This is a genomic window from Enterobacter sp. CPE_E1241 (genome assembly GCF_045618265.1).
In the GTDB taxonomy this organism is placed as follows: domain Bacteria; phylum Pseudomonadota; class Gammaproteobacteria; order Enterobacterales; family Enterobacteriaceae; genus Enterobacter; species Enterobacter adelaidei.
In genome coordinates, this window is record NZ_JBIWYV010000001.1 from 401,592 (window position 1) to 457,911 (window position 56,320).

Consider the following 56,320-nt stretch of genomic DNA (forward strand, 5'->3'; position numbering starts at 1 on the left):
GGATAAAAGGTACTCCGGGGATAACAGGCTGATACCGCCCAAGAGTTCATATCGACGGCGGTGTTTGGCACCTCGATGTCGGCTCATCACATCCTGGGGCTGAAGTAGGTCCCAAGGGTATGGCTGTTCGCCATTTAAAGTGGTACGCGAGCTGGGTTTAGAACGTCGTGAGACAGTTCGGTCCCTATCTGCCGTGGGCGCTGGAGAATTGAGGGGGGCTGCTCCTAGTACGAGAGGACCGGAGTGGACGCATCACTGGTGTTCGGGTTGTCATGCCAATGGCATTGCCCGGTAGCTAAATGCGGAAGAGATAAGTGCTGAAAGCATCTAAGCACGAAACTTGCCCCGAGATGAGTTCTCCCTGACTCCTTGAGAGTCCTGAAGGAACGTTGAAGACTACGACGTTGATAGGTCGGGTGTGTAAGCGCAGCGATGCGTTGAGCTAACCGATACTAATGAACCGTGAGGCTTAACCTTACAACGCCGAAGCTGTTTCGGCGAAGAGACAGACAATCAAATTTCAGCCTGATACAGATTTAACAGAATTTGCCTGGCGGCTTTAGCGCGGTGGTCCCACCTGACCCCATGCCGAACTCAGAAGTGAAACGCCGTAGCGCCGATGGTAGTGTGGGGTCTCCCCATGTGAGAGTAGGGAACTGCCGGCATCAATCGAGAAAAACCCCGTACCGTAAGGTACGGGGTTTTTTGCTTTGTGCGTCAAAAATGTCAGGTAGTGACTTTGCCTTGCCTTCAGTAGCGCCCGTAGCGCCCATAGAACATGGTAAGGCCAGCCACTTGGTTTCTTTGAAAGATGATTTAAGCGGTGGAAACAACATTTGAGGTTTGATAAACGCAGAAAAGCAAAAACCCAGCCATAGGCTGGGTTCTTTAAATAGTGGTGCCCGGACTCGGAATCGAACCAAGGACACGGGGATTTTCAATCCCTGTGACAAAATGTTAAATTCCATAGAAGAATGATCGGTATTTGTTGAATCGCATCCTGATTAATTTTCAGGTGCTAAAATGCATTTACAATCAATCGATTATCCAACGTTGGGTGTTAAGCCTCGTATTATACCTGTTGTTTCCACTAAGGGTGGCGAGGGTAAGTCTACTCAGTCAGCTAATCTTGCAGGATTTCTGGCCGATGCAGGTATCAAAACACTTCTGATTGATGGCGACCATGCTCAGCCAACGGCCAGCAGTATATTCCCGCTTGAATATGAAGCCCCTGGTGGTTTGTACGAACTGTTGATGCAGACAGTTGATCTCTCAAATCCCGATAATCTGATCTCCCGTACGTCGATCAATAATCTGGACATTATCGTTTCCAACGATCCTCGTAATTTTCTCCCAACTGCAATGCTGAATGCGCCTGATGGGCGAGTTCGCCTCCGAAATGCTCTTTCACATCCCCTTTTTAATTCATATGGCGTGATTATTGTCGATTCACAAGGCTCACGGTCAGTGATGTCTGAGTTAATTATCCTGGCCTCCACCGGAACCATGGTGGGTATTGCCAAACCGATTCTTCCTGATGTCAGGGAGTTCATGCGCGGAACAGTCGCGCTGATGGAAGAATTGCTGCCTTATTGTGCGTTTGGCATTCAGCTTCCAGTCACAAAATTGCTCATCAACTGTATGGAATACGACAATCTGTCTGTTGAGACCCTCGCTGAAGTCAAAGCGATCGTTGAAGATAAACGCTACAGCGCCCATGCAGACAAAATTCATATCGACCTGCTGGAGACATGTATCTATGACCTGACTGTCTATGTCCTTGGGCATGTTAAGGGCGTACCGGTACATCGTCTTGAAAAAAATACCCGGCGTAAAAGCGACTCAGCGTTTACGTCAATGTATCAATTGGCTTGTGAACTTTTCCCAGAGTGGAAAACGAATTTTGATGCGTTAGCTAATGCGGGGGGCGAGGAATGACCTCTAATAACCGCAGAAATGTTTCGGGGCTGTTTTCTCAGGATGCTGAGCAGAGCGTCATTGGTGGCCTGATGCTGGATAACGACTGCTGGGATGAAGTGGCGCTCCGTCTCGATTCCGATGATTTTTATTTCAAGGTTCACCAGGTCATCTTTCATGAAATGACGCGTCTGGTTGCAGCAGGGCGTCCGATTGACCTGATCACACTTGCTGAGAGCATTGAAAACCGTGGTAAGGATGCGCTTGAGCAACTTGGCGGATTCGCCTATCTGGCCGAACTTTCAAAAAATACTCCGAGTGCGGCCAATATCGTCGCTTACTGTGACATTGTTGCCAGGTACAGCCAGGGGCGACAGTTGGTCGCCATTGGTGCTGAGATAACCGAAACTGTTAAGGCATCCGGTGCTGATATCGGGGCGGTGATGGAAACCGCAGAGCAAAAAATTACCCGGCTGGCAGAACGTTCAGAACCACAGCAGGCCGTGACGCTGCTTGACGGCATGGAAAAACTCCTTACAGAGCTGGAACGTCGTTGCAATGTGCCTGATGGTATTACTGGTACGCCTACGGGATTTGAAGATTTTGATGCCATGACCAGCGGGCTGCAGGCAGCTGACCTGATACTTATAGCAGCAAGGCCTTCAATGGGGAAAACTGCCTTTCTGATCAGCCTGATTTTGAATTCACTTCTGAAAAAAGCCGATACACATGCGCAGTTTTACAGCCTTGAGCAGCCCACCGAGCAGATCCTCATGCGTATGGTCGCTTCACTTGGCAGTGTAGATCTAACACATTTAAAAAATGGCCAGATGGATGATGAGGAATGGGCGCGCGTTTCAAACGCGTCTTCACTATTGATGGGTGACCTTAAAGACCGCCTCATCATAGATGACACAGGCTCATTGACCCCCGCCATGCTCAGAATTCGCGCCCGTCGTAACGCCCGCCGTTATGGTCACCCTTCAGTCATCGGTCTTGATTACCTGCAACTGATGCGTTGTCCGGATCAGGAGAACCGCACACAGGAAATTGCTGAAATCTCGCGGTCACTCAAAGCGCTGGCGAAAGAAATGGGTTGTCCGGTTGTTGCCCTTTCGCAGTTGAATCGTCAACTAGAGAGTCGTGCTGATAAACGGCCGAACAATGGCGATCTTCGTGATTCCGGTGCACTGGAACAGGATGCTGATGTTATTGTCTTTATCTATCGTGATGAGGTCTATCACGAAAACACTGAAGACAAGGGGGTTGCTGAAATTATTGTCAGCAAACAGCGTCAGGGACCGATTGGTACGATCCGACTGCAATACGAAGGCCGTTATACGCGTTTTTCTGCTAACCCTGGTCATACCGGGAGGTTTGCATGAGCAACGTCCGTAGTCTTAACCTTGGCGACGCCATGTTGCAGCGTGGAAAATCACCGGCTCAGGCTGCTGATAATAATACTCCCACCGTTACCCAGCCAGTAAATGAAATGGCAATGGTTCTTACCCTTGACCAGCTTCGCCCGAATCCGGATAACCCGCGCAAAGGACGCAATCCTCGTTTTGAGGAAATTAAAGCTTCCGTCCGTGCACGAGGATTGGATTCGATTCCAAAAGTGACCCGTGATCCGGATGGTGATGATGTTTATATCTTTAGTGACGGGGGAAATACCCGGTATCAGATACTCTGCGATCTCTGGCAAGAGACTGGTGATGAACGTTTTTATCGCGTTCACACGATCTTCAAACCCTGGCCTGGACGTCTAAAATGTCTGGTTGGTCACCTGGCTGAGAATGAGGTCAGGGGAGATCTTACCTATATAGAAAAGGCATTCGGTGTTCATAAAGCGCGGGTAATTTATGAAGAGCAACTGGGCCGGAGTGTTACCTTACGAGAACTTTCGGATCTGTTGGGTAAGGAAGGTTATCCTATTGATAACTCCAGCGTAAGCCGGATGGAAGATACGCTTAATTACCTTTATCCACATATGCCCCAGTTGCTTGAGAGTGGCATGAGCCGTGGTCAGGCAACACCACTCCTGAGCCTTCGTTCTTCAGCTATGAAGGTCTGGAAATCTTTCAGCGGTGACGTAAACCCAGAATGTTCTCTTGATGATGTGTTTGGTGCAGTTTGCCGGTGTTTTGATGAACCTGAAAGCTATGCCCTTGATATTTTCAGGGATGAGTTTATCGGTCAACTGGTTAAGGCTCTTCCCCATCCAAGCCTGAATTATGACCGCTGGTTAATTGAACTTGATCCTCGTGAACAAAAACGCAGGGAACAGTTTGGCGAGCCGCCTCCACTGCCAGCACCTACACCTGCGTCTGAACAGTCAGGTGGTCGGGAACGCACATCACCACCAATTACGACTCTGCCAGCAGATACTTCATCCCAGCCCCCTGTTACTGGTCTGCGTAGCGGTACGCTGACTACTCCAGGGCGTCCGGAAGCTGTACCAGAACTTCAGGACAATACTGCACTTCCCGGCGGTATGTCTGTTGGAAGTGAGCCGCGTCGTGAAGTTCAGAATGACCTGTTTGGCGGAAATCCTGTGATTACCGGTCAGACAGAGAATCCTGATAACGATGGAGAGTGGCAATTTAAGTCAGATGTTAATGCCAACTCGCTCGTTTCTGCTTTTGGCGAACAGGATGAAACTTCCACACCTTCAGTTAGCTCAGTGGCCTTCGCCGCAACCGGGTTGGAACCGGTCAATGATATCTGGCACATCTCCGCTTTACAGGACGACATCGAGCACCTGCAGGATATGGCTTATCGGCTTACTTTCGAAATTGCCGAAGCGATGGGCTGCGCGGACTGTGTTCGGGAGGATAAAGACCATCATTCAGCTGGTTTCTCCATTTCAGAGAACGCCAGTGAGTTTACTCTTTTCCTCGCCGGGCTATCAGGTTCACTGCCTAACAAACAGTTCAATATGTTCATGTTCTGCCTGAATTTTTTTGGCTCTCAGGAACCTGCAGATACTGCCGTTTTCGATGATGTCACTGTTGTAAAAACAATGCGCCTTATCCGCGTTATACGGCGTCTGCGTGAGCTGCAGCGTCTGGTTGTGAAGGGAGGGGAAAATGTCTGAGGACCTGAATGATGAAATGGCTCAGGCCAGTACCGCTATTTTCACCCAGCGCGGCATCGATGCTGTCAGGGCAAAAGTGCACTCGTTACGCCCGTCAAAAGAAATCTGTGAGTGCTGCGGCGCGGACATTCCCGCTGCCCGTCAGCTGGCAGTGCCGGGCGTAGAGTTGTGTGCCGCTTGTCAGGATGTGAAGGAGAAGCAGGATGTTCACCGTGCTGCCGGCTGCAGGGGGCTACACCATGTCTGAAAATACAAAAGTGATTGCACGTATCCGGCGACTGATGGCGCTGGGTACCCGGAACAGTAATCCACACGAGGCGGCCCGTGCAGTGGCTCTGGCTCAACGGCTGATGCAGCGTCATGGCCTGACCCCTGACATGCTTTCTCTTCATGATATCCAGGAATCCGTCTGTCAGAACCTGACCAGTAATGCTGAAAAAGTGCCAGCCTGGCTAAGTTCACTCGCAACAGTGGTATGCATGGCCACGGGCTGCCGTTGCTGGTTTGGCTGGCATATTCACACTAGTTGCAGTGGTGTAAAAAGCGTCCGCCGATCTCTGCACTTTTATGGTTTCAGCGGGAGAGCCGAAGTTGCGCTCTATATCTATACCGTTTTACAGCGGCAACTTCGTGCAGACACTGACGGTCAGATTGCCGGATACCGGAAGCGCCGTATTCTTAAGAACACGCTTCGTCGCAGAGCCGATCAGTTTCGTGAAGGGTGGGTATCTGGCGTCTGGCAGGTACTGCAGTCATTTGCGCCTTCAGAATGTGAGAATTCCATGCTTCAGCGCTGGCTTGCCCAGCGTCACACCGGCGACACCTTGGGGACTGTAAACGTCAGGGCGGCCGGTAAATGCCGTGGCGACAGAGCAGCACGCGTAGCGGGCTGGCTCGCGGGGCGGGATACTGAAGTTCATCAAGGCCTGACTGGTGCGAAGGCTCAACAGCAGATTACGGCGGGAGGCTGTACACATGAGTAACATTATTTTATGGAGTGCCTGCCTGTCGGGCTGGCTTTTTGATGTTCTGCTTGTTGCCGATCAGATGATATCAGGAGGGGCCCTATGAGCCAGCACAACCTTTCACAGGCCACCACGGCCATCCTTTCATCACTGCTGATGGATGTTAAAAACGGCAATATCCGCCGCTGTGAGTCGCTGGGAATGTCACTCGAGGAGATACGCGCACTGAGTCAGCTGAGCCTTGATGAGCTGCATTATTTGAGCCAGTCACACGTTTCTGTGCTTGATGTTAGCCTGAATCACGAAAATTTTTGGCTGATGCTCAACCAGGCACGTAATGAGCAGAAACGAATGCTGATGATAGACCGGGCGCTTGAGCTTGGCGGTTCAATGGAACTGATTGATAAATACTTCGGCCTGTCTCCATCAGAGGTTAGCGCACGGCGTCGTCTGATGGGGATAGAGTCTCGCCAGGGCCGCACACAGTCTCTGACGGAGCCACAGGATTCGGCACTATGGATCGAGTGGAAGGCTGCCGGGCTATCATCCCCGGACTCTCATCAGGCTCTGGAAGCGATGATGCTTGCCGCTGAGCAGCATGGCCTGTCACTGACCGCAGTCTGGAGCAGGGTCTGCCAGTGGTGCCGGGAGACAACTCCATCCCGCAAGAGTGAATCACAACAGCGCAAGGAAGCATGATGCAGATGACCGACTTTTCTTCACGTCAGTACGTTTCCCCCTCGGTTCGTCGCAGGGCGCAACGGCTGTTCAGCGCAGTGTGCTGCGGTGAGAAGGTGTTCCGTCGGTTGACGATGAACGGCTATCTCAAGATAGATGTTGGGCCGTTCTGGCGCATCCTCAGTAAGGATGGAGGTAAACACTGGTGGCTGATGGATCATGAGACCTATAACCGTGAAATACGGCGGTAACGGAATGCCGCTGCTGACCGTACAGTGCCGGGTTTATCCCGGCATTGTGCTGTCTCAGGTTGAAGAGGAGAGCAGAAAATGACCATTCCGGCAGACAGCATAGTTGCTCATACACTGTCCAGGATGCAGCGTAGTCTCGAACGGCGTACAGACACTGGTGATGTCGGTCAGGAGCGCAGCGGGCTTCTTTTTATGGGAAATGTACATGATGCGTTTCCCCGACAGCTGTTTCTGGATACCCGTCTTTCGCCACTGGATAAAACCGCCTGGGTGATGATCCGGTTGTATGCACAGCAGAATGAAGGTGCTGTTTTCCCGACTTATGATGAGCTCCAGGTTCAACTGGCGTCGGCACATTCAGAGAAGGCCTCCAGAGATACGGTCAGCCGCGTTCTGCTGATGCTGCGTCTTACAGGCTGGCTCAGCCTGTGTAAGCGTGTTCGCGACGACCATGGTCGTGTGCGAGGCAATATCTATGCACAGCATGATGAGCCGCTGGGCTACCGTGATGCTGAGACTTTTGATCCGGGCTGGCTGACCCTTGTTGAAGAGAGTTGCCTGAGCAGGAATAAAGCCGTCCGTATGACGGCGCTGGCTGTAGTCAATGACATCCTTCATGATCCGGGAATGCGCCACCGTCACAGCCGCCTGGCCATTATTGAGAGCCGACTAAGTGCACCTGCCACACCAGAACAAATGGCTCGTCAGCGACAGGCTGTGCAATCGAGTCCGAAATCAGGACTCAGTAAAAAACGCATAAAAAACAGCCCGAATTCACTGAGTCCGGAAAACGGACTCAGTTCCCTTAAACCTGATAATTCACAGAGTCCGGAAAATGGACTCAGTAAAAAATCAAGGAGTTACGCCGGAGTCCGAAATTCGGACTGTAACGTACGTTCTTTCACACACAGTGTGAATAAAAAAACGTACGTACCGTGTGGTGAGCAATTCCTGCCAGATGATTTTCTGAACGCTCTGAACAGTGAAGACAGGCAGATGCTGAGTACGCAGATGGCTTCGCTTCCGGAGACAATGGCAAAAGCCCTTGCTGACATGCTGCGTGAACAACAGGCCCTTGGAAGGCTCAACAATCCGGTGGGCTGGATGTTCTCTATGCTTCGCAGGGCGCGAAGTGGTGAGCTGAAAATTTCAGAGGATACGGCGACTGCCAGTTCTGGTGGAACAATTTCCCGCCCGGTTGAATCACGTACTGTACCCACAGCCGACGTCCCTGTTCAACCTGCGAAACGCCCGTCTCAGGGGCAGGTAAGGGCGATGATTGCGGCTATTCGGCAACAGGTCCAGAAATGATTATGGCATCAAAAATCTGTTTTTGATTAAAAAGTGAGCTTGCTGCGGGGCGCAGCAAGTACAAAAAATGAGCAGAACTACTGGGCGCAATAGTGGTTAAAAAATGACCTTGTTGCGGGGCGCAACAAGTACAAAAAAGAATCATGTTTCGATGTGTTGTGGTTGAGGTCTTGCGGGAAAGTATTGCAGCTGGTTAAAAAATGAGCTTGCTGCGGGGCGCAGCAAGTACAAATTTTAACCAACTTACAATTTCGTTCTTGGAATTATGAGTTTCGCGTTGTTGGAGATACCGGTGTTTCAGGACTATGCCTGCTCATCTTAACTGAGCACAGGTGACAACGATGGCAGAAAAAAATGAGAAAAGAACTGGTGCGCTGCAGTCTGAAATGACGATCGCACTGCATACGAATTACGCAATCGGGCTATGGCAAGGGCGTCAGCCTGAAAAACAGGACGGTGAAAAGCCTGCAAGGCATGGAATTATCGGTATGCCTCAGTTTTTCCACCGTGCGACTCTGATTAACCAGGATTCCCTGCGCAATAATCCATGGGCTGATGTTGCTATGTTTAACCTGGAAGAAAAGATCAAGGTTGCATCAGATTCTATGACTGCTTTGATTCAGCAACTTGATGCTGAGATGTCAATGTTGCCGCCTGGTATTACATTGACAGAAGTTGCATCTGTTGAGCCACTCGATATCCAGGTATTTACACGAACCCCTCTGGGTTACAGGTGTGTGTTTCTGTTAGTAGGATTCGATCAGTTTGCGAAAAAGGCACTACAGGCATCGCATTATGGATTAATTACACGTTCTCGCCGTGATCATCATCTTAGCGAAGGTGGCAGATTAATTCGTCAGGTCTATGGCTCTGTTTTATCTTATCGCCGTATTGATGCTACCCGGTTTGATGCTGTGGAAAACAACGAAACATGGAAACAAGCATGCGAGGTGGCGGGAGAGCCAGATTTGTCTGTTCTTCTTGGTGAAAAGCGCTCAGCTTTCTCACCGCCGGTTAATGAATCGAGCGTAAACCTGCTTCGTATGCGATATCGGGCTGCCTGACCGGGGAACCACCATGCGGTTGTTTATCTGCGAAAAGCCCTCACAGGGGCGAGATCTTGCGAATGTTTTGGGTGCCACCCGACGTGGCGACGGTTTTCTAACTGGCCCTGGCGTCACTGTTACCTGGGCAGTAGGGCATTTGCTGGAGACCGCACCGCCTGAAGCATACGGTCAACAGTATGGCAAACCATGGTCGCTCTCTGCTCTGCCGATCCTGCCTTCCCCATGGCAGGTGGTGGTAAAAAAGGAGACGCAGTCTCAGTTCAAGGTTATTGAGCGGCTGCTGCGCCAGGTCGATGATGTGGTTATCTCCACTGATGCGGACCGGGAAGGAGAAGTAATTGCCCGTGAATTGCTGGAATACTGCCGCTGGGACGGTCCTGTACAGCGGCTTTGGCTTTCTGCCCTTGATGAAATGAGCATCCGTGCAGCTCTCCAGGATCTGCGACCGGGTGCCGAAACTCTTGGAATGTATCATGCTGGACTTGGTCGCGCTCGTGCCGACTGGCTCATTGGAATGAATCTGTCCCGTCTGTATACACTGCTTGCAGTACAGTCAGGATTCGACGGTGTGATTTCTGTCGGGCGGGTGCAAACTCCCACTCTGGCACTGGTTGTCCGACGTGATCGGGAGATAGCGACATTCATCCCTAAACCTTTCTGGCAGGTTAAGGCGCTTCTGAGTGCGGGAGGGAGAACTTTTCCGGCGCAATGGGTACCTGCAAAGGTTTATACCGACGAAGAAAAACGCTGTGTACACCAAAATATAGCGCAGCAGGTAGCGCATCTTTGCCGGCAGGCTGGAGCAGCGACCGTAACAGAATGTGAGACGAAGCGTGAAAAAGCGGCAGCACCGCTGGCTTTTTCGCTCGGCACTTTACAACAGGCCTGTGGCCTGCTCTGGGATATGTCACCCCAGCAGGTGCTTGACACTGCACAGAGCCTCTATGAGAAACACAAGGCAACCACTTATCCACGAACTGATTGTGGATACCTTCCTGAGTCTATGCGTGAGGAAATCCCCTCGGTTCTTTCCGCTATTGGTCTGTCTGATCCAGAGTGTAGTTCTCTTCTTTCAGGTCTAAATACTTCGTTTGTTTCGCGTATATGGAACGACAAAAAAATCACAGCTCACCATGGCATTATCCCTACCCGAAACGCGTTTAAGTTTTCTGCGTTAAGTGAGGCAGAGCGAAGGGTATACACCCTTATCCGCCGAAATTATCTGGCACAATTTCTTCCCCTGCACGAATCTGATATTACTCGTCTGCAGTTTGACATTGGCGGGCAACTGTTCCGCACAACAGGAAGGACGGAGATTGTAATGGGCTGGAAGGTCCTTTTCAGTAAGGAGGAAGAGGATAGTCCAGGGGATGATGATCTCAGTATTGAACTTCCTCCTCTCAGGAAGGGTGACCGTTGCGGAGTAAACGGTGCAGAGGTCGTGCAGCAAATGACTCGTCCGCCGGCTCACTATACTTTCGCAACACTCATCGGCGCTATGATGAACGCGTCAGCGTTTGTTACCGATATTGCTCTTCGTAAGGTACTGAAGGACAACGCCGGATTAGGCACGGAAGCCACCCGTGCTGGTATCGTTGAGCAACTGCTGAACCGCAGATTTATTGTGCGCAAAGGTAAGCAGCTTCGCGCGACTGATCTTGGTGCTGATGTCATTGATGCTCTGCCCTCGCAGTTAACCGACCCGGGAATGACTGCACTTTGGGAACAGGCTCTGGATGAAGTAGCAGAAGGACGCCTTACCCTGAATGATTTTTTGCAGCGACAGGTCGGATGGACCCGTAACCTTGTCAGCATGGGAGGACAGCAGCGGGTGAGCATTAGAATACCACCCACACCATCGTGCCCTTTATGTGGGGGGAAAACTCGCCTAAAAAAAGGACAGAAAGGAGATTTTTGGGGGTGTACTCGTTATCCTGATTGCAAAGGAATCATCAACAACGACACCCAGAAACGTAAAAGCGCGCGTAGCTCTAAGGCTGTAAAACCAAAGAATAATTAATTCCTTGTCTCTCATTGCGGGGACAGGATGCCTTTGCTATTGTTGCGACGGCTCTGAAGCCGCACCCCGTGACTGCGGGTCCTGTGAGCATCAAATGCAGTGCTTGCAGGATACAGTCTTGTTGGCCGCGTCCACACCTGAACGTGAGTCAAAAAGGCACAAAACTCCGTGAAACCGTGCCGGGTCCTGAACACACCCCCGGAGCAACTGCGTAAGCAGGTCAACATCAGGTCTAATGGTGCAGACCTCACAGGCGGTGCCGAAAGGTGCCGCTTTTTTTATTTTTTGGCATTGATGATTTTTTACGCACACCGGCGTTGACATCTGCTGCGTCTGAATAAATGATAAAGAGGCTAATCGTTGTCATCGACAACTGCCAATGCCCTGGTGATTTGAGAAGGGCGCCTTCGGGTAATCACATGCCAATGCCACATAAAACCTGAGAGTGGCGCCTTCGGGTGGTAAACCTGTTTAACCTCTGAGAACAGGTACTCCTGGCGAGTTGAGGTCCATTTCACAAATACAGCCAGTCGGCAAAAATTTGCTGACTTCCCTGCGGGAAACGTTATCCCGCAAGGGATAGATGTTTCTCCGCAACCAGTTTAGTTTTCACTCCGGAGATAACATCATGACTGCTACTACAACTGCATCTTCTTCCACCACCTCTTCCTCTGCCAGCCAGAAAAAAGAGTATTTCAATCTTAACGTAAGCGGTATCGGCTACCTGAGCTCGATTCGTCGTGTACAGGGCCAAAACGGTGAATTTACCTGCGCTGTCATTAATGCCCTGACTGGTCCTACCGACAATGCGTCATACACTCGTTTCGATGTCACTGTTGCGGGCCCAGAGGCTACAAAACTCATCAACCGCTGCCAGAAGGCCGTGGATGAAGAGGAAAAAGTATTGCTGGGGTTTGTGCTGAGCGGCCTGAAAGCTGACGTGTTTACCCTTCAGTCGGGTGAACATTCCGGTGAATCCAGACCTTCTCTGAAGGCTCGCCTGATTAAGGTCGAGTTCATTAAGAAAGGCCAGGAAGTCGTTTACACAGCGCCAAATGCATCTCAAACCCCGGAACAAGGTTCTGCGGCTCCTAAAGACTACGATCCGAACTCGTTTTAATTCTTTTTTCTTACATCCGGTAAATCTCTTTCGGGAGATTTACCTCTCTCGATAACGTAACGGAGCTCTCGCATGGGAAATCCTTTCGGTTTACTGGCTTCAGAAGCTGGGTATCAATTACAGATCCAGGTTCTGTCCAGTCAGCGCGGTTTTTATATCGGAACCGCGAACGAAATGGGACCCGTGTCCCGTGAGTCAGTCGAATACTACAAAACCAGTCTGCAGGCCGATATTGCTCTTGAAAAAGGGGAATGGACGCAGCGTGAATATGATTAGGTACAGGAGATTACATCATGGCAAGTCGCGGAATTAACAAAGTTATTCTCGTTGGCCATCTCGGTCAGGACCCCGAAGTACGTTATATGCCCAATAGCACAGCTGTTACAGGGTTCAGTATTGCAACGTCGGAGTCATGGCGTGATAAACAAAGCGGTGAAATGAAGGAAAACACTGAGTGGCATCGCGTTGTGTTGTTTGGCAAACTCGCCGAAATAGCCGGTGAATATCTGAAAAAAGGTTCACAGGTATACATTGAAGGCCATCTGCGGACCCGCAAATGGACTGATAATGGCGGGGTTGAACGCTGGACAACAGAAGTTGTGGTTGGTGTGAACGGTACGATGCAGATGCTGGGTAGTCGTAATGCTCCAGCAGGTACCGGTAATGCTCAGCAGCCTGGGTCGGCGCAAGGAGGTTGGGGGCAGCCTCAGCAGCCTCAGCCTCAGCAGTCAGCTGCGCCACACAATCCTGCTAATGAACCTCCGATGGATTTTGATGATGACATACCGTTTCTGGGGCATGGTTATGGGATCTGCCGAAAAGCGATCTACGCCATTTCCTGATTGGATTTTACAGAGGCGCCAGTTTGACTGGCGCTTTTTTATTCAAGATAATCATGGCAGGAGCGGGGTACTTTTTTAATGCCAGTTATACTGAGAATTAACGGATTCAAATTTTTCTTTTACTCGAACGAGGGAAATCCTCTAGAACCCGCTCATATTCATGTCCGTAACGCTGATGGTGAAGCGAAATTCTGGCTTGAAGATGAAGTTAAACTGAGCAGGAACGATGGCTTCGATGCCCGGACTCTTAAAGAGTTGACTAAGATGGTTCAACATAACCAGACGATGTTTGTGGAGGCCTGGAATGACTATTTCAGCTAAAAATGTACGATTTGATGAGACCACCATGTGGGTCGAATTAAACGATGGCAGGGTGATGGGCGTACCAATCGCCTGGTTTCCTCGTCTGCTGAATGCCACAGACAAAGAACGTAATGACTATGAACTGAGTAAACGTGGTATTCACTGGGATAATCTCGATGAGGATATCTCAGTCGATGGCTTGCTCGCTGGCCGTGGTGACGTGACCCATGTTCCACATCGCGTAGCCTGATAATGACTAAGTTGCAGACTAAGGCGCCGGATTTCCCGGCGCTTTTCTTTTTAAATGTATTAGCTCAGGCTTGACCTGACAGTTTTCTCCGTACTCCGCCAGCACACAATCAAATCTGACAGTCTGCTTTGAGCGAAAAGCGGACATTTCATCTTTGCCCACGAACAGCTGAAATCAGCTTTAACAAGCTCTTGTAGAATCTAAGTTGAGATGTCCGTCCCGGGGATGCGGATAATAATCCTGAACGAAGAGCTGTACTGGCACGTCTCCGTTCAGGCGCCACACAGAGTGATCCCTGGCTTAAATCGTTACTTCATACTGTCAGCGATGGTATCAACATTATGTCTGAACGCTTTCGTATAAGTATCCGCCGGGCCACCTTTTGGTGAGAGCGCTTCAGGGTACAACTCACCACCAGGCTTCGCACCGGTTGCCCTGGCGATTTGTTTGACCAGACGCGGGTCGAGCTGATTTTCCATGAACCAGGTTGTAACATGATCCGCTTTAATCTGTTCAATTAACTCGGCAACATCTTTTGCACTGGCTTCGCTTTCAGAGGAAAGGCCTTGCGCCGAGAGGAAACGGACGTTATATGCGCGGCTAAAGTAACCAAACGTGTCGTGGCTGGTCAGGACAATGCGTTTTGCTTCAGGAATACCACTGAAACGGTTTTTCGCCCAGTCATCAAGTGCTTTCAACTGCGCAATATAGTCCTCACCGGATTTTCTCAACGCCTCCTTATCTTCAGGATCTGCACTGATAAGCCCATTCACGATGTTCTGTGCATACTGTGCGCCATTCGCCGCGCTGTTCCAGGCATGAGGATCAACCACGGTTTCACCATCCTCATCCATAGTATGCGTTTTAACACCCTCAGAGGCGACGATCAGTGTGCCTTTGAAGCCTGACGCCTTAATGAGTCTGTCCAGCCTGCCTTCCAGCCCCAGACCGTTGACTACTACAATATCCGCGCTGGCGATAGCGGCGCTATCCTGCGGTGATGGTTCAAAGGTATGCGGATCGCCGTCAGGCCCGACAAGCGCTTTCACGCTAACGTGCTCTCCTCCCACTTGTTGCACCATATCGCCAAGAATGGAAAAGCTGGTGACCACATTAATGGTTTTCGCGCTGGCGCTGTGCGCCATGAACCCCATACTGAGTGCCAGAAAAAGTGCTGTACGTTTCATTATCACTCCTTACCAAAAAAATGGCGCAACAGAGTGACAACCAGTCTGCTACGCCCGCCAAATAAAATAGAAAAAAAGAAAAAGATACTGGCACAGAGCACGACAGATGGCCCTGCGGGTAACGCGATAGCCCAGGAAATACTGAGCCCAAGCCACGAGCACAGGACACCCACCACACCTGCCAGCAGTAGAATTCCTGGTAAAGTTTGCATCCAGCATCGTGCAGCAACCGCTGGCAGCATCATCACACCGACAACCATCAGCGTGCCGAGCACCTGAAAACCCGCCACCAGATTGAGAACCAGAAGACCCAGAAACAGCGTGTGAAACAGAGTGGGCAGGCGCTTTTTATTGACCTCAAGCCACGTACTGTCAAATACCTCGCTCACCAGTCCCCGGTAGCATACCGCCAGACTAAGCAGGGTTAGTGTCGCTACCGCAGCGACGAAAATTAGGGACGCCCGGTCGACCGCCAGAATCGAGCCGAAGAGAAGATGCAGCAGGTCCACGCTGGATCCGTGTAACGACACCAGCGTGACACCGAGCGCCAGCGAGCCAAGATATAATCCGGCAAAGCTGGCATCTTCCTTAAGCGGCGTTTGCCTGCTGACCCATCCGGCTACCAGTGCAACAACAATACCGGCGATAAATCCCCCTGTCGCCATTGCAAACAGCGACATGCCACTGAGCAGATAACCAATGGCTACGCCGGGCAAAATAGCGTGTGACAACGCATCACCCACCAGGCTCATTCGCCGGAGAAATAAGAAAACGCCCAGTGTGGTAGTGCTAAGCGACAGCGCCAGACACGCCACAAGCGCCCGACGCATAAAGCCATATTCAATAAAAGGCTGAATAAGGAAATGTAACGTCATGACACACACTCCTTGTGCACTTGCGTTTGCCAGTAGCTGCGCTCACTTTCCAGACGCAATACAGAAGGAAAATAGCGCTGCACCCGCGTGGTATCGTGCAGAACGGCCAGAATCGTTTGTCCCCGTTGATGCATTTCTTCGATCAATGACATCAGGACATGACTGGTGTTTTCATCTACCCCGGTCAACGGTTCATCCAGCATGATCAATGGAGCCTGCTGTAACCAGACTCTGGCAAAAAGCATTCTCTGAAATTGCCCACCTGAAAGCGTCTCAATAGGGCTTTTTGCGAGATGCAGCAACCCCACACGCTCAAGTGCGGCCGCAATTCGCAAGCGCTCGCTGCGGCGGATACTGCGAAAAAGTGACACTCGCGGCCAGAGCCCCATGCTCACTACATCCTGGACGACTATCGGGAAATCGGACTCCAGGGTATTTCGCTGGGCAAGCCATCCCGTGTCCGGACGCCCGTGTGGCCAGATAATATGGCCATTCACAGGAGGGAGAAAACCGGCCAGAGTTTTGAGTAACGTCGATTTGCCGCACCCATTTTCACCGACGATTGCAGTCATGCTGCCAACTGCAATATGTCCACTGATGATGGATGTCACGGGAGAATGGTTATAACCGACGCTGAGTTCCTGAAGCTCAATCATGGCAGTGCGATCGCCCACTGAACGGCAGCCCATAAAACACTTAAAATGAGTATGCCCACGCCCAGTCGCAGGAGAAGAGAGAGTGAAAAAAGCGTTGGAGAAAGCATACGAGCCCCTGGAATGTATGTTATAACATAACATTAAATCAGCACAGCAATGATTGTAAAGAAGGGCCAGCGCGGAAATGTGTGACGGAATGTTACAATCTTCTTTCGTTTTCTCCGATTCGTCCCGCTTATTTATTCTACGACCTGCACAAGATAGTCAAGGTCCGAGTGTCAAAGCGTCAATGATTCAATGCCCGGAAAAACTCACGTTTGCCACGAGCGAATAACACATTGATGTCAGGTTACAGTGAAGGATTGTCGTATGTTGTTCATTCAGGATAACTCAAATGAAAATTCATAAAATTATCGTTGCATCCCTGGCAGTGACCTCATTCAGTGCGCTGGCATTTAAATCTGAACTCTCCCCGACGACCACGATCTCCACGAATAAACTCACTGCGATTGAAGCCAGTATTTTTAGCAGTTTTAACCTCAGCCACTCAGGCCCATCGCTCGCCGGAACCTGTAATGCCTCTCCGGTCACAGGTTACGGTTGCGCATTCTGCACTATGCTTCGAAGCCATCTGAATTAAGAGGGCAGAGAGCAAGCTACCTGCAATTACATTACAGATTGCGAAACTGAAAAAAGTGCAAAAACAACCATTCTAAATAAAGTTTGAGCGCGATTTGAGAAGTGGTCAGAACAATTTAACGTCCGCTCCTGGCACAGAGCTGCCTGTCAGATTAGGTTTGGCTCTGTGCCATAGCTGTATCAGGTCAAATCTAAGCGAATACATTTTAAAATATTGCCAACTGGCTGGATAAATCGGTCTCGTGTAGCTCCTTTCCCTGCGCCCGAAAACGGTGAAAGCCCTTGAAACTGGTTATCCTGGTCTTTCGCGGTTGCCCCACCGAGGAAATTTTCTTCAGTTCTCAGTAATAGTTTTGCATTGTCCGAAAAGGCATCCCCGCCAGAATATCCGACTTGTTTCGGACAACTCCTGGGGATTCCTGATGGTAAAAATAAACCTGCAGACACGTTATCGGCTTGGGGCCATCACGCTATGTCTGCTTGCCGCTGGCTGCACAGACTTTAGTTCTCGCTCTGGACCCATGAGCAGGCTTCAGGGCTCTCCCCGTGTTCAGGATCTTTATCAAAACCGTTCCCCTGAAGTTGTTCGTTACGATCGTTACACACTTGCCAGTACGCTACCTGTAGATGCTCAGCGTGACCCACTGAATCAGATTATCGATATCAGGATGCCTTTGCAGATGGTGAATACGATTGGGGAAGGTATGCGATACGTGATGCTTGAATCAGGTTATTCACTGTGTTCAGGCGAACCGGGTGTATTCTCTGAATTGTTCGTTAAACCATTACCGGCTGTGCAGCGTTCAATAGGACCTGTGAAGCTTGGAGATGCTTTACAAATCCTGGCCGGGCCTGCCTGGCGTATGCGCGTAGATGACCTGAATCGAGAAATTTGTTTCGTTCTGCGTGATGAATACCGACATCTTGCCCTCTCAACAACAGGTCCCTTGCAGGCGAGTGTAGCAAGTCAGGGAACAGGGAAATCGGCTTCTACAGGTACACTACTTAACAGTTCTAAGGGACTTTCTGGTACTGGAAATAACAGCTATCCGTTGCCCCCGGCTCGGCCGGAAAGTTCCATTTTGTCACCAGGGACACCAAAAGTTACCTCTCAAGCTGTTTCTCCTTTATCTGTTGCAACGACAGCAAAAACACCTCGTAACCCGTTCTCTGCCAGCGAGCCTGGGGAAAAATCTAAGGTTCCGGTGCAGAAAACACAGGCAAGTCCCGCAGCTAAGTTAACATCTGGCAAGGTAAAACCATCAACAGAGTTGGCTCCTGCGCCTGCGCCTGCGCCGTCAGCATTGTCAGTTGCGTCAACACCTCTGAATAAAGCTGCTCTTGGTGTGCCTTTAACTCCATCTGGTGCAGTGAAACCAGGTGGAACAGTTCAGAACAGTAATCCACCTTCCACTGTTATCTCTCCTACTGCTCCGGTCAGCGGAAAAACTGTTTTCACTCCGGGAGCATTGCTTTCCTCGTTACCAGACGGACAGGCCTGGACCGCGCAGGCAGGCACTACGTTAAAAGAGACTCTGATCCAATGGGCTACATCGGTTCGCTGTGAGAGTGGCAGTAGTCCTACCTGGGTAGTTATCTGGCCAACGCCTGTGAACTACCGCATCGATGTACCATTTACGCTGCGCGGTAATTTCGAGTCGGTTATCGTGCAGCTGTTTAGGTTATATCGCCCTGCAGAAAAACCCCTCTATGCAGCACCAAATCGTCTTCAGTGCCTGGTATTCGTGGACGATAAGCCGATTCAGGACGGGAAATGATATGGGATATGCGCTGCCAGTTTTCGCGCTTTGTCTTGTCATCATCTTGATAGCCGGTGATGCACAGCACCACTCATCAGAGCATGTACGGCTTGCGCTGCAGCAGACTCAGCCTGAACAGCTTGCAGCAGACATGCTTCGGACTGCTGATGTCGTAAATAACTGGCGTCACGGGCGGTCCATAACAGATGGCCCCGTATCAACCGCACTGACTGGAATGGTGCCGTTACCAGACAGTCGTATCAAAAGCATTATTCAGAACGGTCGCCTGTGGATCTGGGTACCTGAAACAGACGGTGTTTATGCCGCGTTGCGCGCCCGCTCAGTGACTTCTGCGCTTGCCCTGACCGTCAGAGGCGGTCGTCTGCGGATGGCGGATGGCACTGATATGAACCTGTCTCTGCCGTCCGGTGTGACGGAAGGCAGCATTGTTTATCTTAACTAACAGAATCAGGGAGCTGCGGATGCCGCGTATACCTTTCTGCCTGACAGTACTTACCGCTGCGTTTGTGCTGTCATCATGTTCGCTGAATGAAATCAGCAAAATAGACAAGGAAGCCGTTGGGCAGGCCGATACGGCTCAGCGAGTGTTGCAGAGTCGTCAGTCCATATCACAACCAACTGTTGTCTGGATGGATAAGCCCTGGGTAAACCTGCAGCCAGTCACGCCGGTGGTCTCCACTCCGGACGAAAAGAATCTGCCTCCCTGTCAGATAACGATTAATCGTCCTGACGGCATTTCACTGCCTGAGCTGGGACAGCGCATCACTGCGCTATGTGGTATACGAGTCTCCATCACACCAGATGCATTTGCTGCGCTGAGCAACGTGAGTACCGGCAGCGTGGTAACTTCTCAGATGAGTGGTCAACTGCCGGCGCCGGATGACAATGGTCGGGTTCCCCTGGCACAGATGGGGGCTACGTCAGCTCAGCCCGTCTCCGTTCAGCCATCACCGGCGCTCATGCGTGGCCTTAAATTCCAGGGAGATGTTCGTGATCTGCTCGATGTCGAAGCCAGCGGGTACGGGCTGTCATGGCGCAGTGACGGAAACGGAGTTTATTTTTATCGACAGGATACCCGCACTTTTCAGCTCGTTATCCTGAATACGAAAGTAAACAGTAGCGCATCAATTAACTCCGGCTCTGGCAATCAGCTGGGCAGCGGTGGCGGCACATCGGGGGGGACTAGCGGAGACATTAGCTCTAATCAGAAGACCGATTATGGCATGAACAGCGACCTGTACGACGACATTCGTAAAACCATCGAGCAGATGCTGACGCCAAAATCTGGTCGTTTCTGGCTTTCAGCAGCTACTGGCACGTTGAGTGTTACTGACACACCGGACGTTCTGGAGCGTATTGGTCGTTACATTGAGTATCAGAATAAGGTTCTAAGCAGGCAGGTCCAGCTCAACATACAGATTGTCAGCGTCAACCAGACGCGTAATGAGCAACTGGGTCTTGACTGGGGGCTCGTATACAAATCCCTGCACAATTTTGGCGCCACTCTGACCGGTTCAATGGCCAATGCTTCGACTTCAGCAGGCAGTGCCGGCATTTCGATTCTCGACACGGCAACAGGCAATGCCGCCAAATTTTCCGGCTCCAGCCTGCTGATTAAAGCGCTTTCCGAGCAGGGCAACGTCAGCATGGCGCTGAACCAGACCGACCCAACAGCAAATTTGACGCCGGTAGCTTATCAGCTCTCAAACCAACAGGGCGTTCTGACAAGTTCCAGTTCAACTGCAACAGCTAATGTCGGGGTTACTTCCTCACAGACCGTAACCACAATCACCACCGGTTTGTTCATGACCATGCTGCCGTTCATCCAGGAAAACGGTGACGTGCAACTGCAGTTCGCTTTTAGCTATACCAGTCCACCGCAGATAGAGAAATTTATCAGTAGGGACGGGAATACCCGTAACGATATACCGAATACCTCGACACAGGGGCTGGCACGTAAAGTTAACCTGCGCTCAGGCCAGACACTGGTATTAACCGGATCTGAGCAACAGAACCTTTCTGCAAACAAGCAGGGAACATTCACACCCGACAACTTTATCCTGGGCGGTGGCCAGAACGGTACGCGCGGTCGTAACACGCTCGTGATTATGATCACCCCTGTTCTGCTGAGGTAATCCATGTCATCAAAGAAAAAATCTTCACTCCGTAGCGGCATTCGCGTCACCCACAACCGTCGCGACTGGATGGCAGGACTTCATTGGGAGCAGCAGCGGAGCGCACTGTTAACGCGATTCCGGGGAAAAGCCTCACCTGACACGCATGTAGTAGTTGCCGGCAGGCGTAACGCATCAATGATGGGGGTCGTTTCCCCCGGGCGTGTGCGACGTAGTCCTTACTCTCTTGCAGTAGCATTCCTGCTGTCTGAAGGGGGAAATACATGGGGGATATACCGCCTCAGCCGCAACGAAGATCTCTGGGTTTTCTTTGCAGCCAGCGGTGGGCAGCTTTCTGTCATGGGTGATGTGACCGGTTCACGCGCGAAGATAGAATCAGCAGCAGAAAACTTCCTGCGTTTTAACGATGCTGATACACCGGGTCTGCGCTGTGCTGCAACCGCAGATGATAATTGTGATGCAACCTCGCTCACTGACAGGCTGAACCGTTCGCAACTGAAGCGTTGCCGCCTGGGTAAGCGCCTGACGACGATGTCGCTTATTATGCCTGCTGCGCTTATTACACTCGTGGCAGCAGCAGGAATTTACTGGTACGACGACGTTCAGCAAAAAGCGGAACAGGCTGCTGCAATGGCAGAGTTTCGCGCCCGAATGGCGATGTCTGCTGATAAGCCAGCTGCGCCAGCCCGAGCGCCACATCCATGGGCCTCTCAGCCACCAGTTTCGCTTTTACTTGGTAATTGCTGGCTGACACGCGAACCACTTTTCGCCTCGGTGGCTGGCTGGCGCTTTACGGACGGTGAATGTGTCCCTGAAGGCCTGCGCTTGCGTTACCTCGCCACACCTGGTGCTACGGTGGAGGATTTCTCCCACCGCGCGAGGGTGCTTCTTGGGCATTCTGCTGTTTTCAACCTTCAGGAGGGAGGTAAAAACGGCGACGTATTCATTCCCTTCCGGAAATACAGCGTAAGTGAGTATACCGACGAGGCCTTGCCTGGCGCGGATGCCCAACTGATGCGTTTCATTTCGCACCTGCAGCGCCGCAACCTGGAAGTCAAGTTCAGTGAAGTGAAACCGCCAGCGGTCGCGCCAGGACAAGAGAAAACCATGCCCGTACAGGACTGGCGCGAATTCACTTTTACTGTCAGCTCGCGTTTGCAGCCTGAACGTCTGCTGCAGGATTTTGATGCGACCGGGCTCCGCCTGAACAGCGTGTCAATCACCATGAGCCCGCAGGGGCAGTTCGACTACACCATGAAGGGGAGCATTTATGCGCAGAATTAATCCCGCGGGAACGGGCCTGCTGCTGTCCGCTCTGTTCTGCGGGCAGGCAGTGGCAACCGTAACCAGTGATGCGCTTCCGCCGAACGTTACGCTTGGCGAACTTGAAGCAGCTCAGGCGCGCAACCTCATTCTGGAGCAGAAAGTGCAGACGGCGCGTCTGGAGCAGCAGCTGCGTGAAAGCCAGTCCGGACAGAGTACTGACAGGAATTATCTGTCTACTGCCGCCCAGCCTGCCATGCCGCTTATGGCGCAGCCAGCTCCTTCACAACAGACTGCCAGTGCAGTCGGTGAAAAGCGGACCGGTGGTGTGCGCCTTCAGGAGATTTACGGCCGTGGCTCGCAGTTGCGTGCACGCATTGTTCTGCCTGATGGCGGAGTCACAGAAGTAGCAAAAGGCGATCAGCTTCCCGGAACCTCAAAGCGGGTCACGGAGGTTACGTCCACGATCGTACGCCTCAGCGACAATTCTGAACTTTCATTCTGAGGTGATGATGTCTCCTGATAAAGAAATCATGGATTTTGTCTTTGCCGAGCAGCATCCGTCTGGAGGGGTTACGCTACTCATCGACGGCAACCGGCGAAAAGACCCTGACATACAGCGCTGGGTTATGGATGTCACCCGGACATGGGCTGATGCAAAAACTGAGTTTGTTACACTCAGCGAACTGAACCGGCGGCGTGAAGTGGCAGAACGTCAGGGCCGTGGGCTTAACCAGGGTGTGAGCGAGGCGGATCTAAGTAACCGTGACGTCAGTGTGTCGCAGGATAAGGTCATCAGCTATATGAGGCTGGGTAACGACTTTAATGCCTCTGATATTCATATGGAAATAAGCGGTGATCGCAAGATTTGCATCGTTCAGTTGCGTATTCACGGCGAGCTGGAGGTGGTGGATGAAGTGAAAGATGTGGAGGGTATGACGCTGGCCTCCACATCTTATCTTTCCATGTGCGACGTGCGCGAGCAGTCATTCTTTGCCGGTCGTGAGCAGTCAGGGCGCATCGATGCAAAGTTCGCCCGCCGCGCCGGCCTCTATGGCGCCCGCTACGAACACCGTCCTACTCCGGATGGGCTGATAGTGGTCATGCGTCTGATCCCGGATGACGGGGACAATATACCGACGCTGCCGCAACTGGGTTTTTTGCCTGAGCAGATTAAGCTCATCATGCAGATCCTGCGTATGCCGGAAGGCATGACGCTGCTGACCGGGCCTACTGGTTCAGGGAAGAGCGCCACGCTGCGCGTGTTCAGTGATATCTGGCTGAAACTGACCGGCGGTAAAAAGCGCCTGCTCACGCTGGAAAACCCGCCCGAGGGGCGTATTCCGGGTGGTATTCAGACCCCCGTTATGCCTGAAGACAATTCACCGGAGGCCATCAGCCGCGCCTGGAGTAACGGAAACGCCTCTGCACTTCGTCTCGATCCGGATGCCATCCTGAACGGTGAGATCCGTGACCTGTATTCCCTTCTCGCCGCCATTTTCGCCAGTGAAACCGGCCACCTGGTGCTGTCGACCCTGCACACCCAGAGCCCTATCGGCTCCCTGCGTCGTATGGAGCATTTCGGTATTGATCGCCACCTTCTGGCGGATGCTGCACTCATCACCGGCCTGATTGGCCAGCGTCTGGTGCCGCTGTTGTGTGAACACTGCCGGGTACCGTGGGAAGTCAAAGTCCCTGAGCTTGATGAAGAAACCCGCGCGCGTCTCGAAAAATATTGTTCTGTCGCGGGCTTGTGCGAACCGAAAAATCTCTTCTTCCGCAACTATGAGGGATGTGAACACTGCCGGAAAACGGTACCACTGACCGGACGCATTATCAGTCGTGGCGTTACAGGGCGAACAGCTATTGCCGAAGTTGTCCGGACAGATGCTCGCCTGATGCAACTTTGGCTTTCACATGGGCCTTCAGTTGCCAGAAAGTACTGGATAAACCAGGGGGGGATTACTCGCCGCATGCATCTGTTGCGTTATCTGGCAGAGGGTCTTGTTGATCCGCTGGAAGGCGATCTCATCTGTCCGCTGGATGAGGATGACATCATGGATTGTGAGGTGCCTGATGGAAAGTGACAGCCATTTTTATCCATCCCGGGAAATGTCGTTCCCTGAAAGGATTCGCTACCGGCTTGTCAGAGCCACTTTTACTGGGAAATACCGCCAGCCATTTTACGAAACGCTGCGCTTTCTTCTTGAAAACCGTAAGGCCCTGAAAGACGCGCTGACCATGATCGGCGATGTACATACTGATTTTGGCAGGCGCTGGCATCCTTATTATGAACTTGTTCAGGACTGCATCGAGGGTGTGAACGACAACCGTCCTGGCCGCGCGCTGCAGGATGTTCTGGCTGCCTGGGCACCTTACGAAGAGGCCGCGCTTATCAGCGCCGGAATGGAAACCGGTAATATTCCTGCCGCGCTGATGCAGGCTGATAAGTTGATTGTTGCCCGTCGGCGAATTCTTGGGCAGGTAATTTTTGCGTCAGTATTTCCTGCCGCGCTTGCCATCCTGAGTACGGGGCTACTACTGGCCAACAATCTCGCACTTGTTCCCACCATGAGCAAAATGTCCGATCCAGCTCGCTGGACCGGTGCACTCGGGTTTATGAATGGAGTAGCGAAGTGGAGTTCCGAGTGGGGTGTTGCTTCTGCCGCTACAGCCGCAGGGCTTGTGCTGCTGTCTTTCTGGTCGTTGCCCCGCTGGCGCGGCCGTCTCAGGCGCTGTGCTGACTGGTTACTACCATGGTCTGTTTATAAAGACCTGCAGGGAGCTGTATTCCTTATGAATATTGGCGCGCTTCTTGGTTCGGGTGTCCAGGAACTCAAAGCTTTGCAGATCCTTAACGGTTTTGCACCGCCCTGGCTGCAGGAACGCATCGAGGCAGCGATGGAGTGCATGAGTGAAGGCGATTCACTTGGCAGAGCTCTGCGTAACAGCGGATATGATTTTCCGAGCCGTGAGGCTGTGAACTATCTCTCTCTTCTGGATAAGGGGGATGGTGCTGCTTCGCTCATCACCAATTATGCGGACCGCTGGCTGGAACAGGCGCTCGCGCGCGTCGCGCGTCGGGCGAATGCCACCAAACTCTTTTCTCTCGTTCTGATTATGAGTTTCTTCTTACTCATCCTGATGATGGTGATGCAGATTCAGGACATGAACACTTTCAACTTACACTAAGGAACCGCCATGTCAGCTCAGACATTACCACATCGCCAACATCAGCCTGACCGGGGCTGGGGCATTCTTGAACACGGTACCATTGCGATCGGGACGATTATCGTACTGGCTATAGTTGGTGCTCTGGTCTGGAGTCTTTGGGGGAAAAAGTCCGTTGCCGTTGAGGTTTCAAATCTCCAGACCGTCGTGACAAACGCGCAGCAGCTTAAGCAGGCGCAGGGGGGATATAACTTTACGAGCGGTACAACTATGACGGGAACGCTTATCCAGCAGGGGGGCGCACCAAAGGCTGGCTGGACTATCCAGGGAACAGCCAGTTCCGGTACCGCTACGATGTGGAACGGTTATGGTGGTCAGGTCGTTCTGGCACCTGTGGCATCGAATGGATTTAACAATGGATTTTCAGTTACATCGCAGAAAGTTCCGCAGGCAGACTGCATCTCTATCACTACTCAACTCGGTTCCGGTGGAGCATTCAGTGCTATCACCATTAACAGTACCGATTACAGTGACGGTCTGGTCAGTGCAGAAGAGGCAGGCAAATCCTGCTCATCAGACAGCGGAATGACAGGTAACAATACACTGGTCTTCACCCATAACGGCTGATGACATGCTGCGCCTGTCCGCTTTTCTGCTGCTGATTTTGGTTTGCCCACGGGTGGATGCATTCTGCTTTGAATCGGCGGGCGCTAAATACCACATTGACCCGCTACTGGTTAAGGCAATAGCCATAGGTGAAAGCAGCCTGCGACCGGATGTCACAAATATTAATCGTGACAAAAAGACCGGGCAGGCACTCAGTACCGATTATGGACTGATGCAGGTTAATTCATCGCATATCGCTTCGCTGATAGCGCAGGGTTACATTCGCAGCTCACAGGACCTCCTGAACCGTCCGTGCCTCAACGTTCAGATAGGTACCTGGATACTGGCGAAGCATTTTCAGGTATGCGGCATAAGCTGGAACTGTCTTGGCTCTTATAACGCAGGTTTTCGTAAGGACCGGCACGAAACTCGCGAGTCCTATGCCAACCGGATTTATGCCATTTATCGTCGGCTTTTACTTAATGAACGGGGAATAAAACTGTGACACTGCTGACGCTGAGTATGCCCTGGGCAACTGTCATTATCATTTTTCCTCTATGCCTCAGCTTATTCAGTTTTATGAGGAGCCTGGTTCGTCTCAGCCTGATGATATTGGATGATGATCAGGAATGGTTTGCTGTTTTTTTCGCCCCTGCATCCACCGGCTTCATCTGGCTTTACGCTACAGCGGCAACTGGCATGATGCTGTCCCCTGTGCCGCTACTGGAGCGACTGATGTCTCTGTTGTTCTGCCTCTTTCTTTTCAGGTTGACGCTTACCGATGCGTTCACAGGATTTCTGCCTCGAGAATTGACGATAAGGTGTCTTATTGCCGGTCTTGTTTCCGCTCTTATCGCTCCCGGCTTTATAGGGCACTTCCTCACAGCTACCACTGCGCTGGTGATTTTTGGCGTCTGGCGTTATGTCACCTTTAGGATTCATGCCCGTGAGTGTCTGGGGCTTGGCGATGTCTGGTTGGCCGGTGCTATTGCGGCCTGGTTGGGAGGGCGAGAGGGGCTTAATGCTCTGCTGATCGGCGTGGTGCTCTTTGTGCTCTGGCAGATATCTGTTCGTCGCATAACTGAAGGAGGGCCGATGGGACCCTGGCTGTGCGCCGGCGCGATTTCTGTGACCCTGTTTAAATTGTATCAACCGCTTATTACATGGTGATGCCTGTGTTCACATATAAAACGACTGACCGGGGCTGGGCTATCCTCAGCACTGGTGCTTCATTGATTATTCTCCTGGTGGTCAGCGTCTGGGGCTTTACCCTTATCAGTGACTGGATGCAAAAACGGACCTGGCTGAATACCGCGTCACAGGTATCTCGCTTTACACAAGCTGTGAAGAGCTACACTGGCCGTTATTACGATACTTTGCTTTCAAGTGCCACCACCACGACCCCGGTTACGGTTACACCCGCTATGCTGAAAAACACCGGATTTCTGGAGCAGGGGTTCAGCGAGACGACAGTAGACGGACAGGCTTATCTGGCTGCTGTTGTTCGTAATGCCACTAATACAGATCAGCTGCAGGCACTGGTTTACACTCAAAACGGCGCGGCACTGCCTTTTCTCGCACTGCGCCAGATATCAATGGATATCACCTCGGGTATGGGCGGCTATATATGGACATCAGGTACTGCTACCGGCGCTATGGGCAGCTGGACTATTCCTCTTTCACAGTTTGGGATAAGTACAACTCAGGGACATATTGCGGCTTTACTGACCACAGATGAACTGGGCGCTGCTCGCGGTGAAAATGATCGCCTTTATCGTTTTTCGGTAACCGGCAAGCCAGACCTCAACACGATGCATACCAGTATTGATATGGGAGGTAACAATCTTAATAACGCAGGCACGATTAATGCCGTAACGGGTAATTTCAGTGGCGATGTGGCGGCCACTGGAAATATAACTGCGAATGGAACTGTTACAGGACAGAATGTTACTGCCGGTTCAAACGTCACCGCAGGAAATACAATAACGGCTAACAACGACATACGTTCAAATAATGGCTGGTTCATAACTCGAGGGAGTAAGGGATGGCTAAATGAAACGTATGGCGGCGGTTTTTATATGTCAGATAATGACTGGGTTCGAGTCATAAATAATAAGAATATTTACACAAGCGGTCAGGTTCGTGGCGGAAGTGTGCGGGCTGATGGAAGACTTTCTACAGGAGAAGTTTTGCAGCTCGACGGAGTCAATACTGCTGGCGCAGTTTGTTCACCAAACGGCCTTGTAAGCCGCGACGCCACTGGAGCCATACTTTCCTGTCAATCCGGTGTGTGGACAGCCGCATCAAAAATCAAAATGCAAACCGTTTTTGGCGAAACCACCTGCGCCAACAAAGCGGTTGCATCTGCTTATTGTCCGTCAGGTACAGTGGCAATAGGTGGTTCTTATGCTTTAAAAAGTTGGTCTGATGGTTCCAACCATAACTCACCCGACTCAATGGTTCTTGATCCTGTAAATGACCGGTTTTACATCGTTTTACCGAACAATTCGAAAGGTGCAGCGTGCTTCCAGGCTATAGCAAACTGCGCCACTAATTAGACGCCAAATCAGTTGTCAGAAACAGACGGCAACGCAATTCGCTTGCCCATTACCAACCTTTGGAGCCGACAAGGTCCATGTGCCATTTGAGTTTCTTACCAAAACGCAGGCACGGTAATTGTTGTAATCGAATCGTGTCTGAGACAATGCACAATATTTATGTTGCCCAATATTACGTGATTGACCGGAGCCGATATCAGGAGAGAAGAACAAATCACCGATTTCAGCATTGTTTTTCCACACACCGGATTGACAGGTTTATTTAATTGCTAATGCACGCCACGCAATGTTGTTGCTGCGGCTTGAATCTTTGTTTTTTACGCAAACGCGAAATTGGCTTCCATTTATGACTGTAAAGTAAGCAGAGGTTACTCCAGCATTAGCCAGAGAACTAAGATCAGATACACTTCCTGTAAGCGATAGAACCTGGCTTACCAGTACCGGAAATCCGCTGTTGACACAGCTATCGTCGCCAATACCGTATATGGTTCCGAACATTTCTACATGTGATCCATAGTCAATAAATCCTGGGTAAACAGTAGAAATTTCATTTCCTTGCCACACACCGGATTGACAGTTCAATCGATACAGCTTACCCAACATCTTTGAGTGCTGCTTCCGTTGTAACCGATCAGGTCAAGCCACCACGAAGAACCGGACGGATATACACGGCATGTACCATTGTCACCTGCCGACATTAATCCAGAAATAAAGCAGTATTTATGAACACCTGGGACCTGATATGTAACTCCTTTTGTTGAGGTGGTTTCCCACATTGCGACATCAGTGTAATGACCAGAATCTTGAGATTTCCACACACCGGATTGACAGTCAAATTCCGGCACCAGGTAGATTTAAGCAAGTGACAGTGATTGTCCCTCCTGATTCGTAATCACCCCATCGCGTATTGGTAACAAACCAGCGATTTGAACTATCTGCATATACCTTCTGAAATCCACCAAAAGGTGAACCATTTAAGTTCGTCCATGAGCAATAAGCATGGATTCCAATATCACTGTTAGTGACATTTTTCCCCACATCGAAAGCCTGTATCGAGAACTTGTTTTGGGATGATTTCCACGCACCGGATTGACAGTAGTATGTGATATATTTCTAATCTTTTTAGGAATATGCGATGCAACTCAGACAGCGAATTAAGAAAATGGAGCTGGGTGTAGCTCTTGATAAATATTACGGTTGTGCATCTGTGCAAAAGCGGGGCCATCTGCAGGAGTTTTATCGGATAAATGTTATAAAGCGTTCAGCTCTTGCCAGGCGATACATGCATGAGATTACTTCGGTTGATATTGCAGAATACCGTGATCAGCGACTCTCTGAAGTAAGTGGTAAAACGGGGCGAACTAATAGCCCTGCAAGTGTCCGACTTGAACTTGCGTTGCTATCTGCCCTTTATAACCTTGCTCGAATTGAATGGGGAACATGTACTCATAACCCTGTTGAGCATGTACGAAAACCACCGGCCTCCAAAGGGCGAACCCGAAGATTGACATCTCAGGAGGAGCGAAAGATTGGCAGGGCGCTGGCAAAACGAAATATCGAGTTGGCAGCCATTTTTCATTTGGCCCTTGAAACGGCTATGCGTCAGGGGGAGATCCTCTCACTTCGCTGGGAGAATATCGACCTGCACATTGGCATCGCTCATTTGCCTCTCACTAAAAATGGGAGCGTAAGGGATGTTCCGTTGTCTTTTAAAGCCAGAAAGGTATTAAGAGAGTATTCCGGCCCTCTATCCGGACCTGTTTTCAGTTATACATCCAATGGGTTTAAAAGCGCCTGGCGAGAAGTTATACAGGCTTTAGGCATTGTCGATTTGCATTTTCATGATCTACGACACGAAGCTATAAGCCGTCTCTTTGAGCTCGGAACACTGAATGTTATGGAAATTGCAGCGATATCAGGACACAAGAGCCTGACGATGCTAAAACGCTATACCCACCTTCGTGCGACGCAGCTGGTTAGTAAACTCGATATACGTAAACGACAGGCGCAGAAACTGGCGGCGATCTTTGTTCCGTATCCTGCTGAACTTGAGAGCAGCAATAACGGTATTGTTTTACGCTTCCCTGATCTTGAACATCCTTCACTTGAAGCGCAAACAAAGGAAGACGTTATCCAGAAAGCCTCTTTTGAGCTTCTCAGAATTCAGGCTCTTGCTGCTCGTTCTGGAGAACGACTCCCCCCACCAGGCAATATCAAAGCCAATGACCCAACTCGTGTGCTTATTAATCCGCTCTGAAATTCTGTGAACCCCTGGATTCAAACACATCATAAACAAGGACGTTTTTGGCTGCGCTGTTATGAAAGTGGCCTTTCCAGATGATCCCCTCCGACCTGGTTTCCCCGCCGAAAAAAACTTCAGAAATGGCAGATGAGTTAATCATCGCCATAGAATGACGTTTTTTGCACCTTATGGCTGTTCTGCGCAGCTATAAGGATTTTGAAATGTCAGTCAGTCAAGTCGTCCCGGAAGAAGTTATACCTGAAAATCCAGAGGTTACTTCTTCGAAAGTTGTGCCTGCTGAGCCAGAGGCTCGCCGGTTGGTTCCCATTAACCTGAAAAAAATAGTCCGGATTGGAGGTCTGGGATTCCTCATTGTTTCTCTTGTTGGTTCTGTGGCCACGATTGTGATCATGGCACAGCAAATCTCTGATCTGAGTATTCGGGTGAACTCCCTGGATGCCGCTTTTCGCAGCGGTCAGATGAGCCAGTTGTCTGGTTCGGTTACTTCGCTCGAAGCTCAAAGCCGGAAACACGAGAAGCAGCTCGAGTCTGTCTCATCAGGGCTTGAATCAGTACAAAACCAGTTAGCTGATTTCCAGGAGGAACATTCAAAATTAACAGGAAGCATTAACAAACTTTCCTCAGAAGCCCTGGCGCGGCGTACCGCGATAGACGAACACTCTGAACGTATTGATGACATTAACTCACGGTTGTCACAGGTTGAATCGCGAGTTGCCGGGCTGAGCAAAGCTGAAAGCAACACTTCTCAGAAAGAATCGAAGCAGAACCAGCAACCAGTCACTAAGAGCAAAACATCTTCAAAATCCGGGACAGGCCAGATCGTAAAAAAGCCTGAGCGGTCAGTCAGGCGCGCAGCTGTTGAAGCACCGTTTGTACTGACCGGCATTGAGCGGCGCGGCGGGCAGATGTTCGCAGTCGTCATCCCCCGTGGAAATTCCCAAATATCAGATATGCGGTTGCTTTCACCGGGAGACGGGATGCTGGGGTGGACGCTTCGTTCTATCCAGGACAGTGGTACCGCTGTTTTCAGCGTGAACGGTGCCCAACAGAGTTTACAGGTTCAATAAGAGACCAGACATATGAAGCATCAGATGAGAAGAATTTTGATGGCAGGTGTACTTTCCTTGCCGCTGTGTGTGGCGGCATCAACAGTTACCACTCAATCGAATCAGAGTCAGCAAACATCCCTGCAGGCATCATCAGCAAACCAGGTTCAGACGCAGCAACAGGGTCAACAATGGGGGCTTTCAGATGAGGACTGGAGTCGCTATCAGTCGTTGATGAAAGGAGCCAGAGGCATTATGTCCCCTGGTCTTGATCCTCTCACTGCCCTGGGCGTCGAGACAGATAATTCATCTGAGCGCCGTCGGCTGGCTGAATTGTGGGTAAAACACGAATACGCCCGTACCGAGAAAGAACTCGCATTTCAACGAGAAATAAACACTGCCTGGCTTCGTCTTTATCCTGAAACATTGGCCGTGAATATGGGGAATGCCGCGGGTATCGCTCATGACACACAAGGAAGACTGGCGTTATTTGTCAAAGAGTCATGTTCACGCTGTGATGCTCGGCTTGCTGCTGTTATCGCCGACAACAGACCGGTAGATATTTACCTTGTCGGAAATGACGTGAGCGACGAAAAAATCAGATCATGGGCAATAAGCCATGGCATACCAGTCGAAAAAGTGCGTAATCGGCAAATTACCCTAAATCATGATCGCGGTTTGTGGCAGCGCTATGGGCAAGGTCAGATGCCAGTTATTTTGCAGCAGGGAGAAGAGGGATGGCAAATTGCCGCATTCTGAAACTGGCTTGCTGTTTATGGTTTGTCAGCACTGGTTGCCTGGCGGTCGTGAATGTAAATAGCAGTGTTCAGGTAGTTCCGCAGGCTTATCGGGTCATTGCTGCTGCCGAGCGCGTTCCGGCAGAATCGCTTTACTCGCTGGCGATGGCCGAAAGCACCCGTAAAACCGCATGGGGGTCTAAACCATGGCCCTGGACTATTAATGTAGCAGGGAAAGGATACCACTTTGAAACCCGCGAGGAGGCCTTTGCGGCACTTCTTGGATTTATGCAGCGCTACCCTCTCAAGCGTATCGATGTCGGTGTAGCCCAGGTCAATCTTGGGTGGAACGGGCATCTTTTCCCATCCTTTCGTGATGCTTTTGATCCCTACACAAATCTTCGTGCAGCGGCCCGAATTCTCCGTGCCTGCTATGACGCTCAGCCTGGAAGCTGGATTAAAGCTGCTGGCTGTTATCACCACCCGGCCGGTGGTAAGCCGGCAGCAAAATATATGGCTATCGTACGCCGCAAGCTAAGTCAGATCGCACCTGATATTAAGGTCCCTGAAGGGGGGCCGGTTGCTCTGGCCAGTCACTCATTAACCTGGGTTGAACCTCAATGAAAAAAAATATCGATAAATATTTCAATGGCATCTTTTGTGTATCACTGCTTACAGCAGCGTTTAGTTGTTTTGCTTCGCTGACAGTGGTCGGGGATCTGGGCGGGGAGTCAACCAGACCATTATTCGAGGCGATTAATTCAGGTGAGGAGTCGCATTTGTCCGATGTTTCTTCCTTGCCTGAACCACCGTCATCGCTGTCTATTTCCGATATGTTGCCCGTTAATACACCGGAAATGACACCCGGAAAGGTGACGTCTCGCCCTCTGCAGTTACCCGGTTTGCCCCCTGTTTTTGTGATTGGCGATGATGATATTTCCCGAGCCTGGCTGCGGCAGCGTGGTGCTGAACTGAAAGGGATGGGCGCCACAGGAATGGTAGTGAATGTTACGACTGAAAGTGCGCTCAACACGCTTAGAGGACTCTTGCCAGGTACTGAGATGGTCCCTGTTCGCGGCGGTGATTTGGCACAGCGATTGAAACTGACGCATTACCCTGTCCTGATTACCGCTGATGGATTAGCGCAATGACCACAGTGGTTTTCATATTATTGGCTTTCATTTCACTCACAGCTTTTTGGCTGCGGTGTAATACAAGAAGTGCCCGTGTCCGCAGACATCAGCGTAATCGACAGACGGCTAACAGGGTGTTGCTAAAACTGCCTGAGCTGAAAGCGGGGCAGCAGGTTTTATATTTACGGAAGATTAATCCCTATGTTTTCGAGGAGATGATTCTGACCGCCATAGAGCGGCGAGGAATACCGGTCAGGCGTAATCCGAGTTACAGCGGTGATGGTGGTATTGATGGTCAGTTCTGGATTGGTCAGGAAAGGTGGCTTGTCCAGGCTAAACGATTTGCCAGTGCTGTTCGTCCTGAACATGTCCGCCAGTTTGGTGAGTTAGTCCGACAAGAAAAATGCAGAGGTCTGTTTGTACACACAGGACGAACAGGTTTTATCAGTTTTAAGTATTTCAGTGATTACCCGGAAATTTTGCTCATAAGCGGGTCTTCCCTTTTGCTACTGCTGTCTGGTGAATCCGTTGAACATGTTCTCCGGCCATTAAAAAAGAGGTAATACAGATGAATTTTTCCACATCAACATTACCGTTTATTGGTTCGGTGTGGCTTTTGGTTTCTTTCCGGATTTTCATATTCCGGTCTGTATTGATTTCTTTGCTGATGTTTGGGTTATTTCTTTTCTTTTATTTATTTCTAGCCGTATTCCGCAAGGCCACAGATTCTGCTCATTTATTCCTCAAACTCAATGATAAAACTTTTGCTCTGTTCCAGGGGAGGGCTTTTATATGAGCGACAAGTACGTGATGGAATCCCTCCTTCGCCCGGCGGTTGAACTGTATTCCGCTGCGGCGGCGGGTAGCGCAACCTTTATTTGCCTTACGGCCCCTTGGGCTGTCGCGCTCGCACCATCGGTCAGTTGGGTGACCGCCGCGGGGTTTGGTGTACTGGCGCTGAAGCGTACATCTGAGGGGATGAAAATACTCCGTTACCGCCAAAACATTCGCCGTTTGCCCCGATATGTACTGACCAGCGAGCAGATCCCCGTCAGCCAGCGGCACTTGTTCCTTGGCAAGGGCTTCCAGTGGTCTCCCCGCCATACGCAGCGTCTTCTGGAAGCGAGGCGTCCGGAGTGTGAGGTCTACGTACAACCTTCTGTTATTTATCGCCTGGCACGCGATCTGGAAAAAAAGATGGAGTACAGCTTGCCGTGGTTGTGCAGGCTGACACGAACTGATTCGGCGCTCAACCCGTTTCGCCCGTTGCCTCCTGTAGGAGGAAGCCCCATTTACCATGGTGTGGAACTGGATGAAACTACGGTCACCTATGATCTCGGAGAACGTGTAGGGCATACACTGGTTATCGGCACCACACGAGTCGGTAAAACCCGGCTTGCTGAGTTACTTATCACACAGGATATTCGCCGTAAAAACGCTGCAGGCGAGCATGAAGTTGTCATCGTGTTTGACCCGAAAGGAGATGCCGATCTGTTGAGGCGAATGTATGCCGAGGCACACCGTGCTGGTCGTCAGGATAACTTCTGGGTGTTCCACCTCGGATGGCCAGATATAAGCGCTCGCTACAATGCCGTTGGACGGTTCAGCCGTATCTCGGAAGTAGCATCACGTGTTGCAGGACAGCTCTCCGGAGAGGGCAATTCTGCTGCATTTCGGGAATTTGCTTGGCGATTTGTCAATATTATTACCCGTGCGCTGGTCGCACTTGGCCAGCGTCCTGATTACGGTCTCATACTGCGTTACGTGACAAACATAGGTGAACTGTACGAAACCTATGTTGAGAATATGCTGAGTGAAAAGGCACCACAGTTGCTGAGTACAGTCGAAGCGCTGTTAGGTAGCGGTATAAGCGAGAAGGATCTGCCGCGTCACATGCAGGGCAGGCCTAATGGCATGAATATCTGGGCTATTGAGCAGGTACTGGCCAGCGAAGAAGGAAAAAAACTGTGGGACCCGGTGCTGGATGGGCTACGTAGCGCTGTGCAATATGATCGAACGTATTTCGACAAAATTGTTGCGTCACTGCTGCCGCTGCTTGAAAAGCTTACAACTGGTAAAACGGCCGCATTGCTGGCACCTGACTATACGGACCTGAACGATCCGAGACCGATCCTGGACTGGCATAACATTATAAAATCGCGCGGCGTGGTTTATATCGGCCTCGATGCACTATCCGACCCTGTTGTCGCAGCAGCAGTCGGCAACAGCATGTTCGCTGATCTCGTTTCCGAAGGTGGACACATCTATAAATTCGGTCTCGGTGATGAGGATGGCAGAAAAAGTTCGAAAGTGGCGATAAATCTTCACTGTGACGAGTTTAACGAGTTAATGGGTGATGAGTTTATTCCTCTCATCAACAAAGGGGGTGGTGCGGGCTTCCAGGTGACTGCATATACGCAGACTCTTTCGGACATCGAGGCCCGTATAGGCAGCAGTGCTAAAGCGAATCAGGTAGTGGGGAACTTCAACTCATTGATAATGCTCCGTGTGCGTGAAAAAAACACTGCCATGCTCCTGACCGACCAATTACCGGAAGTTGACGTCTACCAGAAAACCCTTACATCGGGTGTCACTGACGTATCCCGGCCGGGAGAGGGTACTGATTTTAACAGTAACGTTCAGGACCAGGTCAGTCTGGTTAAAGTCCCGATGCTCAACCCTTCAGACGTTATCAACCTGCCGAAAGGGCAGGCATTTGCCCTGCTTGAAGGAGGGCGCCTGTGGAAAATCAGGATGCCGTTGCCGGCTGATAACGACGATCCTTACATGCCCGCGAGCCTGAAGCAGCTGGCTGACAACATGGAGCAGAATTACCGAACTGGAGAATCCTGGTGGACAGGCGGTGATGCGGCATATTCGGGGGGGCAAAATGTCTCAGCATGACAGAGATACTGCCAATCGCAGTTCGCCATCCCGACAGAAACAATCCGGACCATTCGGCATGTTGCTCTGGGATTTGCCTGTCAGTTTAATTGGCATTCTGCTGGGGTCGCTTCTGGTTAGCCTGCTGATCGAATATGCCTGCATTGCCATACTCTGGCCTGACGAAGGTGCTTCACACAGCTACCGGGTGATGGTTGCAGAAAGCCACTGGTTGTCGGAAGGGTACACGCGGAGTTTACTGATGGCAGCGCCGGTTGAGACGATTTCGCGGTGGGTACATACCGCCTGGAACTGGTTGTTTGTCGATAGCGGATTCAGCCATTGGCTTCAATCATTCAGGGAAACTGGTCAGAAGGGGACTGGAGTTATCCCAACGATAAACCGGTTCGGTGACTCACTAATCGGCTGGCTTGGGGAGTACCTGCAAGCTACGCTCTGGGTAACTCTGATTTTCTTCATCAGGGTGATGATCCTTTTTCTGAGTCTGCCGCTGTTCGGCCTGGTGATTATCACCGGCATAGTTGAAGGGCTGGTCCGTCGAGATTTGCGTCGTTACGGAGCTGGATATGAATCGAGCTTTGTCTACCATCACGCCAAACGTTTTATTAAACCCGCACTTTACGGCCCCTGCATGTTGTATCTGGCCTGGCCGACTGCTGTCTGGCCAAATCTCCTGTTGCTGCCATCAGCATTATTACTTGGCGGTGTTCTGGCCATCGTCACGGCGTCCTTTAAAAAATACCTATAGCCCAGGAAGTAGCTGTTTCGGGAATTCCCCGGAGCCCGCTCGATGTCGCGGGCTTTTTTTTTGAAGGTCCATCTGTATTAACCAGCTCACTTTGTGTCATTTAATTTTCTGACCTTCATAAATATTTTCCTGCTGCCAGCATGTCCTGTTTGCGTCAATCTCCCGACGACAAGTTATTAGGGAGAGTCGCAAATGCGTCACACCACAATCATCCTGGCAATGTTATTGCCCGTTCTGCCGGTGCTGACCTGCCAGGCGTCAGAAAAAGATGAGCTGGCACTCGTGATGCGCCAGCTGGATCAGGTTCAGGCTGGCCTTGATCGCGCCCGCGTCGTAGCCAATCAGAATCAGGACGCTCGCTTTTATTTCGACTATCAGCAGGCAACCCGTGACATCTCAACGATGAGGCAGGGCATATCCACTTATCTCGAGCCGTCGCGCGCGCAGCCAACAGCACCCTCCACTTTAGTCACCGGGCAGTACCGTGCTGAGGAGCCCTCATGGCGATGAATGGCTCTCAGCTAAATGGATGGAGTGCGGGCACCGGAAGCAGCCTCACGCCCGGGCAACTGAACCTCTTGATCCTCGGTACGCTCGCCATCGTCGTTCTCCTTTTCAGCGCATGGGCACTGGTGCAGGCCTACCGTGGCCTGGTCAGTAAATCAGTGACGTTCAGGCAGTTCAATGAGCTGCTAATTCGACTGATTGTGCTTTATCTGCTGACCCTGTTTCTGTTTTTCCACTGAAAGGATGACTCAATGAAATTCACTTTCTTCAGGCATTTTCGTTCTGCCTATTCCCGTGCGGGATATTTGTTGCTTACCGGTCTCTTAACTGCAAGTCAGGCTATGGCAGACTTGCCAGCTGTTGAACAGCCAACATCTGGAGGCGGTGGCGGAACCTACAACACCGTTATGGGCTACATCAAAATGGGGGCACTTGCGATAGGGCTTCTCGTATGTGTCGGTGCTTTTTTTGCCGTAGCGCATGCCGTGATTACCGCATTTCACGATATCCGTCGTGGTAAGGGGGAATGGACTCAGTTCCTGGTCTATCTGGTTGTCGGCATCATCCTCATCCTTTTGGTTATTTACCTCGCAACTAAAGCTTCAGATATCCTGTAAGGAGCCCATATGGCCGTCATTGATTTCCTCCCTGACAGACTGAACAACCCCCCCGTGGTCTGGAAAGGGTTCACATCCGGGGAGTTTGTGCTGGCGGCCGTCATCGGTGTTATTGCCGGTATCCCTCTGGCAATACCGTTAGCTCTGGTTCCTTTTGTCGGATGGCTGGCTTTTCCGACGTGCATGCTGCTGATGCCGCTGTTGGTTATTTTTTTTGGCGGCAACTGGATTGCCAGCTACAAGCGCGGTAAGCCAGAAAATTATATCTGGCAACGTCTGGAGGAATTGCGCTGCCGTGCACGTATGTCCCGAACCATGATTCTGGATAGCAGGGCGTGGGAACTTAAACGAACGAAACCTGTTCCGTTGATGCGCGGAGGGAAAGTATGAGTCGTTTTCGTAACGGTATAACCGCCCGCGATAATCATATTATTTCGTTACGTATCGCTTGTGTTTTGCTGGCTCTGGGGCTGTTCGTCACCAGTCTGGGATGGATGCGAGCGCCCTCGGAACTGACAATTCACAACCCACCCGACCTGCGTTCCGGCAGCACCCGAAAATGGTGGGAGGTCCCGCCATCTACGGTTTACAGTTTTGCTTTTTACATTTTTCAGCAACTGAATTCCTGGCCGAAAAATGGGGAAGCTGACTACACAGCCAAAATTGCCCAAATGAGCCCGTATTTGACGCCGTCCTGTCAGGATTTTCTCAATAAGGACGCCGAGATGCGCAAGAATAATGACGAGCTGCGCGATCGTGTACGCGTGGTATACGAAATCCCCCGTCGTGGTTACAGCAACCGCAGCGTGACCGTCATTGATGAAGATCATTGGGTGGTACGGCTGGACCTGGTAGCTGACGAATATTTCCATACCGAACCCGTTAAGCGTGCCCTGGCGCGTTATCCAATGAAAGTGGTTCGCTGGGAAGGTGACCCAGAGCGAAATCCGTTTGGACTGGCACTGGATTGCTATGACAGCGCGCCACAAAGACTTGAGGCGATCTCCTTGCCTGAGCCAGAACAAAAGTCGGGAGCATTCAATTGAAAAAATTCTCAGTGATCCTGCTGACCCTGGTACTGGTCTCAGCCGGAGCTCGTGCTGTTGAGCTTATGAAATGGGAACGGATACCGTTGCAGATTCCCCTGACTGTAGGGCAGGAGCGAATCGTTTTTGTAAACAAAAACGTGCGAGTGGGGTTTCCGCCCGCACTCAACGACAAGCTGCGTATTCAAAGCTCCGGAGGTGTAGTTTATCTCGATGCGAAAGAAGCCTTTCCGGTGACGAGACTGGAACTTCAGAACAAGGAAAACGGGGAAATACTTCTACTTGATGTTTCTGCTGCCCCCGGTAAAACCACGCGGGAACCTGTCAAAATTGTCTACGACGGAGAAGTGGCTACCGCTTCGGCGACCGATAAACAGACGGTCAGCAGTGATGGGGACAGTGCCGGCCGTCAGTCGTCGGCAGAGGCAAAGGCAGAAAGCCGGAGGCCCGCAAAACTCAATGCGCCGCTGCCCGTTGTCCTGACTCGTTATGCCGCACAGAACATTTATGGACCGTTGAGAACGGTAGAGCCCGTACCGGGAGTAAGTCCGGTTTCACTGAAGCTTCCCCCCCGGATCACCACACTTATGCCCTCTGAGTCCGTCAGCGTCACGCCGATGGCTGCCTGGAGTCTGCAGGGCAGCAGTGTAATTGCGCTGCAGGTGCGTAACCGATCAGCAGTAAAGGTCATCCTCGACCCTCGTTCGCTGCAAGGTCAGTTTACTACTGCGACTTTCCAGCACCGTTGGCTGGGGCGTGCCGGTACACCGGAAGACACGACAGTTCTATATCTGGTTACTACAGGACGTCCCGAAAGTGCCTTTATTGCTGAACAGCGTTTACCCGAATCTGAAGGAAAGGAGAGTAAGCGGAGTAACCGAGGAGCGCATAAATGAAAAAGCCTGCTTCAAACCTGCTTGTGAAAATTGCGGTTCCCGTCGTAGTGGTGGGCGCCATCATGATTGGGGTTAAATCCTGTACAGATAAAAACGATAAAAATGAAGCAGGCCAGAAAACCTCTAATGTCGCCCTTAAGGATCTGACACCAGAAGATCTCAAAGCGCTGGGTGTGGAAGGTGACACCGCGCAGGATACTTTGCGTACCCTGGTTGGTAGTTACCGTAAGGTTCAGGGGCGGCTTGACAGCCTTGAAAGCGATAATAAAACGCTTGCTGATGAAAATAAGGAGCTGAAAAAAAATAGCACCAATGTTGATCAGCAAATCAGCCAGGCTGTGGGGCAAGTTCGTTCCGAAGAGGCCCAAAAACGTGCACAACTGAGTTCTCAGGTTACTGATCTGAGCTCGCAGGTGAACCAACTTCTTGATCAACTCAAAAATGGGTCCTCCGGCTTAACGGCAGGAAATAAAGGTAACGCTGCAGGCAGCGATATTCCTGTGGGACTGGGTTATGACAATGGTCTGACCGGAGGCGCGGGAAATATATCTCAAACAGATGGAAACGGGTTGCAATGGGTTGAACCGAAAGATGGTATTGCCACGGATGCGAACGGTCGACCGGTCTCAGATAAAAACAGTAATAACGCGACTGGTTTTTCTTTTGCCACCTCCTTTGGCGCTGCAGGTGATGCAGCCAGGCAGGCTACGTCAGCAGTAAGTACAACGGTACAGAACAACATTCCCGGATCTGAAAAAAATGCCGCCCCTGTTTATACCCTTCCGGAAAACTCCACGCTTGTGGGTAGTCGGGCCATGACCGCGCTGTTGGGACGTATTCCCATTGATGGCAAGGTGACTGACCCTTACCCGTTCAAAGTGATGATCGGAAAAGACAACCTGACGGCAAATGGCATTGAATTGCCTGATGTACAGGGGGCGATCGTTTCGGGAACCGCTACGGGGGACTGGACGCTTTCCTGCGTGCGTGGCGCCATAACCAGCATCACTTTTGTTTTTACTGATGGCACTGTTCGTACGCTTCCTTCACCTGAGGGGCAAGGCAGTAATGGTGGTAATCAGAACAGCCAGGGTGGGAATAACAGCAGTATTGGCTGGTTGTCAGATGACAACGGCATTCCATGCATTTCGGGTACCCGAAAATCAAACGCTTCTACTTATCTGCCAACCATTGCCGTACTTGCAGCTGCCAGCGCAGCTGGTGATGCCGTGGCCGAAAACCAGAATACCAGCCAGACCAATGGCTATGGTGGTGTGACGTCAACGCTGACGGGGGATGCCGGTCAGGCAGTGTTGGGTAAGGCGTTATCCGGCGGTATGCGTGAGACCGTTGACTGGGTTAAAGCGCGATATGGTCAGACGTTTGACGCGATCTATGTACCGCCTGGACAAAAAGTGGCTTTACATATCACTCGTCAGCTGGCGATTGATTATGAAGAAAAAGGCCGCAAGGTGAAATATGACAATTTCAGCCTCGCTGGTAGCAGCACGGGCATGGACTGATGGGGATAAAGATGCAGAACAATAAAAACCTCGAATATCGGGTGGACTATATACCACTGGGTGGCCGTCTCTTTGCCGGTTTTGTCAGGTGTGATAATGGCAAATGGGAAGGTAGCAGGCATGAAGTCACCGAACAGGCCCTGCTCGCTGTCGGAAAGAAGCTTCTGAGCGAGGGTAATGGAATGCAGATGCAACTGCCTGATGGGCGAGTGTTTCGTCTGTCAGCTGTCATCAGTGATTCGGATGAAGCGGAGGTGCATGTTGCTCAGTTTTAATCATCTGGCCACCATTATGTTGGTCGTTGTACCGCTTGCCCTCTCGGGTTGCAGTACGTCAAAAGAGGAAATGTTGCCGCCTGGCGACAGCACCATGCTTGAATTATGGAACGATGGTGCATCGGCAACTCATGCTACCAACGAGAGCAGAACAACACTTCGCCGGCCAGTTACAGACAGCGAACGTGAGATCAATCAGCAGGTCAGTAACAGCTACAGCCGCACCCAGGAAAATGAAATTCAGCAGACGTTCCCGCGTCTGCCAAATCCTGACATGGTCATGTATGTTTTCCCGCATCTGGCTGGCGGGAACACGCCGGTTCCAGGCTACAGCACCGTCTTTCCTTTCTACAGCCAGGTACAGTATGCGTTGCCTGGTGAGCGAACGGAGGATCTCTGATGGCTTTCCCCCTATTTGGCCGACGTCGAGCGTCTCAGGATGCTCATCAGTACGGTAACGGTCCGTTTTCCGTCAGTGGGTATGAACCGCTTACCCGGGAAGGGCAACTGACTCATTCAGATGAAGCGCGTCTGTATTCCACTGCACCTTCCATTATCGATCATGTTCCATGGGGCGAGTATTTGCCAGAGCATGAATGCATTCTGCTTGACGATGGTGTATCCGTTGGGGCCGTATATGAGATTATCCCGGTGGGCACTGAAGGGCGCCCGGAAACACGTCTGGACGAGATCTGCAATATCGCTGAGAACGCCCTACAGGACAGTCTCCCTGAACTGGATGATCATCAATGGGTGGTACAGTTTTTCTGCCAGGATGACTCTGATCTCTCTACTTATATGGATACTATCAGAGGCTATGTCAGGCCAAGAGCTCAGGGAACCGCATTCACTAAAGCCTGGCTGGCTGAACAGGAGCGCCACCTTGAAAATGTGGCGGTGGAACAGGGGCTTTTTGTAGACGAGGCTGTCACAGGGGCCGCCTGGAGAGGGCAAATTCGCAGAACGCGCATGGTGGTTTACCGTTGGGTTGAGACACCGTATCGTGACCCCATGCCACCGGAGGTGCTGCTGAAACAGGTCTGCGATCGCCTGACAGCAGCTCTGAGCGGTGCCGGTATCCGGTGCGAAAAGCAGAACGGCGAGCAAATCCATAGTTGGCTGTTGCGCTGGTTCAACCCGGCGCCGGCGTGGGTCGATAAGAAAACATTGTATCGTTGCGCAAAACACTCCGATCATGCACCGGGCGATCTGCCTCTTCTGAATGATTTCAGCGAAAGCCTCTGGTTTACCCGCCCGCGAAGTGATGCCGAAAGCGGTGTGTGGTGGTTTGATGATGTGGCACATAAAGCTGTTCCGGTTGCCCGCCTGCGTACTGCACCTTCCACTGGTCATCTGACGGGGGAGGTAAAACGTGGTGATAATGTGAATGCCATTATGGATCTGCTTCCGGAAGGGACAGTTCTGGCCATGACCCTGGTGGTTCAGCCTCAGGACAAACTTGAAGAAAGTTTTGCGAGCCTGAGCCGCAATTCAATGGGGGAGAATGTTGATTCCCTGCGTGCTCGTGAAGACGCTGCTACAGCGCGTAATTTCCTGGGAAACAAACACAAACTTTACCGTGCGGCCATCACACTGCTTATCAAGGCTCAGGACAAGGAAACACTCGATAAACGGTATCTTGATCTCAGCAGTAAATTACTGAACTGTGGGATGGAACCGATAAATCCAGAACACGATATTGGCCCTCTCAGCAGTTATATGCGTGCGTTACCCATGTGCTTTAACCCTCAAATGGATAAACACAACTGGTACACGCGCCTTATGTTTGTACAGCATTTTGCATGTCTCGCCCCTATTTATGGTCGTGACACCGGTACTGGTCACCCGGGGCTTACGTTCTGGAATCGTGGTGGTGGCCCCCTGTCCGTAGATCCACTTAATAAAAATGACCGTACCCAGAATGCGCACCTGCTGCTTTTCGGGCCGACAGGTGCCGGTAAATCTGCCACTGCGCTCGATAAACTGGCTCAGATGGTGGCAATCTACCGCCCCCGTATATTTTTGCTGGAAGCGGGTAACAGCTTCGGTCTGTTTGGAGATTACTGTAATTCGCTGGGGCTCTCAGTGCACCGTGTCAGTATCAAGCCTGGTAAGGTTATTTCACTTGCTCCGTTTGGCGATTCACATCTGCTCATGCAGGCGAAACCTGAGACGCTAGTGACAAGCGAAGAGGCCCTCCCTGACATTGATGAAGATGATGAGGACAAGGACGAAGAACGTGACATTCTGGGTGAAATGGAGATTGCAGCGCGGTTGATGATCACCGGTGGTGAAGCAGCAGAAGAGGAGCGAATGACACGCGCCGACCGCGGTATGATTCGTGAGGCGATACTCATTGCGGCTCGTAAAGCGTTTGACGAAAACCGCCAGATGCTACCGGAAGATTTAATGTTCTCGCTTGAGAACATTGCCCGCGATGTCAGCATGGGAGAAGACGGCCGCGAGAAACGCACGCCAGCGCGACGTGCGCGAGCTGAAGAGATGGCAGAAGCATTACGCATGTTTACCGAAGGTTTTGAAGGGGAGTTGTTTAACCGTCCGGGCGCGCAATGGCCAGAGGCAGACGTGACTATTGTTGATTTAGGTACGCTGGCGCGTGAAGGCTATGAAGCTCAGATGGCCGTTGCTGTCATCTCGCTGCTTAATACGATTAACAACATCGCAGAAAGGGAACAGTTCAGCGATCGGGATATCATTGTGCCAATCGACGAAGCGCATATTGTAACTGCTAACCCGCTGTTGGGCCCGTATGCAACCAAAATTGTCAAAATGTGGCGTAAGCTCGGATCATGGCTGTGGTTGTTCACACAGAACCTGGAGGATTTCCCTGACACTGCGAAAAAAATGCTCAATATGGCGGAGTGGTGGATCTGCCTCGTTATGCCACCTGATGAAGTTGAACAAATAGCGCGATTTAAGACGCTCACAGAAGAGCAGAAGGCGATGCTGTTGTCCGCGACAAAACTTCCGAGAAAATACACAGAGGGAGTTATTTTGTCCCGTAAGGTACAGGCGTTGTTTCGTGCGGTCCCCCCCAGTTTGTACCTGGCGCTGGGAATGACTGAAAAAGAGGAAAAAGCCGAAAGACGGGCCATTATGAATGAATTAAATTGCCCGGAGCTTGAGGCCGCATTTCACGTTGCGCGCCGCCTCGATGAGAAACGTGGCATTGGTACTATTCAGGGGACAATATGAAAAAACTGATTATGGCGACGCCGATCGTTGTACCGGACAAGGCTTTTATTGCCTCTGTTATTTTTACCGTTCCGCCACAGGGTTCTGCCTCAGTCGGTGTGGCTGACAGTGAGTCGATTAAGCATCTGCAAGGGGAGATCGTTAAGAGACTGGAGCAGCCTGTATTGCTGTCGGTCTATCCTCACCGGGTTGGCCGGCGCAGCTGCGTTGCAGTGCACCTCAGCGACGTGCATGAGAAAACCCTGGATATCCTGATAACTGTTACCGGCAATACACTCTGGCCAGCAGAACAGGAGTACCGGTCGGGTATCCGATGGAATATCTGTGTACCCGATGCAACCGATATGCTCTGGGTTCTTAAGGAAATCGACAGGGTGACCTGTGACACCGGATGTGACTTATAACCCTCCGACCTTGCCAGACAGCGGTGTGTTTTCCGCTGTCTGGTAAGGGGGGAGGCTGCGGGTGCGGGCGGCAAAGAGCCCGCGTGTATTAAAGTTCCTGCATTTAAAAAATGACATTTCCAGCGATCTGAGATTTATGCTGACGTACAGATGATGAATTACCAGGGCAAGATTAATTATCATTTTTCACGTCAGAATTAATTACTGACCCCTCCTTAAAGAGAACGCACCCTGAATAGGTTTTTCACACTCAGGGAGTGTTTTTCATGAAAATGCCATTTTGCTGCCTGGCAGCACTGTTCCTTTCCGTCGGTGCCAGTGCCGGCACAGTGATATATACCGACTCCTCTCATGCCATAGCAGCAAATCCTGGTCCGGATGTCTCCGTTGTTGAGCTCGATGCGCCCGAACGTGCACAGGCTGACATTTTCGGTCAGTTATCTGCCGATCCCGTTCTTGCAGAACAACGTGCCCGGGCAGTGATCTCTTCCCCGAATTTCCGGCAGCAGCAACAACAACTGGCGGAAGCTTATGCGGGTGTCACTCATGCCTGGTCCCTCGGCCTGGAAAAATACCCGGCTGTGGTTTTTGATGACGTCTTTGTTGTCTACGGTACGACTGATGTCAACGAGGCGACCCGTCAGCTCGCTGCCTGGAAGGAGAAGAACCGATGAAATCTTTCTCCTTCCGCCCACGTCGACTGGCGATCGCCACATTGCTGGTTTGTTCCGGCACCATGGCCAGCGTCAATACAGCGAATCTTCTGGCCAGCGCGGCAAGTACAGACTGTATCAGCTGGCGTGTCAGTGGTATCTGCTACTGGTTATTGTGTACTCCATTTGGTTGCACGGTGAAAACCTCGGTAAAAGTGACGCATTTCATTCCGGAGGCTGTGGTATCGGCTTACCTCAATCCCGGAGATAACCCCTGGACTGAAATGGCCACAGTTAGTGACGCCGCCAGCGGTGCTGAAGGTTCCCTGCTGGAAAGTGTGACGGGCGTGAGTACGGGGGGCGGTCGTCAGGAGATGAAAGCTCCCGGGGAACGTAAGCAGAACCTGCATTTCTATTACGGCGACGCCTGGGGCCATCCAGCTACGAAAATCATTGGCGGTATGGTGCCGGGCTATTCATGCGACAGCGCTGCTACTCCTTTCATGCCCTATTTCAACAGCTCACTGGATGCTCTGGTCTGGCGAACGGGCGTCCCGGAGACCCTTTATCCCGAAGCACTCATCCCCGGGCAACGAGAAATCGGGGAAACCACATCCGGCAATATGTGGGGGAACGTTTATCCACGTAGCGGGTTTGTCACCCAGACAGACAGTTACAAATCAGCAGCGGTTGTAGTTCAGCGTGTCGCTGACGTCATTACCCGCTCCGGCCAGCTCCATGTCTACAACCCCCTTACGGGACAGAAGTCCCCGGGTTACTGGCCACCCGAGCCGGTAAAAGAAAATACCGGCACGAAAAACCACAAATGGCAGCGACTTTCGCCTCAGTTGTCCCAGACCTGTGCAGTGTTTCCCGACACCAATGGCCAGATTGCCCAGGACGGTAACTATGCCTGGGCATTGTGGCAACCGTACAGCTGCTGCAAACGTCGCGGCCAGACGTTCCTTTCCAGCACCGATTTCTCATAAAGGTTCAGAACATGAAAAAAGCAGGACTTTTACTGATTTTTGCCTCGCTGCCGGCAATGGCAGCTGATATCTCTTTGTCTTCATCGGGGGCGTCAGTTAGCGGTAACGCTATCAGCGATGGGCTCTTTTATTCTATTGGTGGTGGTTCGGTTATTTCACCCCCGCCCAGTCGTAACAATATGTCCAGGATAGGCATTAATGGTGGCCTTAGCAGTGATCTGATGTGTGGCAATTTCGACATCAAAACAACCGTTGGCAACCAGCTGAATGGTATTACCAGCGGGTTTAAGGATTTGATGGGGAATGTGATTCAGGGGGCGACCGGTGCTGTCATGAGTATGCCGGCAATGGCTATTCAGCGCGCAAACCCCGGGCTGTATGAAATGCTCACCAATGGCGTTCTGCAGGCCGGTTTGAGTTTTGATAAAGCGATGTTGAACTGTCAGAGCATGTCGAAGAAGCTGGCTGATTATACCATCGGCAATAAATGGCAGCAGGTAGCCGTCTCTGAAGAGTACAAAGATATTGTGGCCACAAGTGGTGGCGATGCGGTTTCCAGCGACCAGAAACTGCAAAAAGCAACCGGAGAGGAAGGCGTGACGTGGGTCGGTGGGCAGAAAAGGGGAGGTAAGGGGCAGCCCGCAATTCAACCCACTCGGGATCTGGCCAAAGCTGGTTATAACATGATGAATAATTTGCCAGTGACCAGTAACAGCAGCGTCGGCTCCTCGAGCTGCAATGGTACCGCATGCCAACGTTATAAATCTTCTGAAGAGGCCGCAGCGGCCGTTGTTAAAGTGCTTGGTGATCGCTCCATCAGGACTTGCCGGGAAACCAGTGAATGTACCAGTGGTGGAACCGATAACCAGCCGGGCAGTGCTGTCGCTGGTACTGGCTTTTCTCCCATCCTTGAGGATGCCACGAAAGAGAATCTGGAGCAGCTTAGTAAGCTGGTTAGTGGTGAACTGCAGCCCACCACTGATAACCTTTCCGCACTGAAAACCGGCAGTCTGGTTGTCACCCGCGGGGTAATTCAGGCATTACGTGACGATCCAGACAAAGCGGCCCTGGTTCAACGGCTTGCCGGCGAACTGGCGATGTCCGATACCGTTGAAACCGCGCTAACAATGCGCAGGATGCTCACCACCGGTGAATCCGAACCTAATGCTGCAGAGCAGCCGGAAGCTATTGCCGAGGGTGATCGCCGCATCGATGCCCTCGATCGCGAGCTGACGGCGCTGCGTAATGAGATGGAGTTACGCAAATCTATCAGCAATAACAGTCTGCTTACGGCACTGGAACGGCAGGGAACAAGGAATCAGGATAACCGTCTGCAGCAGAAAGCCGGTAACGAGGACCAGGGCTTCAGCCAGATGGGCCAGTCTCAGTCTTCCGGAGCAAACTGATATGAGACTTAACCCGCTCAGCGGCCATATTGGCCGCATTCTCCTTATGGTGCTGCTCATTCTGTTGATGACGGCCAGCATGTTTGCTATCGCAGCGGTATTTATGGCTTACGACCCTGATGGCCACATCACACGGCGCTGGTTGCATGACAGCCGATGGGGACTGTTTGCCTGGCGACTGGTTCTTTATGGCTGCCTTATTACCGCCTGGATACTGAAGGTACGCCCACAGGCATTAATCCGTTGGCCGGACGGACGTCCACGTCTTGTGCGTATGGAACTGATGGGGGTGTTGTTCCTGGTAGCCACAGAATATGTGGCCTGGACAAGCGCTGTGTAAGGAGAGGACGATGACAGCAAACAGTTTTCTGGAATATTTTCTCGTTCTCTTTGGCTGGGTAATGAACAATGCCATGTGGAGCATTCTCAGCAATACGGGACTTTTTGCATTGCCACTGGTGGTCAGGGTTCTTGGCGTCTGGCTGAAAGTGAGGGAGGAGGGGGCTGACGAGGGGAACAAAGGGCTCCTTGCCCTTCCGCGAATCGAACATGCACTGTATGTGTCTTATCTTGTGATGCTCTTTTGCTGTATTCCGCTGTTGCCGGTTGATATCAGCACAATCAAGTTCGACAGCTCGCGCGCTAAACAGTGTGGCGTCAGTGTGCCGACGCCACAGAATTCCGGCTACAAGGGACTCGTTAATGATTTTGACGGTCGTACGGCCGAGGTTCCAGTATGGTGGTATCTCCTGCATATGATGTCGAAGGGTACAACGCAGGCAATGATTGCATCAATCCCATGCGGTACGAATTTGCGGCAGATGCGTTTTGACGTTCAGAACACGAAGCTGCGTGATCCTGTGTTGCTGCAGGAGGTCCAGGAATTTGCAGATCAATGTTACTCGAGAGCATATTTCAGGTTGAAAAACAGCAACAGCCAGCTCAGTGATGCCACCATCAACTCTGTGGGCTGGATAGGTAGCAGCTACTTTCTGAATACTACCGGATATTATGACTACTACACGGCTATGACGCCACGTAGCCAGTGGCCTTACAACAGCAGCCGGGACAGTGGCTATCCAGATACTGGCGCAGGTGGATATCCAACATGTAAGACGTGGTGGTCCGATGGTACTTCCGGGCTTCGCAAAAGAGTTCTGGCCAGCTTTAGTGATAACACACGTAAGGAGATGCAACGCCAGTTCCCCGGACAGCAGTGGGAAGAAATCGCCCTACGCTGGCTTGTCAGCCCACGTAACGCAGATCTGTCCGGGGGCGGTACCACTTATGCTGTTGGCAGTAGCGATACAACCACCGGAGTAGTTGGTAATCTTACACGCCTTACCTCGTCTATTGGTCTTGGACTGAAACAGGCCGAAGCGTTACCTGGTTTTGATGCATTGAAACAGGCATTGCCAATGATTCAGGCATTATTGTTGATGATGGTAATCACGGTCATACCGGCATTACTGATGTTCAGCGCCTACGATCCGAAAACTATTTTTACTATCTCCTTCGCGTTATTCGCTCTTCAGTTCATCACGTTTTGGTGGGAGCTGGCAGGCTGGCTTGATGACAGATTGATCACCATCCTCTATGACAATATGGCTGAGCAGGGGATTGCAAACAGCTCGGTGCCTTTCGCGGCTTTCTTTAGTTCAACGGCTGATGGATGGATTATGAACCTGGTTCTGGGGATGATGTACTTGGTATTTCCCGCGTTTTGGGTAGGAATGCTTAGCTGGATTGGCGTTAATTTGGGAACAGCAATAACTACTGGATTAGAAAAAGGTGGTTCTCAACCACAGCAGGCGGGAGCCGAGGCTGGAAGAGGAGCTCAGCAGATTGTTACAGATAAAGTCGGGGGAGCTATAAAAGGAAGCTTCAAATAGTAGTATTCATTCCATAGAGGACTGCCCATAGAGGACTGCGCGATATTTGAAACGCGCAGTTCATCTATTATCAGTCCATTTCCTATCTTGATCTGCCCATTCAGCCCTTTCTTCTTCCCAACGTGCTCTCCATTCGTCATTTCGTTTTTTACGTTCGGGAGTTATGGTCAGAATATTTGCTATACCATCGAGTACGGAGGTTCCACATGCATTGGTTGCACTGGTTAGTGCAATTGGCTCAGGTTTTTTCCGCTTTAACTTGGACTCATCACAAACGATATTGCGGCGTTTTGTGGTGAAGCGCGCAAAGGTGCTGCTTAGGTCATCTTTATTGAAACCGTCTTCGCTCATGGCAACGACTCCTCATTTTGTCTTTTTGTCTAATAAATAAGCTACTAAAAATCCCCTTTACACGCAAATTATAAAGCGCTATTGGGGGAGGGTATCGGCTCACCTGCGCGTTCTTTGGCGGCGAGCTCCAGCCCGCAACCTAAGAATATATGACGAAATGTTTCTGGATTACTAGGTGAATGCTTCTATAGTGGGATGACTTCTGGCATCACATGGAAAAGAAACAATGACGGTAGGATCACGCTGGTTTAAATTTGATTTTCATAACCATACCCCGGCCTCAGATGACTACAGAGTACCGGATCTCCAGCCCCGGGAATGGCTGCTGGCTTACATGCGACAGCAGGTCGACTGTGTTGTCATTAGTGACCATAACAGTGGGGCCTGGATTGACGTTTTGAAAGCGGAACTGGCGAACATGTCCCGGGACGCCAGTTCCGGTGAACTGGCAGACTTCCGGCCGTTGACTCTGTTTCCGGGGGTGGAGCTCACGGCCACCGGCAACGTCCATATCCTCGCAGTGTTGCACACCCAGAGCACCAGTGCCGAGGTGGAACGGCTCCTGGCCCAGTGCAACAACAACTTCCCTATTCCGCGTGAAACCCCCAATCATCAGCTTGTGCTCCAGCTGGGACCTGCGGGCATCATCAGTAATATCCGTCGTAACCCGGAAGCGATTTGTATCCTCGCACACATTGATGCAGCGAAAGGCGTTCTGACAAGCCTTACTAATCAGGGGGAATTGGCTGCCGCTTTTCAGGCAAACCCTCATGCTGTGGAGATCAGACACAGGGAGGAGGATATTACGAACGGGACTCACCGGCGTCTGATTGCGGATTTGCCATGGCTCCGGGGATCAGATGCGCACCACCCTGAACAAGCGGGAGTGCGCACTTGCTGGCTGAAGATGTCCGCGCCTGATTTTGACGGTCTCAGGCATGCATTACTCGATCCGGAAAACTGCGTGTTGTTCGATGATAACCCTCCGGAGGCACCAGCTTCACATTTGCGAAGCCTGACATTCAGGACTCGACTTTGCCGGCCGGCGGACCAGAATGGGGCCTCCGTCGAGTTCAGTCCGTTTTACAACGCGGTGATCGGCTCCCGGGGCAGTGGTAAGTCCACGCTTATCGAAAGTATCCGTCTGGCCATGCGAAAAACCGAAGGACTGACTGTGTCTCAAAGCAACAAGTTGAGCCAGTTCAGTCAGACGGGGATGGGCATGGAGGCGGATTCTTTCATCGAATGTGTATTCCGCAAAGAAGGCACCGATTTCAGGCTCAGCTGGCGGCCCGGTGGTCGTCATGAATTGCATATCTTCAGCGAAGGTCAGTGGGTGCAGGACAATCACTGGTCAGCAGACCGTTTTCCCCTCTCGATATACAGCCAGAAAATGCTCTACGAGCTGGCGTCGGACACAGGGGCATTCCTGCGCGTCTGTGACGAGAGTCCGGTGGTCAACAAACGTGCCTGGAAAGAGCGCTGGGATCAACTGGAAAGAGAATATCTGAATGAGCAAATCACGCTGCGTGGTCACTTGGCCAGCCAGACGATCGCGGGCACACTGCAGGGGGAGCTGTCTGATGCTGAACGGGCCGTCAGTCAGTTGCGGTCCAGTGCGTACTATCCAGTTTGCACCCGTCTGGCCACGGCCCGGGCTGAACTGTCTGCGGCGACTCTTCCTCTGGAGCATCATGAACAGCGTGTCGCTGGCCTGAGGGCGCAGGCGGAAGAGTCAGTACAAGTCCCGGTTCTCCAGGTGGAGGCGTCTGCACCACTGACAGCATTTATGACGCGTCTTTCGGACGTACAGCAACAATATGAACAGCGTCTTGACACGCTGTTGTCAGACTATGCCGCGGAACTCGATGCCATCAGGCAGGAGCCCTCTCTTCTCGCACTGGAAGAGGTGGTCCGCAACCAGGAGGAAACCGTACAACGTGAGGCTATTGCGTTACGGGAGCAGGGGCTCAATCCGAATGTCCTCGATGAGCTGATGACACGTTGCGAGTCGCTGAAATCGGAGCTGAGAAATTACGCCGATCTTGACGGGACGATTGCTGCCTCCGCAGCGAAGTCCGCAGAATTGCTGGCTGAAATGCGTAACCACCGTATGGTACTGACCGAAAAGCGGAAGGCGTTTCTGTCCTCCCTGTCTCTCAGCGCGCTGGAAATAAAAATTCTGCCGCTCTGTGCCCCGTATGAAGACACTGTATCTGGCTATCAGGCGGTAACCGGCATAGGCAACTTTGCCGAACGTATCTATGATAATGGTGACGGAAGCGGGCTGCTTCACGGCTTTATCAGTCTGCGTCCGTACAGTCCGATGCCAGCGGCTACGGAAAGCAAATATCTTGAGCTGGATAAGCTTAAAGCGCTGCATCTTGCTATCAATCGCGAGGAGCCGGGCGCCGGGGCAGAGCTTCACGGTGCTTTCAGAAATCGCCTTAAAGGTCTGAATGAAGCGCAACTGGATGCCCTGCAATGCTGGTATCCGGATGACGGGATCCACATTCGTTACCAGACGCCCGGGGGAGGAATGGAAGACATTTCCTCTGCCTCACCAGGACAAAAAGGGGCGAGCATGTTGCAGTTCCTGTTGTCGTATGGCACCGATCCACTTCTGCTGGATCAACCAGAAGACGACCTGGACTGCCTGATGCTAAGCATGAGCGTTATCCCTGCCATCATGGCAAACAAGAAACGCCGGCAGCTGATTATCGTGTCGCATTCTGCCCCAATAGTCGTCAATGGTGATGCGGAATACGTTATCAGTATGCAACACGACCGCTCTGGCCTGTACCCGGGGCTTTGTGGAGCGCTTCAGGAGACGCCGGTGAAGGCGCTGATTTGCCGACAAATGGAGGGAGGGGAAAAAGCATTCCGTTCCCGTTATGAGCGGATACTAAGCTGAGAAACTGTACCATCCCTAGGGCAGACAGACGTGTCAGAAGAGTAGCACCTGCGTGCCATTGAGTGTTTGAAAACCCGAACATTGGCCCCCATCATGCTGTTGGAGGCAGCATGATGGGGGCCGATGAGGCCTGTGAGTTACCCTTTCCCCTGACAGCCGTCACCAGAGTGTCAGTGGTGAGCATTGAGCCATGCAATCAGAAGTGCATCGCTACGGGAAAGCGTCCCATTTTTCAGCTGATTATCAATGGCTGTGTACAGTTTTTTTTCAGTGATTCCGTGAAGGGGGTTCAGTTCCCTGAAAACTGACTCACTGGTAAACTGGCACCGGGTAAATGCTTCCTCAGCGGTACTGACGGTTGGGTGGATCACCACAATATTAAACAACGCGCTGATGGTTGCCCGCAGATAGTGTTCAAGGTTCACCGTCAGCAGGTCAATGTGCGGGCTGGTGCCTGCATTGTGCACGATGGTGTTTCTCAGCAGATACAGGCGGTGAAGATGCCGGGTGACTTTCTCTGCATGCTGCTGCAGTTTATCCGCCATTTTCTCGGGTGACGCACAGATCCCGGCAAGCTTACGCACTCGGTACATGACATACGGAAAGTGCTGTAAATCTGCCTGAAGCTCCCGGGCCCGGTCTGCATCTTTAAGAAGGGCATAGAGCTGCCCCAGTGGAAGTGAGGCAATGTCTGGTGTGCGTAAGGGGTGTCCCGGTTCTCGCAGGATGAAGCGAAGCACTTTTCTTAGTGAAAAAAGCTGTTTAACAATATAATCCAGCACCATGCAGGGAGCCACAACGCTGATGACATGCTGTTCATGTGATGGTGTGCCAGGGGCAACCCCTAGCGTTAATGATTCAAGTGCCGACCAGTAAGCGGTGAAACGACTCTCCTGAACCTGGCTTTCAATACCGTTACGGAAAAACCGAAATACGGAGCTGATTTTTTTACGGGACACATCCGGTGTATCTGTGAATAGCCGGTTCATCGCCACCATAAAGCGCGCAAACTCCTCGTCCGTTAACCGGTCCGAGTTTGCCTCGATTTCATTATCGAAGCGCGGCACTTCGGCTTCGTCTTCATCCCTGATTATCATGAACTGTTTCTGGACGGTGATATCTCCCTTACCCACCATGTAGGCAATGACATCCAGGGATTCACGAAGCATCTGACCGGCCATGTTACGGGCAGATGTGTCAGACATTGAGCAAACTGGTATATCGACAGAGAGGGAGAAGCGTTGTCGGGCTTCATCAAGTGGCCGGAACACACATCCGTTGAACTGCAGTGTGGGTCCTTGCGTGTTAAGCAGGGTGTGCAGTTTCTCACTGATAATAAACATCCGGACTGTTACGTCCCGGGTAGGTGTTACCAGTTTCTGCCGGAACGAGTGAAAGGCGGTCCGGAAAGCGTCCGGTTCAGTACTCACATTTCTGAAAATATTGATGTACAGCAAGTAACATTCCGTAAGCGTCATTCCCCGGGTGAGGAGCACACTCATGACCCCGTTCGTCAGTGCGTAAATATCCCGCGCACAGTTTTCATCCAGAGGGTGCTCTGTAAACAGCTCCTGTTCAAGCATCTCAAGAGCCTCAGTGATATAACTGGCCTCGGTGATATCCGCCAGTTGTACGCAGAGGCTACAGATAAGACGAGGACGCTTTTCCACCGGGCTGCGAGTGGGGTCAACCAGCAGATCTCTGTCCAGAAGACTCACCAGTTGAGCGGGGATGTCCTCAAATGCCTCTCTCCTGAGAACTTGATCGGTCTCGAGTAACTCGAGCAGTTCTGTGGCCACCCGGAGTCTTTTTTTATCGGCACTGAAACGATCTTCCATTTCGTAAAGAAACAGCAGTTCGCGGATTGTGTTGAGTGGATTGCTGTATCCGACACGGTCCGTATCCGGGCTGTTTTTATGGCAGAAGTTGGACCAGCATTCAGTAAAATAGAGCTGACGCTCGGTAAGCACGTCCCTGTTCAGACGTCGGTCGATACGCATAGGTCTGGAAATCTCTTGTACGGTGAGTTATGATTCATTCATACCATATTTAAATCATCTGCCGCCATGCGGGGGATGTCACCGAAAAAAACGGCTCTCCCTTCTGTC

Annotated in this window: 58 protein-coding genes and 2 rRNA genes (1 of these 60 running past the window's edge); 54 read left to right on the forward strand and 6 right to left on the reverse strand. The window is 51.4% G+C overall.

Annotation, left to right across the window (positions count from 1 at the left end):
- The 17 genes from ACJ9Y9_RS01865 to ACJ9Y9_RS01945 all read left to right on the forward strand — a co-directional run.
- Positions 1-477 (forward strand): 23S ribosomal RNA (locus ACJ9Y9_RS01865) (it extends 2,425 nt beyond the left edge of the window).
- A 72-nt stretch (positions 478-549) separates the two neighbouring features.
- Positions 550-665 (forward strand): 5S ribosomal RNA (gene rrf / locus ACJ9Y9_RS01870).
- 358 nt (positions 666-1,023) lie between these two features.
- A complete protein-coding gene (locus ACJ9Y9_RS01875) occupies positions 1,024-1,938 on the forward strand; it encodes a ParA family protein (RefSeq protein WP_000550614.1) in 915 nt (304 codons plus the stop codon).
- On the forward strand, positions 1,935-3,302 hold the full coding sequence (gene dnaB-PI, locus ACJ9Y9_RS01880) for an SPI-7-type island replicative DNA helicase (protein WP_032676543.1): 1,368 nt from the start codon (positions 1,935-1,937) through the stop codon (positions 3,300-3,302). The genes ACJ9Y9_RS01875 and dnaB-PI overlap by 4 nt, the downstream gene beginning before the upstream one ends.
- Positions 3,299-5,014 (forward strand): ParB family protein, encoded by a 1,716-nt coding sequence (locus ACJ9Y9_RS01885; protein ID WP_032676545.1) that lies wholly within the window; start codon positions 3,299-3,301, stop codon positions 5,012-5,014. Before dnaB-PI ends, ACJ9Y9_RS01885 begins: the two co-directional genes overlap by 4 nt.
- On the forward strand, positions 5,007-5,261 hold the full coding sequence (locus tag ACJ9Y9_RS01890) for a TraR/DksA C4-type zinc finger protein (protein ID WP_032676546.1): 255 nt from the start codon (positions 5,007-5,009) through the stop codon (positions 5,259-5,261). The genes ACJ9Y9_RS01885 and ACJ9Y9_RS01890 overlap by 8 nt, the downstream gene beginning before the upstream one ends.
- Positions 5,254-5,997, forward strand: coding sequence for a DUF2786 domain-containing protein (locus ACJ9Y9_RS01895; protein ID WP_032676697.1), 744 nt, complete (start codon positions 5,254-5,256; stop codon positions 5,995-5,997). Before ACJ9Y9_RS01890 ends, ACJ9Y9_RS01895 begins: the two co-directional genes overlap by 8 nt.
- 84 nt (positions 5,998-6,081) lie before the next feature.
- The gene (locus tag ACJ9Y9_RS01900) at positions 6,082-6,678 is read left to right on the forward strand and encodes a DUF2857 domain-containing protein (RefSeq protein ID WP_000077899.1); all 597 of its coding nucleotides are present in this window, start codon (positions 6,082-6,084) and stop codon (positions 6,676-6,678) included.
- Positions 6,678-6,908 (forward strand): hypothetical protein, encoded by a 231-nt coding sequence (locus tag ACJ9Y9_RS01905; protein WP_001178480.1) that lies wholly within the window; start codon positions 6,678-6,680, stop codon positions 6,906-6,908. Before ACJ9Y9_RS01900 ends, ACJ9Y9_RS01905 begins: the two co-directional genes overlap by 1 nt.
- Positions 6,909-6,986: 78 nt before the next feature.
- Positions 6,987-8,219 (forward strand): STY4528 family pathogenicity island replication protein, encoded by a 1,233-nt coding sequence (locus ACJ9Y9_RS01910; protein WP_032676549.1) that lies wholly within the window; start codon positions 6,987-6,989, stop codon positions 8,217-8,219.
- 341 nt (positions 8,220-8,560) lie between these two features.
- Positions 8,561-9,283, forward strand: a complete 723-nt coding sequence (locus ACJ9Y9_RS01915) for a PFL_4669 family integrating conjugative element protein (RefSeq protein ID WP_000818555.1) — start codon at positions 8,561-8,563, stop codon at positions 9,281-9,283.
- 13 nt (positions 9,284-9,296) lie between these two features.
- The gene (locus ACJ9Y9_RS01920) at positions 9,297-11,306 is read left to right on the forward strand and encodes a DNA topoisomerase III (RefSeq protein WP_032676550.1); all 2,010 of its coding nucleotides are present in this window, start codon (positions 9,297-9,299) and stop codon (positions 11,304-11,306) included.
- 628 nt (positions 11,307-11,934) lie between these two features.
- A complete protein-coding gene (locus ACJ9Y9_RS01925; RefSeq protein WP_032676551.1) occupies positions 11,935-12,426 on the forward strand; it encodes an STY4534 family ICE replication protein in 492 nt (163 codons plus the stop codon).
- A 72-nt stretch (positions 12,427-12,498) separates the two neighbouring features.
- On the forward strand, positions 12,499-12,702 hold the full coding sequence (locus ACJ9Y9_RS01930; RefSeq protein ID WP_032676552.1) for a hypothetical protein: 204 nt from the start codon (positions 12,499-12,501) through the stop codon (positions 12,700-12,702).
- A gap of 17 nt (positions 12,703-12,719) precedes the next feature.
- Complete coding sequence (locus ACJ9Y9_RS01935; protein ID WP_032676553.1) at positions 12,720-13,268, forward strand: single-stranded DNA-binding protein; 549 nt, start codon at positions 12,720-12,722, stop codon at positions 13,266-13,268.
- A gap of 78 nt (positions 13,269-13,346) precedes the next feature.
- Entirely contained in the window at positions 13,347-13,589 is a 243-nt protein-coding gene (locus ACJ9Y9_RS01940) for a DUF4160 domain-containing protein (RefSeq protein WP_001144085.1), read from the forward strand.
- Positions 13,573-13,821, forward strand: a complete 249-nt coding sequence (locus tag ACJ9Y9_RS01945) for a DUF2442 domain-containing protein (protein WP_000155614.1) — start codon at positions 13,573-13,575, stop codon at positions 13,819-13,821. The genes ACJ9Y9_RS01940 and ACJ9Y9_RS01945 overlap by 17 nt, the downstream gene beginning before the upstream one ends.
- 308 nt (positions 13,822-14,129) lie before the next feature.
- Here the strand turns inward: ACJ9Y9_RS01945 and ACJ9Y9_RS01950 are convergent, their stop codons facing one another.
- From ACJ9Y9_RS01950 to ACJ9Y9_RS01960, 3 genes are read right to left on the reverse strand one after another with little or no spacing between them, the layout of a single operon-like run.
- Positions 14,130-15,008: a metal ABC transporter substrate-binding protein gene (locus ACJ9Y9_RS01950; protein WP_032676556.1), complete on the reverse strand. Its 879-nt coding sequence runs from the start codon at positions 15,006-15,008 to the stop codon at positions 14,130-14,132.
- A gap of 2 nt (positions 15,009-15,010) precedes the next feature.
- Positions 15,011-15,883, reverse strand: a complete 873-nt coding sequence (locus ACJ9Y9_RS01955; RefSeq protein ID WP_032676557.1) for a metal ABC transporter permease — start codon at positions 15,881-15,883, stop codon at positions 15,011-15,013.
- Positions 15,880-16,539: a metal ABC transporter ATP-binding protein gene (locus tag ACJ9Y9_RS01960; RefSeq protein ID WP_032676558.1), complete on the reverse strand. Its 660-nt coding sequence runs from the start codon at positions 16,537-16,539 to the stop codon at positions 15,880-15,882. The genes ACJ9Y9_RS01955 and ACJ9Y9_RS01960 overlap by 4 nt, the downstream gene beginning before the upstream one ends.
- Before the next feature lie 394 nt (positions 16,540-16,933).
- Here ACJ9Y9_RS01960 and ACJ9Y9_RS01965 point away from each other — a divergent pair, with 394 nt between their 5' ends.
- From ACJ9Y9_RS01965 to pilV, 12 genes are all read left to right on the forward strand, one after another.
- Positions 16,934-17,179 carry a hypothetical protein gene (locus ACJ9Y9_RS01965; protein ID WP_032676559.1) on the forward strand — a complete coding sequence of 82 codons (246 nt, stop codon included), beginning with the start codon at positions 16,934-16,936 and terminating at the stop codon, positions 17,177-17,179.
- A gap of 421 nt (positions 17,180-17,600) precedes the next feature.
- Positions 17,601-18,956: a TcpQ domain-containing protein gene (locus ACJ9Y9_RS01970; RefSeq protein ID WP_046092721.1), complete on the forward strand. Its 1,356-nt coding sequence runs from the start codon at positions 17,601-17,603 to the stop codon at positions 18,954-18,956.
- 1 nt (position 18,957) lies between these two features.
- A complete protein-coding gene (gene pilM, locus ACJ9Y9_RS01975) occupies positions 18,958-19,401 on the forward strand; it encodes a type IV pilus biogenesis protein PilM (protein ID WP_032676561.1) in 444 nt (147 codons plus the stop codon).
- Between the two features lie 19 nt (positions 19,402-19,420).
- Positions 19,421-21,094: a PilN family type IVB pilus formation outer membrane protein gene (locus ACJ9Y9_RS01980; protein WP_032676562.1), complete on the forward strand. Its 1,674-nt coding sequence runs from the start codon at positions 19,421-19,423 to the stop codon at positions 21,092-21,094.
- 3 nt (positions 21,095-21,097) lie between these two features.
- A complete protein-coding gene (gene pilO2 / locus ACJ9Y9_RS01985; protein ID WP_071886859.1) occupies positions 21,098-22,378 on the forward strand; it encodes a type 4b pilus protein PilO2 in 1,281 nt (426 codons plus the stop codon).
- The gene (gene pilP, locus ACJ9Y9_RS01990) at positions 22,365-22,862 is read left to right on the forward strand and encodes a type IV pilus biogenesis protein PilP (protein ID WP_001252747.1); all 498 of its coding nucleotides are present in this window, start codon (positions 22,365-22,367) and stop codon (positions 22,860-22,862) included. The genes pilO2 and pilP overlap by 14 nt, the downstream gene beginning before the upstream one ends.
- Before the next feature lie 7 nt (positions 22,863-22,869).
- On the forward strand, positions 22,870-24,444 hold the full coding sequence (locus ACJ9Y9_RS01995; protein WP_032676564.1) for a GspE/PulE family protein: 1,575 nt from the start codon (positions 22,870-22,872) through the stop codon (positions 24,442-24,444).
- Positions 24,434-25,549, forward strand: coding sequence for a type II secretion system F family protein (locus tag ACJ9Y9_RS02000; protein ID WP_032676566.1), 1,116 nt, complete (start codon positions 24,434-24,436; stop codon positions 25,547-25,549). Before ACJ9Y9_RS01995 ends, ACJ9Y9_RS02000 begins: the two co-directional genes overlap by 11 nt.
- Positions 25,550-25,558: 9 nt before the next feature.
- Positions 25,559-26,155 carry a type 4 pilus major pilin gene (locus ACJ9Y9_RS02005; protein WP_032676568.1) on the forward strand — a complete coding sequence of 199 codons (597 nt, stop codon included), beginning with the start codon at positions 25,559-25,561 and terminating at the stop codon, positions 26,153-26,155.
- A gap of 4 nt (positions 26,156-26,159) precedes the next feature.
- A complete protein-coding gene (locus ACJ9Y9_RS02010; protein WP_032676569.1) occupies positions 26,160-26,639 on the forward strand; it encodes a lytic transglycosylase domain-containing protein in 480 nt (159 codons plus the stop codon).
- Positions 26,636-27,304, forward strand: a complete 669-nt coding sequence (locus ACJ9Y9_RS02015) for an A24 family peptidase (RefSeq protein WP_032676571.1) — start codon at positions 26,636-26,638, stop codon at positions 27,302-27,304. Before ACJ9Y9_RS02010 ends, ACJ9Y9_RS02015 begins: the two co-directional genes overlap by 4 nt.
- Positions 27,304-28,692, forward strand: a complete 1,389-nt coding sequence (gene pilV / locus ACJ9Y9_RS02020) for a shufflon system plasmid conjugative transfer pilus tip adhesin PilV (protein ID WP_032676572.1) — start codon at positions 27,304-27,306, stop codon at positions 28,690-28,692. The genes ACJ9Y9_RS02015 and pilV overlap by 1 nt, the downstream gene beginning before the upstream one ends.
- A gap of 258 nt (positions 28,693-28,950) precedes the next feature.
- On the opposite strand, the gene ACJ9Y9_RS02025 is transcribed toward pilV, so the two are convergent.
- Entirely contained in the window at positions 28,951-29,295 is a 345-nt protein-coding gene (locus ACJ9Y9_RS02025; RefSeq protein WP_131820570.1) for a hypothetical protein, read from the reverse strand.
- 532 nt (positions 29,296-29,827) lie between these two features.
- On the opposite strand from ACJ9Y9_RS02025, the gene ACJ9Y9_RS02030 reads away from it, so the two are divergent.
- The 24 genes from ACJ9Y9_RS02030 to ACJ9Y9_RS02145 all read left to right on the forward strand — a co-directional run bounded on the left by ACJ9Y9_RS02030 (position 29,828) and on the right by ACJ9Y9_RS02145 (position 50,947).
- Positions 29,828-30,949 (forward strand): site-specific integrase, encoded by a 1,122-nt coding sequence (locus ACJ9Y9_RS02030; protein WP_032676573.1) that lies wholly within the window; start codon positions 29,828-29,830, stop codon positions 30,947-30,949.
- Positions 30,950-31,155: 206 nt separating this feature from the next.
- Positions 31,156-32,022, forward strand: coding sequence for a hypothetical protein (locus tag ACJ9Y9_RS02035; RefSeq protein ID WP_032676574.1), 867 nt, complete (start codon positions 31,156-31,158; stop codon positions 32,020-32,022).
- A 24-nt stretch (positions 32,023-32,046) separates the two neighbouring features.
- Positions 32,047-32,760, forward strand: a complete 714-nt coding sequence (locus ACJ9Y9_RS02040; RefSeq protein ID WP_032676698.1) for a TIGR03759 family integrating conjugative element protein — start codon at positions 32,047-32,049, stop codon at positions 32,758-32,760.
- A complete protein-coding gene (locus tag ACJ9Y9_RS02045; RefSeq protein WP_032676575.1) occupies positions 32,739-33,362 on the forward strand; it encodes a transglycosylase SLT domain-containing protein in 624 nt (207 codons plus the stop codon). The genes ACJ9Y9_RS02040 and ACJ9Y9_RS02045 overlap by 22 nt, the downstream gene beginning before the upstream one ends.
- Positions 33,359-33,889: an integrating conjugative element protein gene (locus tag ACJ9Y9_RS02050; RefSeq protein ID WP_032676576.1), complete on the forward strand. Its 531-nt coding sequence runs from the start codon at positions 33,359-33,361 to the stop codon at positions 33,887-33,889. The genes ACJ9Y9_RS02045 and ACJ9Y9_RS02050 overlap by 4 nt, the downstream gene beginning before the upstream one ends.
- Entirely contained in the window at positions 33,886-34,434 is a 549-nt protein-coding gene (locus ACJ9Y9_RS02055) for a restriction endonuclease (RefSeq protein ID WP_032676577.1), read from the forward strand. The genes ACJ9Y9_RS02050 and ACJ9Y9_RS02055 overlap by 4 nt, the downstream gene beginning before the upstream one ends.
- 229 nt (positions 34,435-34,663) lie before the next feature.
- The gene (traD, locus tag ACJ9Y9_RS02060; protein WP_032676579.1) at positions 34,664-36,775 is read left to right on the forward strand and encodes a type IV conjugative transfer system coupling protein TraD; all 2,112 of its coding nucleotides are present in this window, start codon (positions 34,664-34,666) and stop codon (positions 36,773-36,775) included.
- Entirely contained in the window at positions 36,762-37,523 is a 762-nt protein-coding gene (locus ACJ9Y9_RS02065) for a TIGR03747 family integrating conjugative element membrane protein (RefSeq protein WP_024132198.1), read from the forward strand. Before traD ends, ACJ9Y9_RS02065 begins: the two co-directional genes overlap by 14 nt.
- Before the next feature lie 192 nt (positions 37,524-37,715).
- Entirely contained in the window at positions 37,716-38,033 is a 318-nt protein-coding gene (locus ACJ9Y9_RS02070; protein WP_001216596.1) for an RAQPRD family integrative conjugative element protein, read from the forward strand.
- Positions 38,024-38,269 carry a TIGR03758 family integrating conjugative element protein gene (locus ACJ9Y9_RS02075; RefSeq protein WP_001251235.1) on the forward strand — a complete coding sequence of 82 codons (246 nt, stop codon included), beginning with the start codon at positions 38,024-38,026 and terminating at the stop codon, positions 38,267-38,269. Before ACJ9Y9_RS02070 ends, ACJ9Y9_RS02075 begins: the two co-directional genes overlap by 10 nt.
- A gap of 12 nt (positions 38,270-38,281) precedes the next feature.
- Positions 38,282-38,647 (forward strand): TIGR03745 family integrating conjugative element membrane protein, encoded by a 366-nt coding sequence (locus tag ACJ9Y9_RS02080; protein ID WP_000673116.1) that lies wholly within the window; start codon positions 38,282-38,284, stop codon positions 38,645-38,647.
- 9 nt (positions 38,648-38,656) lie between these two features.
- Positions 38,657-39,037: a TIGR03750 family conjugal transfer protein gene (locus ACJ9Y9_RS02085; RefSeq protein WP_000268263.1), complete on the forward strand. Its 381-nt coding sequence runs from the start codon at positions 38,657-38,659 to the stop codon at positions 39,035-39,037.
- Positions 39,034-39,693, forward strand: a complete 660-nt coding sequence (locus ACJ9Y9_RS02090; RefSeq protein WP_032676581.1) for a PFL_4703 family integrating conjugative element protein — start codon at positions 39,034-39,036, stop codon at positions 39,691-39,693. Before ACJ9Y9_RS02085 ends, ACJ9Y9_RS02090 begins: the two co-directional genes overlap by 4 nt.
- Positions 39,690-40,589 carry a TIGR03749 family integrating conjugative element protein gene (locus ACJ9Y9_RS02095; RefSeq protein ID WP_032676582.1) on the forward strand — a complete coding sequence of 300 codons (900 nt, stop codon included), beginning with the start codon at positions 39,690-39,692 and terminating at the stop codon, positions 40,587-40,589. Before ACJ9Y9_RS02090 ends, ACJ9Y9_RS02095 begins: the two co-directional genes overlap by 4 nt.
- The gene (locus ACJ9Y9_RS02100; protein ID WP_032676583.1) at positions 40,586-42,112 is read left to right on the forward strand and encodes a TIGR03752 family integrating conjugative element protein; all 1,527 of its coding nucleotides are present in this window, start codon (positions 40,586-40,588) and stop codon (positions 42,110-42,112) included. Before ACJ9Y9_RS02095 ends, ACJ9Y9_RS02100 begins: the two co-directional genes overlap by 4 nt.
- 11 nt (positions 42,113-42,123) lie before the next feature.
- On the forward strand, positions 42,124-42,387 hold the full coding sequence (locus ACJ9Y9_RS02105) for a hypothetical protein (protein WP_305955352.1): 264 nt from the start codon (positions 42,124-42,126) through the stop codon (positions 42,385-42,387).
- Entirely contained in the window at positions 42,371-42,787 is a 417-nt protein-coding gene (locus ACJ9Y9_RS02110; RefSeq protein WP_000926982.1) for a TIGR03751 family conjugal transfer lipoprotein, read from the forward strand. The genes ACJ9Y9_RS02105 and ACJ9Y9_RS02110 overlap by 17 nt, the downstream gene beginning before the upstream one ends.
- Positions 42,787-45,603, forward strand: coding sequence for a conjugative transfer ATPase (locus ACJ9Y9_RS02115; RefSeq protein ID WP_032676587.1), 2,817 nt, complete (start codon positions 42,787-42,789; stop codon positions 45,601-45,603). Before ACJ9Y9_RS02110 ends, ACJ9Y9_RS02115 begins: the two co-directional genes overlap by 1 nt.
- Positions 45,600-46,007: a hypothetical protein gene (locus tag ACJ9Y9_RS02120; protein WP_032676588.1), complete on the forward strand. Its 408-nt coding sequence runs from the start codon at positions 45,600-45,602 to the stop codon at positions 46,005-46,007. Before ACJ9Y9_RS02115 ends, ACJ9Y9_RS02120 begins: the two co-directional genes overlap by 4 nt.
- 266 nt (positions 46,008-46,273) lie before the next feature.
- Positions 46,274-46,681, forward strand: coding sequence for a TIGR03757 family integrating conjugative element protein (locus ACJ9Y9_RS02125; protein WP_032676590.1), 408 nt, complete (start codon positions 46,274-46,276; stop codon positions 46,679-46,681).
- The gene (locus ACJ9Y9_RS02130; RefSeq protein WP_032676591.1) at positions 46,678-47,649 is read left to right on the forward strand and encodes a TIGR03756 family integrating conjugative element protein; all 972 of its coding nucleotides are present in this window, start codon (positions 46,678-46,680) and stop codon (positions 47,647-47,649) included. The genes ACJ9Y9_RS02125 and ACJ9Y9_RS02130 overlap by 4 nt, the downstream gene beginning before the upstream one ends.
- Before the next feature lie 11 nt (positions 47,650-47,660).
- Complete coding sequence (locus ACJ9Y9_RS02135; RefSeq protein ID WP_000709002.1) at positions 47,661-49,055, forward strand: integrating conjugative element protein; 1,395 nt, start codon at positions 47,661-47,663, stop codon at positions 49,053-49,055.
- 1 nt (position 49,056) lies between these two features.
- Entirely contained in the window at positions 49,057-49,395 is a 339-nt protein-coding gene (locus ACJ9Y9_RS02140) for a hypothetical protein (RefSeq protein ID WP_032676594.1), read from the forward strand.
- A 10-nt stretch (positions 49,396-49,405) separates the two neighbouring features.
- Positions 49,406-50,947: a conjugal transfer protein TraG N-terminal domain-containing protein gene (locus ACJ9Y9_RS02145; protein WP_032676595.1), complete on the forward strand. Its 1,542-nt coding sequence runs from the start codon at positions 49,406-49,408 to the stop codon at positions 50,945-50,947.
- Positions 50,948-51,007: 60 nt separating this feature from the next.
- On the opposite strand, the gene ACJ9Y9_RS02150 is transcribed toward ACJ9Y9_RS02145, so the two are convergent.
- A complete protein-coding gene (locus ACJ9Y9_RS02150) occupies positions 51,008-51,298 on the reverse strand; it encodes a hypothetical protein (protein ID WP_032676597.1) in 291 nt (96 codons plus the stop codon).
- Between the two features lie 226 nt (positions 51,299-51,524).
- On the opposite strand from ACJ9Y9_RS02150, the gene ppl reads away from it, so the two are divergent.
- Entirely contained in the window at positions 51,525-54,212 is a 2,688-nt protein-coding gene (ppl, locus tag ACJ9Y9_RS02155; protein WP_032676599.1) for an anti-phage protein Ppl, read from the forward strand.
- A gap of 170 nt (positions 54,213-54,382) precedes the next feature.
- Here the strand turns inward: ppl and ACJ9Y9_RS02160 are convergent, their stop codons facing one another.
- Positions 54,383-56,212, reverse strand: coding sequence for a hypothetical protein (locus tag ACJ9Y9_RS02160; RefSeq protein ID WP_032676600.1), 1,830 nt, complete (start codon positions 56,210-56,212; stop codon positions 54,383-54,385).
- Between the last annotated feature and the right edge of the window lie 108 nt (positions 56,213-56,320).

Bases quoted from the DNA above. Each gene is read 5' to 3' on its own strand.
- ACJ9Y9_RS01875 (WP_000550614.1), top strand. From the start codon at position 1,024: ATGCATTTACAATCAATCGATTATCCAACGTTGGGTGTTAAGCCTCGT.
- dnaB-PI (WP_032676543.1), top strand. From the start codon at position 1,935: ATGACCTCTAATAACCGCAGAAATGTTTCGGGGCTGTTTTCTCAGGAT.
- ACJ9Y9_RS01885 (WP_032676545.1), top strand. From the start codon at position 3,299: ATGAGCAACGTCCGTAGTCTTAACCTTGGCGACGCCATGTTGCAGCGT.
- ACJ9Y9_RS01890 (WP_032676546.1), top strand. From the start codon at position 5,007: ATGTCTGAGGACCTGAATGATGAAATGGCTCAGGCCAGTACCGCTATT.
- ACJ9Y9_RS01895 (WP_032676697.1), top strand. From the start codon at position 5,254: ATGTCTGAAAATACAAAAGTGATTGCACGTATCCGGCGACTGATGGCG.
- ACJ9Y9_RS01900 (WP_000077899.1), top strand. From the start codon at position 6,082: ATGAGCCAGCACAACCTTTCACAGGCCACCACGGCCATCCTTTCATCA.
- ACJ9Y9_RS01905 (WP_001178480.1), top strand. From the start codon at position 6,678: ATGCAGATGACCGACTTTTCTTCACGTCAGTACGTTTCCCCCTCGGTT.
- ACJ9Y9_RS01910 (WP_032676549.1), top strand. From the start codon at position 6,987: ATGACCATTCCGGCAGACAGCATAGTTGCTCATACACTGTCCAGGATG.
- ACJ9Y9_RS01915 (WP_000818555.1), top strand. From the start codon at position 8,561: ATGGCAGAAAAAAATGAGAAAAGAACTGGTGCGCTGCAGTCTGAAATG.
- ACJ9Y9_RS01920 (WP_032676550.1), top strand. From the start codon at position 9,297: ATGCGGTTGTTTATCTGCGAAAAGCCCTCACAGGGGCGAGATCTTGCG.
- ACJ9Y9_RS01925 (WP_032676551.1), top strand. From the start codon at position 11,935: ATGACTGCTACTACAACTGCATCTTCTTCCACCACCTCTTCCTCTGCC.
- ACJ9Y9_RS01930 (WP_032676552.1), top strand. From the start codon at position 12,499: ATGGGAAATCCTTTCGGTTTACTGGCTTCAGAAGCTGGGTATCAATTA.
- ACJ9Y9_RS01935 (WP_032676553.1), top strand. From the start codon at position 12,720: ATGGCAAGTCGCGGAATTAACAAAGTTATTCTCGTTGGCCATCTCGGT.
- ACJ9Y9_RS01940 (WP_001144085.1), top strand. From the start codon at position 13,347: ATGCCAGTTATACTGAGAATTAACGGATTCAAATTTTTCTTTTACTCG.
- ACJ9Y9_RS01945 (WP_000155614.1), top strand. From the start codon at position 13,573: ATGACTATTTCAGCTAAAAATGTACGATTTGATGAGACCACCATGTGG.
- ACJ9Y9_RS01950 (WP_032676556.1), bottom strand. From the start codon at position 15,008: ATGAAACGTACAGCACTTTTTCTGGCACTCAGTATGGGGTTCATGGCG.
- ACJ9Y9_RS01955 (WP_032676557.1), bottom strand. From the start codon at position 15,883: ATGACGTTACATTTCCTTATTCAGCCTTTTATTGAATATGGCTTTATG.
- ACJ9Y9_RS01960 (WP_032676558.1), bottom strand. From the start codon at position 16,539: ATGATTGAGCTTCAGGAACTCAGCGTCGGTTATAACCATTCTCCCGTG.
- ACJ9Y9_RS01965 (WP_032676559.1), top strand. From the start codon at position 16,934: ATGAAAATTCATAAAATTATCGTTGCATCCCTGGCAGTGACCTCATTC.
- ACJ9Y9_RS01970 (WP_046092721.1), top strand. From the start codon at position 17,601: ATGGTAAAAATAAACCTGCAGACACGTTATCGGCTTGGGGCCATCACG.
- pilM (WP_032676561.1), top strand. From the start codon at position 18,958: ATGGGATATGCGCTGCCAGTTTTCGCGCTTTGTCTTGTCATCATCTTG.
- ACJ9Y9_RS01980 (WP_032676562.1), top strand. From the start codon at position 19,421: ATGCCGCGTATACCTTTCTGCCTGACAGTACTTACCGCTGCGTTTGTG.
- pilO2 (WP_071886859.1), top strand. From the start codon at position 21,098: ATGTCATCAAAGAAAAAATCTTCACTCCGTAGCGGCATTCGCGTCACC.
- pilP (WP_001252747.1), top strand. From the start codon at position 22,365: ATGCGCAGAATTAATCCCGCGGGAACGGGCCTGCTGCTGTCCGCTCTG.
- ACJ9Y9_RS01995 (WP_032676564.1), top strand. From the start codon at position 22,870: ATGTCTCCTGATAAAGAAATCATGGATTTTGTCTTTGCCGAGCAGCAT.
- ACJ9Y9_RS02000 (WP_032676566.1), top strand. From the start codon at position 24,434: ATGGAAAGTGACAGCCATTTTTATCCATCCCGGGAAATGTCGTTCCCT.
- ACJ9Y9_RS02005 (WP_032676568.1), top strand. From the start codon at position 25,559: ATGTCAGCTCAGACATTACCACATCGCCAACATCAGCCTGACCGGGGC.
- ACJ9Y9_RS02010 (WP_032676569.1), top strand. From the start codon at position 26,160: ATGCTGCGCCTGTCCGCTTTTCTGCTGCTGATTTTGGTTTGCCCACGG.
- pilV (WP_032676572.1), top strand. From the start codon at position 27,304: ATGCCTGTGTTCACATATAAAACGACTGACCGGGGCTGGGCTATCCTC.
- ACJ9Y9_RS02025 (WP_131820570.1), bottom strand. From the start codon at position 29,295: ATGTTGGGTAAGCTGTATCGATTGAACTGTCAATCCGGTGTGTGGCAA.
- ACJ9Y9_RS02030 (WP_032676573.1), top strand. From the start codon at position 29,828: ATGCAACTCAGACAGCGAATTAAGAAAATGGAGCTGGGTGTAGCTCTT.
- ACJ9Y9_RS02035 (WP_032676574.1), top strand. From the start codon at position 31,156: ATGTCAGTCAGTCAAGTCGTCCCGGAAGAAGTTATACCTGAAAATCCA.
- ACJ9Y9_RS02040 (WP_032676698.1), top strand. From the start codon at position 32,047: ATGAGAAGAATTTTGATGGCAGGTGTACTTTCCTTGCCGCTGTGTGTG.
- ACJ9Y9_RS02045 (WP_032676575.1), top strand. From the start codon at position 32,739: ATGGCAAATTGCCGCATTCTGAAACTGGCTTGCTGTTTATGGTTTGTC.
- ACJ9Y9_RS02050 (WP_032676576.1), top strand. From the start codon at position 33,359: ATGAAAAAAAATATCGATAAATATTTCAATGGCATCTTTTGTGTATCA.
- ACJ9Y9_RS02055 (WP_032676577.1), top strand. From the start codon at position 33,886: ATGACCACAGTGGTTTTCATATTATTGGCTTTCATTTCACTCACAGCT.
- traD (WP_032676579.1), top strand. From the start codon at position 34,664: ATGAGCGACAAGTACGTGATGGAATCCCTCCTTCGCCCGGCGGTTGAA.
- ACJ9Y9_RS02065 (WP_024132198.1), top strand. From the start codon at position 36,762: ATGTCTCAGCATGACAGAGATACTGCCAATCGCAGTTCGCCATCCCGA.
- ACJ9Y9_RS02070 (WP_001216596.1), top strand. From the start codon at position 37,716: ATGCGTCACACCACAATCATCCTGGCAATGTTATTGCCCGTTCTGCCG.
- ACJ9Y9_RS02075 (WP_001251235.1), top strand. From the start codon at position 38,024: ATGGCGATGAATGGCTCTCAGCTAAATGGATGGAGTGCGGGCACCGGA.
- ACJ9Y9_RS02080 (WP_000673116.1), top strand. From the start codon at position 38,282: ATGAAATTCACTTTCTTCAGGCATTTTCGTTCTGCCTATTCCCGTGCG.
- ACJ9Y9_RS02085 (WP_000268263.1), top strand. From the start codon at position 38,657: ATGGCCGTCATTGATTTCCTCCCTGACAGACTGAACAACCCCCCCGTG.
- ACJ9Y9_RS02090 (WP_032676581.1), top strand. From the start codon at position 39,034: ATGAGTCGTTTTCGTAACGGTATAACCGCCCGCGATAATCATATTATT.
- ACJ9Y9_RS02100 (WP_032676583.1), top strand. From the start codon at position 40,586: ATGAAAAAGCCTGCTTCAAACCTGCTTGTGAAAATTGCGGTTCCCGTC.
- ACJ9Y9_RS02105 (WP_305955352.1), top strand. From the start codon at position 42,124: ATGCAGAACAATAAAAACCTCGAATATCGGGTGGACTATATACCACTG.
- ACJ9Y9_RS02110 (WP_000926982.1), top strand. From the start codon at position 42,371: ATGTTGCTCAGTTTTAATCATCTGGCCACCATTATGTTGGTCGTTGTA.
- ACJ9Y9_RS02115 (WP_032676587.1), top strand. From the start codon at position 42,787: ATGGCTTTCCCCCTATTTGGCCGACGTCGAGCGTCTCAGGATGCTCAT.
- ACJ9Y9_RS02120 (WP_032676588.1), top strand. From the start codon at position 45,600: ATGAAAAAACTGATTATGGCGACGCCGATCGTTGTACCGGACAAGGCT.
- ACJ9Y9_RS02125 (WP_032676590.1), top strand. From the start codon at position 46,274: ATGAAAATGCCATTTTGCTGCCTGGCAGCACTGTTCCTTTCCGTCGGT.
- ACJ9Y9_RS02130 (WP_032676591.1), top strand. From the start codon at position 46,678: ATGAAATCTTTCTCCTTCCGCCCACGTCGACTGGCGATCGCCACATTG.
- ACJ9Y9_RS02135 (WP_000709002.1), top strand. From the start codon at position 47,661: ATGAAAAAAGCAGGACTTTTACTGATTTTTGCCTCGCTGCCGGCAATG.
- ACJ9Y9_RS02140 (WP_032676594.1), top strand. From the start codon at position 49,057: ATGAGACTTAACCCGCTCAGCGGCCATATTGGCCGCATTCTCCTTATG.
- ACJ9Y9_RS02145 (WP_032676595.1), top strand. From the start codon at position 49,406: ATGACAGCAAACAGTTTTCTGGAATATTTTCTCGTTCTCTTTGGCTGG.
- ACJ9Y9_RS02150 (WP_032676597.1), bottom strand. From the start codon at position 51,298: ATGAGCGAAGACGGTTTCAATAAAGATGACCTAAGCAGCACCTTTGCG.
- ppl (WP_032676599.1), top strand. From the start codon at position 51,525: ATGACGGTAGGATCACGCTGGTTTAAATTTGATTTTCATAACCATACC.
- ACJ9Y9_RS02160 (WP_032676600.1), bottom strand. From the start codon at position 56,212: ATGCGTATCGACCGACGTCTGAACAGGGACGTGCTTACCGAGCGTCAG.